Genomic DNA, 57,671 nt, shown 5'->3' with positions numbered 1-57,671 from the left:
CACCAAGGAAGGTATCAATACCGGTACCGATTACATAGTTACCGATGGATACAGCTTTTTCGGACATCCACTCAGGAGCGCATCCCACTACCGGAAGCTGATGGATCTCAAGACCTGCATCTTTTGCAAGTTCTGCTGCAAGAACCATCATACGGGAAATATCAACACAGGATCCCATATGAAGTACCGGCGGAATATCAGCCAGCTCACAGACACGTTTCAGACCTGCGCCGCAGAGATCTTTTGCAGATTTATCCATCAGACCAGCTTTTGCAGCAGCCTGTGCGGAGCATCCGGAAGCAATGATGATAATATCATTTGCAATACATTTTTTCATAAGCTCAATGTGTGCATAGTCCGGACGGATCTTCGGGTTGTTACATCCAACCATGGCAACTGCTCCACGGATAACACCGGAAGTAATACACTCAAGAAGCGGTTTTGTTGTTCCAAGCTCGTCAACCTGAGAGTTTGTAACACCGTCCAGAACCTTTACGATCGCTTCCACAGAATAGCCAACTGTTGCTTTCTGTTTTAACTGCGGAATATGTACAAGCTCAGGTTTTCTGTTCTTGAAGTTCTCAATTGCCATCTTAACGATCGCTTTTGCGTTTTCTCCTGCTGTTTCAGCGTTGAATCTGATGAATTCGGAATCAGGCATCTGTGCGATCGGAGAAGTTGTCACGAATTTTGTATGGAAACATTTGCTCAGTGGTCCCAATGCCGGGAAAATACACTGAACGTCAACAACGATCGCCTCGCATGCACCTGTGAGAACCACGTTCTCCTGCTGCAGGAAGTTACCAGCCATCGGAACGCCACGGCGCATTGCAACCTCGTTGGAGGTACAGCATACACCAGATACTGTGATTCCCTTTGCTCCCATGGATTTTGCGTAATCGATCATTTCTTTGCTGTCTGCATACTCGCAGATCATCTCAGAAAGGCTCGGATCATGTCCGTGTACAACAATGTTTACGTTCTCTTCTACCATAACACCAAGGTTTGCCTCTGTATCAATCGGCTTCGGAGTACCAAAAAGTACGTCAGAGAACTCTGTTCCCATCATGGAACCGCCCCATCCATCTCCAAGTCCACAGCGGATAGACTGTTTTACAAGAGCCTCCGGAAGAGAAGAACATCCCATATGAGTCATATGCAAAGAGGAAGAAACCTCACGGTCAATAGCTCGAGGTGCGATTTCATTTTCGATGAGTTTTTCTTTCTGTCCTGCAGGCATTCTGTCAAGGAATCTCTGATATCCAAATGGTTTACCATACTCCATAAGACCTGTCTCTGCAACTTCATGGGCAAGATCATAAATATCTCTGCCTTCTGTTTCAATTCCCCACTCTTTTGCAATACGGATCAGTTTCTCAGGATCTTTTACCTTGTAGTTTCCGTCTGCTGCTGTGCAGTGCAGAGTATGGCAGATTTCACGGCCGTGATCAGAATGTGCGGAAGCTCCGCCAGCTGTAAATTTCAGGTAGTTACGTCCTACGATACCGTGAGCGTCGCAGCCACAGATACCTCTCGGCGCTTTTGCTGTAATACGGCATGGTCCCATAGAACAGATTCGGCAGCAGATACCCTTCTCACCAAATTTGCAGTGTGGGGTCTGGTTTTTCACACGCATCTGCCAGGAATCCGCGCCAACTTTAGCTCCGGTCTCCAGAAGCCTGTTGGTGGCAGCTTCAAACTCTTCCACTGTCGTTAATTTGAATTCACTCATTGTTGACCTCCTTTTAATGATACAAGAATGATTCATGTATATTTTTCTCGTTTTTTATAATAACTCCGCAGGCGAAACCCATCCCCGCCCATGGGTTATTTCCGTGTGTAAAAGCGGCCGGGATATCATCTCCGGCACATTGTTTCCGCCGCATCTGCAACGGAATTATTCAGATTTATTATAAATTCAGCTTATCCACAATTTTGCGAAGAGCCTGTTTCACAGGATTATCCTCCGGCAGAGATGCTGTCGGACGGCCTTCACAGTCATACTCGTAAACTGCATCGTCCTGAGGAACCACTCCCAGAAGGTTCAGTCCCTGATTTTCAATCTCCTCCAGAACTCCCGGGTTCAGTTCACCTTTTGGTGCGCGGTTTACGATCAGGCCCACTGTAGAAGGATGCATATTGCACTCCTCGATCAGTTTGGCGATCCTTCCCACTGCCTGGATCCCTCTTCTGGAACAGTCGCTTACAAGAATGGCAGTCTGCATACCCGGAAGAACGCCCCGGCTGATGTGCTCCATCCCCGCCTCATTATCAACTACAAAATATGGATAATTATTCTGATATTTTGCAAGCTGTGCCTGAAGAAGACCATTTACATAGCAATAACAGCCTTTCCCCTGGGTTCTTCCCATAACAAGCAGATCAAAATCATCGTCCTCAATAAGAGCATCCTCAAAACGTAGCTCCGCATAATCTGCCTTGGACATTCCTGTCGGGATAGGACTTTTTGCAGCTATCTCAGCCTGAGCGATCTCTTCGCGGACATCTCCCAGTGTTGTGTCTACCTTCACACCAAGAACTTCATTCAGATTGGAATTTGCATCCGCGTCTACAGCAAGAACAGGTCCCTTGCCCTGCTCGCAGAGATACTGGATCAACATTCCGCATAATGTTGTCTTTCCTACGCCGCCTTTTCCGGCGACGGCAATTACATGTGCCATAAAACAGTCAGCCTCCTGATTGTATCAAATTTAAACAAGTGTGCGTATACCGGACCGGTCAATGATCTGGGATACGTCTTTCCATTTATTCATAGCATACAGGTGGATTCCCTCTACGCCAAGAGAACGGTATTTATCGATCTGTCTGATCGTGTATTCAATTCCCGCCTTTTTAAAGTCTGCCTTTTTTTGTTCAAGCGAATCATCAAAAGGAGCTTTGTCAAAAGGATTGGGGAAAATCCAGTATTTGGAGATAAGCCGTGAAAGTTCTCGGTCCATCACACAGCCATTACGGGAAAGCGCCATGTTAATGGTTGCCGCCTGATCGAGGATCGGCATGATTCCCACATCTACCGGCATGGTCACTCCTGCGCGTTGTATTTTGTCCAGCCATCTTTCAAACTGTTCCATATCCCAGCACAGCTGAGTCATAATATAGTCAGCTCCGTTATCCTGTTTCATCTTAAGGACTCCGATATCTGCGTCCAGACTGCGGCAGGAAATATGTCCTTCCGGAGAACCCGCCACTGCAATTTCAAACTGGTCCCCAAATTCATCACGGATAAACTTTACAAGGTCTGTAGCATAATTAAAATCTCCGCCTGTTGAGTTTTCGCCTCTTGGGAAATCCCCTCGCAAGGCAAGGATATGATCCACACCCTCTTCCAGATATGTTTCAAGCTGTTCTCTGATCCCCTGCTTTGTATTTCTGATCACGGTAAAATGTGTGACAGGTACAATTCCTGCGCTTCTGACCATCCGGCATACCTCACGGTTGGCTCCCACATTTCCGCCGCCGGCTCCATAAGTAACAGAAATATATTCCGGCTTATATCTGCACAGCTGCTGAATAGTTTCTGAAAGATTTGCCATTCCCCGGTCTGTCTTGGGAGGAAACAGCTCAAAGGACAGAACCTGTCTTTTTTTCATTATGTCGGATAACTTTACTGCTGCCATCGGCTCTTACCTCCGTATGTTTTATAACAGATCAGGTCTGTCACTTTCACGGGTATCTGTTATTCACAGCAGAGTTTTACGATACTGTTTGCCAGATCCACCATGAGAATGCGGCCTTCCACAACTCTCTCATCTCCCATAATGTCTCGAAGGATCACTTTGTCCCCGTCCACATCAATACGGCTTACATTTTTAAAAATAACGGAATCGTCACTTTCTTTGTATACAGTTGCAAGACACATTCGTGCCACCTCCTGATCTTATGTCTGTTATTTCAGTTCCTCTTTTACAAGTGTCAGGGCAAGTCCCAGACGCATGTTGCTTTTCTGGAAATCAGCCACTGCATCGCGAATAGCTTTTGCAGAAGCTCCCAGTCCCATCTTGTCCAGGTTTTCCGCCATCTGATCAAGTTCCTGCGCATGATGCTCATTATGCTGGAGCATGTACGTCAGAAGAGCAATGGTTTCCTTTTTACAGTCGCCTTCCTGGCAGGATCCGCAGTGTTCATGTGTATGTTCCTGGCATCCCTCACCATGAGAATGAGCATGTTCTCCGCCGCTCTCATGAGTATGAGCGTGAGAATGTGTCACTCCGTCTGCATGGGTATGTTCATGAGTATGTTCGTGCGCATGCTCATGTCCATGCTGGATCAGATTGCCGTTTTCGTCTTTAATAAGGTGCATTTTGTCTTCTCCTTTCTCTGCCTCCAACAGGAAACAGAAGCTACACTTTTTAAAAAAGTGCAGACTTATGACAAGAATTTATCAATTATGGTTATTATACATCTTCCCCCCTGGATAAGCAAGGAGATAATCATTAAATTCATATAAAATCACAGGAAATCTTTCCTTCTGCCTCTGAATCTTTGTGTTATTTATCTATAACATTATTTTTTTGTTATTTTTATAACATTAATGTTTTTTTATTAACATAATATATTCCAGACTGTTCGTAGTAAATATTTAATAAATTTGATGTTCTTCTTTCACATTTATATGGTATAATAGCACACATGCGAGCAAACAAATATGTTGGAAACGGTCTGAAACAGGCCAAAAGCAAGGAGGAACTGTTTTGACAACCGCTGTATTTTTAAACAACGATCAGAAAATGCCCCTTTTAGGACTGGGTGTATATAAAGCTACCGGAGAAGGTGAAGCAGAAAATGCTGTGATCACAGCCGTACAAAATGGTTATCGCCTGGTTGACACTGCTTCTGTTTACAAAAACGAAGAAAGCGTGGGCAAAGGAATCGCCAGATGCGGCGTTTCCAGAAAAGAACTGTTTGTCACCACCAAAGTCTGGAATACCGCCCAGCGCCTGGGCGATATAAGCGGAGCCTTTCAGAGAAGCCTTGACCGTCTGGGACTGGATTACATTGACCTCTATCTGGTTCACTGGCCGGTACCCGGCTGTTATCTGAGTACATGGAAAGAAATGGAAAAAATATTAAGCTCCGGACGCGCCCGTTCTATTGGCGTCAGTAACTTTAACATCCATAATCTGGAAGAACTGAAAAAAGTCTCCGGCATTGTCCCGGCTGTAAATCAGATCGAATGTCATCCATTATGCTATCCAAAAGAACTGATCGACTACTGTCAGGACAACGGTATACAGGTACAGGCCTATGCGCCTCTGGCAAGAGGAGCTTATCTGGATCACGATGTTCTCTGTGTCCTGGGAACAAAATATGCACACACGCCGGCTCAGGTAGGACTTCGCTGGGCTGTGCAGAAAGGAATTTCTGTAATTCCCAAATCAACCAACCCGGAACGTATTGCTTCCAATGCAAGAATTTTTGATTTTACCATTGACCAGGAGGACATGGATCTTCTGGATACTCTGAACCAGGATTATCACAGTTCCCATGTTCCGGAAGATTTAAGAGGGATCCCATTATAACTGTAATCAGGCAGACTTAACAGAAGCGCCTGTCCACATCTGATATATCAGACGCGGACAGGCGCTTTCGTTTTTATCTTTTTCTTTTTTCCTGCTTTTCTTACTGCCAGGGAAGCATAGGTGTCTCCACCTTTTTATCTCTGAGCATCAGATCACGCACTGCGTCTGCCGCAGACTTATCTTCAAAAAGCACTTTGTTCACTTCTTCAATAATCGGCATTTCAACCTGATATTTTTCTGCAAGACTTTTTGCCGCTCTGGCCGAATAAACGCCTTCCACCACCATTTTCACTTCATCCATAGCTTCCTGCATGGTATATCCTTTTCCCATAAGGTAGCCGGCTTTTCTGTTACGGCTGTGAACGCTGGCACAGGTTACAATCAGATCGCCGATTCCGGAAAGACCATAAAAAGTTTCCGCTCTTGCGCCCATTTTTGTACCCAGACGAGAAATTTCCGCAATTCCTCTGGTAATCAGAGCAGCTTTGGTATTATCTCCATATCCCAGACCGTCCGCTGTACCTGCCGCAAGGGCAATCACATTTTTCAGTGCGCCTCCAAGCTCCACCCCCAGAATATCCGGAGTGGTGTACACACGGAAAACAGGACTCATAAAAATCCCCTGCAGATATTCCGCAGTCTCTCTTTTTTCCGCACTGACTACACAGGTCGTCGGAAGACCTTTTCCCACTTCCTCAGCATGACTCGGACCTGACAGCACACAGACATCTGCCTGAGGGATCTCCTCACTGATGATCTCACTTAAAGTCATCAGAGTATGTTCTTCTACACCTTTTGCCACATTCACAATGATCTGTCCTTTTTTTACAAAAGGCTCCATTCTGTGAGCTGTACTTCTGGTAAAAGGAGAAGGCACTGCCAGCACTGCCACATCCGGATCTTTAAGGCAGCCCTCCAGATCCGCAGTGATCTTCATGTCCTCCGGAAGACGCACTCCGGGAAGCTTGGACTCATGCTCTCTCTTTTCACAAAGCATGCGCACTTCATCCTCAAGAGCAGACCAGAGCGTTACCTCATGGCCGTTTTTACAGAGAAGAAGAGACAGAGCAGTTCCCCAGCTTCCTGCTCCCAACACACTTACTTTTGCCATTTTCTCCACCTTTTTTGACCTTTCTTATTTTTTACCTGTTTTTCCAAGATAAACACGATTCTCCGTGCCTTTTGCCAGCCGCAGTATATTTGCTCTGTGGCGGAAAAAAGCAAGAGCTGTAAGAAATCCCATAACTACATACATTTCTGTTGTATGAGAAGCATCCATGCCATAGGCGCCTCCCTGTCCCAGAATGACGATTGCCGCAAAAGCAGCCAGATAAGCGCTCAGGGAGCAGAAAGAAACATAGTGAGTCGTAAAAAACAGCACAAAAAAGATCACTGCGCAAACCAGAAAGATCCTCCAGTCAAAAGCAAGGATAAACCCAACAGAAGCAGCAATCCCCTTTCCTCCCCGAAACTTCAGGTAAAAAGGAAAATTGTGTCCAAGAATGCAGCCTGCCGCCGCATACAGGCTCAGCAGCGGAAGAATATCTCCACAAGTCTTTCCAAAGAAAACACGCACAAGAACAATCGCCGCCACACACTTCAGGCAGTCTCCCAGAAGTGTTAAGATCCCCGCCTTTTTTCCAAAGGTACGCAGGGCATTGGTTGTTCCCGCATTTCCACTTCCGTGTTCTCTGATATCTGTTTTATGAAGCCTTCCGATGATGTAAGAAGTCTGAAACAGCCCGCATACATATCCGATGGCCAGACAAATCAAACGCTCCATAACCGCTCCTATTCCTTTTCTCCCCTCTGACGGATGATAAATTTCAGAGAAGTTCCTCTGAACCCAAATGCATCGCGGATCTTATTTTCCAGATATCTGGTATAAGAAAAATGCATAAGCTCTCTGTCATTGACAAAGATCACAAATGTCGGCGGTCTTACTCCCACCTGAGTCATATAATAAATCTTCAGACGTTTGCCTCTGTCTGAAGGCGGCTGCTGCATGGCAATGGCCTCTGAAAGAATCTCGTTCAACACACCTGTCTGGATACGCAGAGTCTGATTTTCAATTACTGCGTCAATGGTCTCAAACAGACGGTTGATCCTCTGTCCTGTTTTTGCAGAAATAAACACAAGCTCCGCATAAGGCATATATGCCAGAACCTCACGGATACGGTTGGTGTGTTTATAAATGGTTTTGTCATCCTTTTCAATGGCGTCCCATTTATTTACGGCAATGATCACGCCCTTACCTCTTTCATGAGCGATCCCGGCAATTTTTGCATCCTGCTCTGTAACACCTTCCGTAGCGTCAATAACAATCACCACCACATGAGCCCGCTCCACAGCGGTTACTGTCCGGATCACACTGTAGCGCTCAATCTCCTCTTTTACCTTGCCCTTTCGGCGAAGACCGGCTGTATCAATAAAAGTATAATCCCGTCCCTGCCACTTCACTCTGGCATCAACTGCGTCTCTGGTTGTTCCGGCAATATCCGAAACGATCACACGGTCTTCTCCCAGAAGATGATTGATCAGGGATGATTTTCCTACATTGGGTTTTCCTACAACAGCGATCTTCGGAATATCATCCTCTTCCTCTGTGTCTGCATCTTCCGGAAATTCTTTTACCACCTCGTCCAGCATATCGCCCAGACCGGTGCGGTTTGCAGCGGAAATAGCAATCGGCTCACCGATTCCCAGATTATAGAACTCATAAACGTCCATCATATATTTCTGAAGGCTGTCCACCTTATTTACTACAAGCACTACAGGCTTTTTGCTGCGGCGGAGCATATCTGCCACTTTCGCATCAGAATCCACCAGCCCCTGCTGTACATCTGTGATAAAAACGATCACATCTGCAGTGTCAATGGCGATCTGAGCCTGCTCTCTCATCTGGGATAAAATAATATCCCCGCTTTCCGGCTCGATTCCGCCTGTATCGATCATGGTAAAGGATTTATCCAGCCATGTCACTTCTGCATAAATCCTGTCTCTTGTAACGCCCGGAGTATCTTTTACAATAGAAATCATCTCTCCGGCAAGGGCATTAAACAGCGTGGACTTGCCCACATTAGGCCTGCCCACGATGGCTACTACTGGTTTGCTCATACATCTGTCTCCTTATCTGTTTATTATGATCCGGCGCATCCAGTACAGAAGATACCAGATCTGCTCCGTTTTCATCTACAACTACAATTTCTGTTCCCAGCGCCTCTTCCAGTTCCCGCACAGAAACATCATCAAGAAAAATATCCTCCCCGCTGCGGAGCATATTGCAGGGGATCAGAAGCCGTTCTCCCAGATCCAGTTCCGCAAGCTGATTTTTCAGATCTGTTCCTGTGATAAGGCCTGAAACCGTGATACGTTCTCCAAAGAAATTATTAGTGATCACCTTTACCTGAATTTTTATATTCGGATATTTTTCCTGTATCATTTTTACACATTTTTCCAGGTATGGACCTGCAAGCTTTCCTGTGGCAATGGTCATTTTTGCTATCCTGTCATCTCCCGGGCGGGCATCCACTGCACTGCGCACTTCTTTTTCCAGAAGCCTCAGCATCCCCACGCCATTTTCCAGCTGAAGATATCCGTCATAACGTTCTTCCTCCGGAAGTTCCTGTCCGGCAAGAAGATACCACTCATCAGAGGCATGCACAAAATGGATCCCATGCTCCCGGAACATCTTTTCCTGCCAGCGGTGGATCTGCTCCAGAACCTTTTCTGCATCCTCTTTCTCAAAAGGCTCCAGAGGATACAGCCCCTGGCGAAACTTTGAAAGGCCTACCGGTACTACAGATACTGTCTGAAGCACAGGCGCATATGCGGAAAGCTTTTCAAGACTGAATTCCAGTTCTTTTCCGTCATTCACACCTTTACAGAGAACAATCTGTCCGTTCATGGTGATCCCGGCCTCATAAAGCTTGTTTACCTTTAAAAGAGCCTCTCCTGCAAAACGGTTATGGAGCATTTTGCAACGAAGCTCAGGATTCATAGTCTGAAACGAAATATTAATCGGTTCCAGACGGTACTGTATGATACGGTCAATATCCTTCTGGCTCATATTGGTCAGAGTTACATAATTCCCCTGGAGAAAAGAAAGCCTGGAATCATCATCCTTAAAGTAAAGCGTTTCTCTCATTCCCGGAGGCATCTGGTCAATAAAACAGAAGATACAGTGATTGGTGCAGGAACGGTACTCGTCCATAAGCCCGTTTTCAAACTCGATCCCCAGATCTTCCTCATATTCTTTTTCCACTTCCAGCTCCCACAGCTCGCCGTCTGCTTTTTCAACCAGAAGTGTCACAAATTCATCGTTCATCAGATAACGATAATCAAAAACATCCTCTACCGGAGTGTCATTTATAGCTGCCAGGACATCTCCCGGCTCAAGCTCCAGTTCCTGGGCAATACTTCCCGGCAGGACTCTGGAGATGATGTGCTTCTTTTTTTTCATAAAATCCCTTTCTTCCGCCTGTACAGACACCGCCTGCTGTCTGCACTGTAAGCTGTAACCATCATAACAATTTTGCACATAAAAAACAACTGCAAATTTTATATCACCCTCGCTGCCGTTGTCAAGCATTAAGCGCGGCAGTTTTACACAGAAGTCTCAAAGACACCCGTTCACAGGCAATATTTAACAGGATGTTTTCACATTTTGCCGGTAAAATCCCGTCACTGACCTGACAAAATACTCTTCATCAGATTTGAGGCAGACAGATTTGTTCCTTCTTCCACTCTGCCGGAATCGCGTACATTTTTGCGTACAATATGCTTTTTAGTTTAGAAAAAACAATAAATTCCTTGACGGGCTTTAGGGCAAATGATATAAATGTATTATAGTTTCATTTTTATATAAACAAAATATAAACAAAACTCAGGAGGAAAATTATGCCGAATATAGAGTTACTTGAAAAATCCCTTCCGGTTGCGCCGATTCGAATTGCAGCCCTTTCCGGCTGTCAGGATCTTGCAAGGGAGGTTGACAAGAAACTTGTAAAATTCCGTAAAGAGCTGGTTGCCAGAAAAAAAACAGAGATTATCCCTCAGGGATACTGTGAACCTTCCTTTCTTGTAGAATGTGAATGTGTGCGCTTCGGTACCGGAGAAGGAAAAGGCTATATTAAAGAATCTGTCCGCGGAACAGACCTTTTTATTATGGTAGATGTTACAAATTACAACGAAACCTATACGGTATGCGGTCACGAAAACCATATGTCTCCGGACAATCATTACCAAGATCTGAAAAGAATCATTTCCGCAGCCACAGGAAAAGCCCGCAGGATCAATGTGATCATGCCGTTTCTGTATGAGGGACGTCAGCACCGCCGTTCCAAGAGAGAATCTCTGGACTGTGCTCTGGCCCTGAAGGAATTAAGCGATATGGGCGTATCCAACTTCATTACTTTTGACGCTCACGATCCCCGTGTACAGAACTCCATCCCGCTGAATGGATTTGATAACTTTTTCCCAACCTATCAGTTCCTGAAAGCCCTTGTAAAAAATGTTCCCGACTTCAAACTGGACAACGATCACCTTATGATCATCAGCCCGGATGAAGGCGCTATGTCAAGAGCTGTTTATTTCTCCAATATCCTTGGCGTAGACATGGGTATGTTCTATAAAAGAAGAGATTACTCTACTATCGTAAACGGAAAGAATCCAATCGTGGCACATGAATTCCTTGGTGATTCCGTAGAAGGCAAGGACGTTGTTATCATTGACGATATGATCTCCTCCGGTGAGAGTATGCTGGACGTGGCAAAACAGATCAAAGAACGTCACGCAAAACGTGTATTTATCTGCACTACATACGGACTGTTTACAGACGGACTGGCTAAATTCGATGAGTATTACGAAAAAGGCTGGATCGATAAGGTTATCACCACAAACCTGAACTACCGTATTCCGGAGCTTCTTACCAAACCGTACTACGTAGAAGCAAATATGAGCAAATATCTTGCAAGTATTATCGATATTATCAATCATGACGTTTCTGTTGAAAAAGTACGCTCCAGCAACGAAAAGATCATGGATCTTATGAACAGAGTAAACGGACAGTAATCCGATTTTTGCAGTAGATTAACAAAAAGCACAGACCTTCCGGTAAGGTATCTGTGCTTTTTTGCGCTTTTATTTATAATTCAGGGTATCCCACAGCTTTCAAACAAACTTCTTTCTTACCGCTTTATTCCCAGAAATGCCCCCAGATTTCCCCTTTTCCCCTGAGATGCCCTGTGAGAGTAAAGAAACTCCGGATTACAGCAGGTACAGAGATTCGGCATGGAAATATGATCCGGGAGAACTCCGGCTCCAAGCAGGATCTGACGGTTTGCCTCCCAGAGATTCAACTGATATTTTCCATTTTCTTTTTTGTAAAAAATATCTTTCCATAACTCCCTGGAAAATGTTTTCTGAAATTCCAGGATCACATCTTCACTGACTTCATAGCAGTCCTGACAGATAGAAGGTCCTATAGCCGCATAAATATCCTCCGGACGGCTTCCATAATGCTCCTGAAGTTTTTTTACAGTAACCGCCCCGATTCCTGCCGCCGTGCCTCTCCATCCGGAATGAGAGAGCCCTACTGCTTTATGGACCGGATCCACAAAGTAAAGAGGCACACAGTCCGCATAAAAAGTTGCCAGCACAAGCCCCGGCACATTCGTTACCATTCCGTCTACATCTGTGTAGGGACGGGGCTTTGTGATTCCGTTTCCTCTGTCCCCGGCTGTTATTACACAGACATTGGCCGTATGAGTCTGATCTGAGGTCACAATATCCTCCGGCGAAAAACCCAGCGCAGCGGAAATCCTGTTATAGTTTTCCCGCACAGCCTCCTCCTTATCGCCTCTTGTAAAGCTCAGATTCATGGAAGAATAAATTCCTTCGCTGACGCCTCCCAGCCTGGTACTGAACCCATGTACAAAGCCCGGTATTTTTTCAAACTCCGGCCATGTAAGATAAGTCACTCCATTGTTCTCTCTGATATTCATATGAGGCATATGTTCCTGATGCCATACGATCTTCATGAAATCTCTCCTTTTTATCCACAGTAATCAAAGGCATTTCTTATCCATTGGATATTCTGTCCATCAATAGCCACAACATCAAATCTGCAGGGTGTATCCTCCGGATATCCGTAACGCACAAGATAAAACACAGCGGCCCGGCTGATCATTTTCTGTTTTTTATTATTTACCGCTGCAGATGCCCTGCCGCTGCCAGCCGTATGCCTGTATTTCACTTCCACAAAAACCAGATACTTCCCGTCTCTGGCAATTAGATCTATTTCCCCGGATCTGCAGCGGAAATTCTGCTCTTTTATCCATAATCCCTGTTGTTCCAAAAAAGCAGCCGCCTGCTTCTCATAACGGCTGCCCAGCTCACGTTTATTAATCTTTCTCTCTCTTTTCCTGTCTGTGTGGGTATCTTATGTAATTGTATCCGAACACAAATTTCTGTTTCGGTTTTCTCTATACAAAATGAGTGATAAAACTGGCTCTGTGTATGGGGGACGACCCGTACTTTTTCAATGCCTCGATATGTTCTGCAGAACCATAGCCTTTATTAGATGCAAATCCATATTCCGGCAGAGCTGCGTCATACTCCTCCATAAGCCTGTCTCTTGTAACTTTTGCCACAATACTGGCTGCGGCAATAGAGGCGCTTTTAGCATCCCCTTTGATAATGGGAACCTGAGGGATTTCCACTGCCGGAATCGTCACCGCATCATTCAGAAGCAGCTGTGGCTGTACAGAAAGGTTTTTTATTGCCTGACGCATAGCCTCATAGGTTGCCTGAAGAATATTGATCTCGTCAATACGGGCTGGCCCCGCCATGCCAATCCCCACCGAAACCGCCTTCTCAAGAATCACTTCATAAAGTTCCTCGCGTTTTTTTGCAGTCAGCTTTTTGGAATCATTCAGATAAAGAATCCCATGATCTTTCGGAAGGATCACAGCACAGGCAACCACAGGCCCCGCAAGGGGTCCCCTTCCCACTTCGTCAATCCCGCACAAGTATCCCAGATGCTCATATTTATGTTCATATTCCATCATGTGTTCCATGCGCAGGATTTCTTTTTCAAGAGCCTGTTCTTCTTTATGACATTTCTCTATCAGTTTCCTGACTCCGCTTCTCTGGTCCTCTGCATACAGCCGGCAGAGAGCTTTCTTTTCCTCCGAAGATGCAGAGGCAAACTCATTTTTTATCTCTGTGATCGTTTTCATCTTTTCTACTCCGCAGGTGCCCATTCCAAAGTGATACGTCCAAGCTTCCCGCTTCGGAAATCATCAAAAAGCAGTCCGGAAGCCTTTGCATAATCCAGCTCTTCTCCTTTTTTCAGGCAACCTCTGACTCTTGCAATCCCCTCCAGTACAGACAGAGCTTCCTCCTGTTCGCTGACCTCATAACGGGCATTTAATGCCCCCGGATATTTTTCTTTCAGGTATCCGATCAAAGTCAGGGCAAGCTCCTCCATATTCAGAATATCATCTTTAATAGATCCCACAAAAGCCAGACGGATCCCTACCTCCTGATCCTCGAACTTTGGCCAGAGGATTCCCGGTGTGTCAAGAAGCTCTACATTTTTATTCAGACGGATCCACTGTTTTCCTTTTGTGACACCAGGACGATTTCCGGTTTTGGCACATGCCTTTCCTGCAAAAGTATTAATAAACGTAGATTTTCCTACATTTGGGATTCCTGCAACCATAGCCCGGACAGGACGGTTCTTGATTCCGCGTTTTCTGTCTCTTTCTATTTTCTCTTTGCAGGCTTCCTGGATCACATTCTGGATATTTTTCATTCCCGCACCATTTCGGGAATCCACTTTTACCACATGAAATCCCTTTCCCTGAAAATATTCTTTCCAGGCTTCATTCTGCCTTTCATCTGCCAGATCTGCTTTGTTCAGAAGGATCAGTCTGGACTTGTTCTGTCCCAGCCTGTCAATGTCCGGATTTCTGCTGGATAAAGGAACCCTTGCATCAACCAGCTCTATGATCAGGTCGATCAGCTTAAGATCCTCCTGCATCTGTCTTTTTGCCTTGGTCATATGACCAGGATACCACTGTACGTTCATATATTACCTAGCCTTTCAAAAATCCCGCTTTTTCTATGGGCGAACAGAGGAACCATAGCTTACCCACAATATAGCGTTTTTTTACTGTACCGATATCTGCATATCGGCTGTCCTCACTGTTGTTTCTGTTGTCTCCCAGTACAAAATACTCATTGGATTTCAGGCTCACGCCATTCTCCGCCAACCCCGGGTTCTGAATTTTCGGATAGTCTGCCGCCTCGTCATATACTTCTCCGTCTATATAGATCACGCCGTCCCGGATCTGAACTGTTTCTCCGGGCAGTCCTATGACACGACGGATATGAAGGGCTGCATCATCGCTAGCATTTGTACGGAACACAATCATATCTCCTCTCTGAGGTGATGAAAATTTATATACTGCCTGATTCATAAAAAAGCGATCCCCCACTGCAAGAGTGGGTTCCATGGAACTTTCCTGCATGGTAACAGTCTGAAACATCAGTACCGCTACCAGAGCAGCAAACACAAGAGTAACGGCAAGCTCAAATATCCAGCGCAGAGAATTCCGCACTTTTGTATTTTCCAGCTTTTCTTTCAGTTCCAGAACTTTCGGATGCTCTTTCCAGTTTTTTATTTTTGCGATGTCCATATCTGATCTCTCCATGCACAACAAAATCAGAGCCTTAACTGTTGAAAAAAGAGGGACAATAGCTGTCGTTATTGTCCCTGCTTTTTAAATCTCTGAAATTGTCATTATCTAACGCGCTCTTTAACCTTAGCAGCTTTACCAACGCGCTCTCTCAGGTAATTCAGTTTTGCACGGCGTACTTTACCGTAACGAACTACTTCTACCTTAACTACATGTGGGGAATGAAGCGGCCATGTTTTCTCAACGCCAACTCCGTTGGAGCTCTTTCTTACTGTGAAAGTTTCTCTTGTGCTTCCACCCTGTCTCTTCAGGACTGTTCCCTCGAAGATCTGGATTCTCTCACGGTTTCCCTCTTTGATCAGTGCGTGTACTCTTACAGTATCACCTGTGCGGAACTCCGGCACTTCTGCTTTTAACTGAGCAGCTTCAATGTTTCTGATAATGTCGTTCATGTTTTTCTCTCCTATTCTTCTGGATGTTCTTAATACATAATTTCTGTAACAGAGGACCATCTTTTTTACAACAGCTTAGATTATACTATAGTATATCCGTCATTGCAAGAATTTTTTATAAAATTTTATTTTTCAGGTTCGATCCATAAAGCCCTGTTTGATCGCATCCACTTCACTTTATCCCAACGCCACGTCCAGTACCATCATCAGCACAAACCCCACTGCAAAAGCAATGGTTCCTACATTACTGTGTTCTCCCTCACTTGCTTCCGGGATCAGCTCTTCCACAACCACATAGATCATAGCGCCTGCTGCAAAAGCAAGAAGATATGGCAAAACAGACTGGATCTGCGATGCCAGAAGAAGTGTGATGCCTCCGGCAATGGGTTCCACAATACCGGAAGCCGCTCCCCAGAGAAAAGCCCTTCCTCTTGGGATTCCCGTTCCTCTCAGCGGCATGGAAATAATAGCTCCCTCAGGAAAATTCTGAATGGCAATACCAATTGCCAGTGCAAAGGCTCCCGCCATGGTAACTGTGTCATTTCCGGCCAACACTCCCGCAAACACTGCGCCTGCAGACAAACCCTCCGGAATGTTGTGAAGGGTTACTGCAAGGACAAGCATTGTTGTTTTTTTTAAAGCTACCTTAGGGCCTTCAGACGATTCACTTCCAAGATGAAGATGCGGCACCGCCTTATCCATAACAAGCAGAAACCCCACTCCCAGAAGCAAGCCTGCCGCAGCCGGGATGAATGCAAACTTTCCCATGGATTCGCTCATGTCCATAGCCGGGATCAGAAGAGACCATACAGATGCCGCCACCATCACCCCGGATGCAAAGCCCAAAAAAGCTTTCTGCACCAGCGGATTCAGTTCTTTTTTCATAAACAGCACGCAGGCAGATCCAAGAGTTGTTCCTATAAACGGAATCATCAGTCCTAAAAATATGTTCATATGTGATACCTTTCCTGATGTTTACATACGTCTCCACAGAGTATGCCCTGTGTACCCAGTATATAAACCATGTTGTTTTTATTTTATGCCGTATCCGCAGTTATTGTTCCTGAAATATGTCATTTTATATTTTAGAAAATCTACTGCTCCTGTGATTTTTCCGCTGTTTTTTTCTCTGCACTATCTGTTTTGTTGTTTTTTGTATTGGTTTCTGTCATCACCTTGTTCAGCTCTTCTATCATCTCATCATCTTTCAGCCGGAACTTCACCTCTACTCGTCTGGATGCATCTTTATCTACGTTTCCGCTGGCATCCAGAATGGGGTTTGCCATAGAGTGACCATTGACTGTAAGATAGTCCTGAAGCTGGCGGCTCTGATCTTCATTAAGGAAATTCCCCTGAATATCCAGAAGATACTGAGCTACAGCCAGAGAACGCTGCTGGGACAGATACAGGTTATAGCTGTAGTCGCCATCTGTATCCGTATATCCGTCAATAATGATCTCCGCCAGATATTTTCTGTAGTTTTCCTGCAGCAGAACCTTGCAGTAAATGGGAAGAACCTGCTCCAATGCCTGCTTTCCTTCTTCGGTAAGCTCAGCCTGGTCATAGTCAAACAAAACACTTGCCTCCAGGGTCAGGGCTCCTGTCTGTGTATCAATATCCACATTGATATTATTTTTTGCGAATTCCTGTCTCAGAGCTTCGATCACATCTGCCTTTACACCAATGATCTGATCGATCTGAGCCTGCTGTTCCTTCAAAAGAGCTGTCTTTTCATCCAGATCTGCTTTCTGCGTACTCAGGGTCGCCTCCTGATCCTTCAGCTTGGCCGCCAGCTCCGAAAGCAGAGTTTCCTGATCTTTCAGTTTTTCATCCTGGGTTTTCAGCTGCTCATTCTGATCTTTTAACTGTCCTTCTTTTTTATTCAGCTCATTCTGCTGGGCAAGAATCTCCAGAGTATATTCCTCCTGCAGGGCAATCTTTTCATCCCGCTCTTCTATGCTTTCATTATAGCTTTTCTGCGCCTGAAACAATGTCACGCACATGATCAGTACAAACAAAAGCAACACGCCCGCCATCATATCTGAATAAGAACGCCAGACATTAAATCCCCTGTCATCTGATTTTTTTCTTTTGCGCATCTGCTTCTCCTTTTATCTGAATAAGCCAAATTTTCCTTTCTGTGCATTTCGGGAAAGTTCCCGTATATTTTCCGACATTTCTTCCAGAAGTTCCTGCTGCTGTTCTCCCTGGTTTTCCAGGATTTCTTTCAGCTGATCCAAAGATTCCGTCTGAACAGTCTTCCCTGCACTGAGACGGATCTCTCCGTTATTTTTCGACACAGAAATGTCCGCAAGCAGTCTTCGAACCTGCTCCATCGTGCGGTAGGATCTTTTCTGATATTCTGCAAATTCCTGCATTTTTGCATCAAATTCCTCGACTACCCGTTTATTGGCAGCAAGAACCTCTCCGCTCACTCTGCCGGCAGAAGAAACTCTGTCCATACCCTGAGCCGCAGCTTCCACATACTTCTGCATGGTCTGATTGCAGGCCACCCAGAATTTTGCAGAGGAAGTTTCCGCCTCCTTGAGATAATCGGCAAGATGCTGATAGTCTGCCTGCTGTTGTTTCTGGATCTGCTGGTTATCCTGAACAATACGGTTAGCTGTCTCAATATATTCTTTCTGAGAAGCGCCTGCATCTTCCATGATCTTTTTCATGATCTGCTCATGCCGGGCATAAGAATCGCTAAGCTGACTGCTCATTGCCTGGTAAAGATTTGTAGTGTAATTCACATTGTCTGCCTGAGCCTCTTTTAACTGGGATAAAGTTTTCCCAAACTCTGAAAACTGCACTCCGAAAGAATCGTTCATTTCCTTTAAAAATACATTCAAAATCTCCCGGATCGCATCCTCCTGGCACCGGGTAACAGAAGATACCAAAGTATCCAGAGAATCATTCATTTTTTTGAAGGTAGGGGTGATCACTTTCTCAAAGCTGTCCGCCATCTGTACAGAAAACTGTTCCGCCATCTGATTCATGGCTGCTGTCTGGATCTTCTGACTGGAAATCAGAAGATTTCTCGACTCATTTTCCGCTGAAGGCATTACATGGCTGTGAAACTTTGCCAGAAATGCCTGCAAAGCTTCTGCCATGGAAGAATACTCGATCTTCATTCCATAAGTATAGACGATGGACAGAGAAATTCCATAAATGGAGGTGAGAAAAGCAACTTTGATGCCATCTACAAGAGAAGCAACCGAGGTAGTCATAGCCTCATAATTGGAAGGCTCAAAATTTTTGAGTCCCCACACCAATCCCACAAAGGTTCCCAGAATACCAAGACTTGTAAAAATATCCGGCACCATTTCCAGAAGACGTTTATGTATATGATTATCCAGTTCCTCTTCATTGAGGTACTCTTCAATATCATCAATTCCCTCTTCACTTTTCAGGACACCATCGATAAAGGAATTCATTGTTCCGTCAAGATATGGATGATGAAAAACACCATTCAGTGTTTCCACCTGATCTGTTTCGATCCTTCCCGGTTTATGAAAAAGATTCCCCAGCTCTGCAGCTGCATTCTCAAGCGCCTGAGTAAGGTGGTTCATCCGGAACATCCCTCCAAACATTCCCACAACATAAATCGCCACCATGACGCCAAGAAAGATAAAGTTATAAACCATAACACTTACCGCACCCTGTCCTACATACAGAGTCATGGCTACTGCGGCTGTCAGCACCGCAAGAAACAAAACAACATTTACAACTTTTTTCCTCATAGTAAGCCTCCTTGGTTATTGTCTTAAACTCCGCCCTGTACAGCGGGCAAATAAACGCACAATTCTCCCTTTTTTCCATAATATCATATCACATGTATCAGTACAAGCTGTAATATTCAGCTAACTATGACCTAAAAAAGCTGCCGCGAAATCATTCGCGGCAGCCCGGGCTTTTATGCATATATTTTGTCTTCTTCTATCAGAAACGCCTGTCCGTCTTTTACTTCCACAAGATTGATGCTGCAATTAGGAGGAACACAGCCATGCCAGAAATTTTCCGGATCATGATAAATGTTCTGAAGCAGAGCCCGCACAGCGCATCCATGGGAAGAAATCAGAATCGTTTTATCCTGCAGATCCGGATCTGTTGTGATCTCTTTCCAGAATTCTTCTGTTCTTTTCAGAATATCTGAAATATTTTCCCCGTTTTCCGGACGGACAAAATTTTTCGGATCTGTAAAAAAGATCTTCATTTCCTCACTGAGGATCGTTCCGTTTTCATCCTTAAATCTGGATCCTTCCAGAACACCAAAATTGATCTCCTGGATCCTTGGATCCACAATAACCGGAATCTGCTTTGCCCTCTCCCCCAGAACAAGCTCTGCAGTCTGTCTGGTTCTTGTAAGAGGGCTGGTAAAGCAGAGATCAAAAGGAACCTCTTTCAGCGTTTCTCCTACTTTGGCAGCAAGAGAAATCCCTTCTTCTGCAAGGGGAATATCCACGCATCCCTGAACCTTGCCCAAACGGTTCCATTCTGTTTTTCCATGTCTCAGAATATAAAGTTTCATCAGCTTCTCAGCTCGATTCCAAGATTTGTAAGACCATTCAGGATTTTTTTCATAGCTGCTGTAATCTCAGCCTCTTCCAGTGTTTTATCATGATCGCGGAATACAACAGAGTAGGCCATAGATTTATATCCTTCCTTGATCTGAGCGCCCTCATAAATATCAAAGAGCTCATAGGATTCCAGGATTTTTCCGCCTCTCTGATCCAGAATTTCTTCAATCTGACCTGCAAGAACATTCTTCGGGACAACCATACTTAAATCACGGGTAACTGCCGGATATTTTGCAATTCCTGTGAATTTATGAGCAAATCCTGCAAATTCCAGAATATCCAGAATATCGATCACTGCAACATAGGCTTTTTCACCAATATTGTAATTATCTGCAACAATTGGGTGAACCTCTCCAAGATAGCCTACAATTTTTCCATTATAAATGATATTTGCCTGTCTTCCCGGATGGAGATATGACTTATTACTGTCCGGTGTATAGGTAACTTTTTTCTTCATGCCTGCTTTTTCAAAGAACTCTTCGCAAACACCTTTCATGTCAAAGAAGTCGCCAGCTCCGTACATACCAAGAGTAAAATGAACTCTCTCATCAGGAAGCTCTGTAAGAGGCAGCGCTTTCGGAAGATAAACCTTGCCGATCTCATAAAGACGTACGTCTTTATTTCTTCTGTTATAGTTTGTTCCGAGAGAAGAAAGCATTCCGTGCAGAGTTGTAGTACGCATGATACTGTAATCTTCTCCAAGAGGATTGCTGATGGTAATAGCCTTTCTCAGCTCGCTGTCCTCAGAAATACGCAGTTTGTCAAATACCTTTGGACTTTCAAAAGAGTAACTCATTGCCTCGGAAAATCCGCAGTATTCCGCAATATCTCTTGCAATCTGCTCAATTCTCAGCTTAAAAGGAAGACGACCTGTAGTAGCCTCTCCGGTTGGAAGTGTGGTCGGAATCTTATCATAACCGAAAAATCTTGCAACTTCCTCTGCCACATCTGCCATACAGTGGATATCCTGACGGAAAGTAGGCGCTACGATCTCATTTGTTTCCGGATCAAGAGTCAGTTCCACTCTTGCAAGGTATTCCAGCATTTCTTCTTTTGTAAGGTCTGTACCCAGAAGCGCATTGATTTTTTCCGGCTCAAAAGCTACTCTGGATGGCTCTCTTGTTTCACTGCGCACATCTGCCATTCCTCCCACAACCTCACCTGCGCCAAGCTCTTCCATCAGCTGGCATGCGCGGTCAATAGCTGCCTGTGCATTATTGGGATCAAGACCTTTTTCAAACTTACCGGATGCATCGGTACGAAGACCGATTCTCTTGGAAGACAGGCGGATATTTGTACCATCAAAGCAGGCAGCTTCAAAAAGTACTGTTTTTACCTGATCTGTAATCATGGAGTTTTCACCGCCCATGATTCCCGCAATACCTACCGGCTTTTTACCGTCGCAGATCATCAGAACGTTTTCATCCATTGTACGTTCCTGTCCGTCCAGAGTAACAAATTTTTCTCCGTTTTCTGCTCTGCGCACAATAATCTCATTTCCTTCGATCAAATCCAGATCATATGCATGCATAGGCTGTCCATATTCTTCCATTACATAATTTGTAATGTCAACCAGATTATTGATCGGGCGGATTCCATTGGCAGCCAGACATCTCTGCATCCATTTCGGTGAAGGACCGATCTTTACATTTTTTACCACCCTTGCTGTATAGCGGGGGCAAAGCTTTGGATCCTGTACTGTTACTTTAATATAGTCAGAAACATTCTCGTCATTCCCTGTGGCTTTTACAACAGGCGGACAGAATTTTTTGTCAAAAGTTGCTGCTGCCTCTCTGGCAATACCCAGAACGCCATAGCAGTCTACACGGTTGGATGTGATCTCATATTCAAAAACAACATCGTCAAGTCCAAGCTCTTTGACAGCGCTTTCACCTACTGGAGCATCCTCCGGAAAAATATAGATTCCATATTCCGGAGCCTCCGGATACATTTCTCTTGTGCTTCCAAGTTCTTCAATAGAACACATCATACCAAAAGACTCTACCCCGCGAAGTTTGCCTTTTTTGATTTTTACACCGCCTGGAGCTTTTTTACCATCGTGGCCGCCTGCCACACGTCCGCCGTCTAAAACTACTGGAACCTTGTCTCCTTCTTTTACATTGGGAGCGCCGGTTACGATCTGTACAGTTTCTGTTCCCACATTTACCTGACAGATAATAAGCTTATCTGCGTCCGGGTGTCTTTCTATTTTTTCAATCTGCCCGATTACGATTTTTTCCAGGTCTGCGTCCAGCTTTTCAAAGCCCTCAACCTTTGTTCCTGATAAAGTCATGGCATCTGTATATTCCTGAGCTGTCACATCCAGATCCGGCACATACTTTTTAATCCAGGACATTGATGTATTCATGTTTATATCCACCTTTCTAATTGTTTATATATAAATTCGTGCTTCTCTACAGAAAATAAATACACGCTTCTGTTAGTTTTCCCCTGTCTTTTCCAGAACATTTTTCATTCCGGAATCCAGCATTTCATATCGCCGTATCAGTTCATACTCTTTTTTGTATAGTTGTCTTTACTAGAACTGCTTCAGGAAGCGGATATCGTTTTCGTAGAGAAGTCTCATGTCGTCGATCTCATATTTCAGAAGTGCGATTCTCTCAAGACCCACACCGAAAGCGAAGCCTGTATATTCATCAGGATCAATGCCGCACATACGGAGAACGTTTGGATGAACGGTTCCGCAGCCCAGAATCTCGATCCATCCGGAGCCTTTACAGAAACGGCAGCCTTTTCCGCCGCATTTAAAGCAGGATACATCCACCTCTGCACTTGGCTCTGTAAACGGGAAATGATGTGGACGGAATTTTGTTTTTGTTTCCGGTCCAAACAGCTCTCTTGCAAACTCCTGAAGTGTTCCCTTCAGATCTGCAAAAGTAATATTTTTATCAATCACAAGGCCTTCGATCTGATGGAAGGAAGGAGAATGTGTTGCATCCACCTCGTCAGAACGGAACACACGTCCCGGAGCGATCATACGGATAGGCAGTTTGCCTTCTTCCATAGTACGGGCCTGTACCGGAGATGTCTGAGAACGGAGCAGAATAGAGTTGTTAATGAAAAAGGTATCCTGCTCATCTCTTGCCGGATGGTCTTCCGGAATATTCAATTTGGTAAAGTTATAATCTGCATACTCCACCTCAGGACCTTCTATTACTTCATAACCCATTCCGATAAAGATTCTTTCCACTTCCTCCAGGGCAATGGTATTTGGATGACGGTGTCCGATCATTGATTTCTTTGCAGGAAGAGTTACATCAATAACCTCTGCTTTCATTTTTTCTTCACGGGCAGCCTCTTCCAGTTTCTTTCTGGAAGTTTCCAGAAGCTCCTCAATTTTTGCTCTGGTCTCATTTACCAGCTGTCCTACTTTCGGACGGTCTTCCGGAGCAACATCTTTCATGCTCTTTAAAATAGCTGTCAGCTCGCCTTTTTTGCCAAGGTAAGCTACCTTTACTTCATTGAGTTTTTCAGGACCTTCAGCTTCTTCAATACGTTTTCTGGCTGCTTCTGCCAGTTCCTGAAGTTTTTCCTTCATATCCATGGTTGTATTCTCCTTTTTTCTTTTTTCATAATAAAAAACCGCCCCTCAAAAGAGGGACGGAATATCCGCGGTACCACCCTGTTTCCTGCATATACATACAGGCGCTCAAAGTATCTGCTTAACGCGCAGCTACGTCATTTCCTACTGCCCCTGAGGGGGTTCAGAAATGCGGCTCCGGCGGGAAACTGAGGAACTGTCTGAACTTAAAGAAGCTTGCAGCCGGTGACTTCTTCTCTCTGAAAGAAAACAACTCCCTATAACGCCTTCGACGCTTTTATGTCTTTGTTTACTATGCCACAGAAAAATTTTCCTGTCAAGATTTTTCAGCTATTTTTTTATTTCATGCTTTTTTATCGTTTTCTTTTTTCCGCTCCAGCTTCCATTCTCTGCGTTTTCTCGCAATCAGCTGCCAGAAAGACATTTTTGCCTGACGAAACTGATTTTCAAAGTAAGCGTTGATCTCTGCTCCGTACAGAAGAAGATTCATGCAGAAATACAGCCATACCATAACAAGAATCAAAGTAGAAAGGCTTCCGTACATGATACTGAAATCCGGAAAAAATGTAAAATACAAAGAAAACAGATATGAAAACACAGACCATGCCACTGCTGTCAGAAAAGCTCCCGGAACTTGACTTTTCAAAGCTGCCCTTCTGTTTGGCAGATACCGGTACAAAACCAGAAATACAAGAAACAGCATCACAAATACCAGAAACGTTTTTGCCCCCAGGATCCTGCCGATCATATTTCCCAGAAACGGAATATATCTGGAAATCAGAACATGGATTCTGCTTCCCATAACCAGAAGCAAAAGACTGGCGATCAGGGCAAGTACGAACAAAAGCATATAAAACATGGAGTAAATTCTGTTTACCAGCCAGTTTCGCGTTTCCTTTACATGGTAAATAGTGTTCAGACCATTGATCAGGGCCTGCATTCCTTTTCCTGAGGACCATAACGCCACCAGCGCAGACAACGGCAGCACCGCAGCGCTTTTTGAAAAAACCTCAGCCACTATATTCAAAACAAATCCCTGCAGATTTTCCGGTACAACACTCATGATTGCCTGACGTACTTCCCGGTAGGTCAGAGGTGTGTACTGTACAATCGCGGTGAGGAACAAAACAAAAGGAATAAAAGACATGATCAGAAAGTACGCTGCCTGAGCCGCATATGCACTGACATGATCTGTTCTCATTCTCTCCATAAAGCCAAGAGCCAGATGAAGAGCCCCCTTATCATTCTTCTTTTCCATAATTACTTCTCCCGTTATCCAGCTTACGACGGTTTATTTTCTGTCCAATGTCAGAAGTCAGATACGTCTCTTATTTATGATATCATGAAAAGATTCCTGTGACAAGCATATGAGCCGCAGCGCTTTTTCAGCTCCCAATCTGCAGGATTTCAATATTTTTGAAAAAGTACTCAAGAATCTCCTGGCAGGTATACCCCTGTTCCGCCATCTGATCCGCTCCTGTCTGACTCATTCCCACACCATGACCGTAGCCGCCGCCTGTGAGAATCACGGACTCTCCCGGTTTTGCGCTGATTTCAAAATAAGCGCTTGGAAGAAGCTTTCCTCCCTGTACCTGGGTTCCGTCTTTTTCTGTGATCATACTGCCCTCCGGGGACAAAAACTGCCGGATCTCATACTCTGTCTCAACCAGAAAATCCCCGGTTTCTGTATTTATCTGAAGCCCCGTTACAGCGCCGCTCTGATTTACTCTGGAAACAGAAACACCAAGAAGCTTTCCGGAATCTCCCTGGATTTCCCGGGCACGGCTTTCCAGAGTCTCCCACAAAATCTCTGTTTCCCATCGACTCCACGGCTCTTCTGCATCAAATCTGCAGTCAACACTTTTCAGATAAGGCGCAGGTTCTTCCGCTCCCCATATTTCATCTGTGCTGGTAGCCCCGGAAGAAGTAGAAAAATAATATGCCTGAACAGGCTCTCCATTCTGGCAGAGAATTTTTCCCTCTGTTTCTCTGACCGCCTCTGATGTTTTTTGCTGAGGGGAAATATTCTGATACACCTGAAAGTTTACACTATCGTCTACATCTGCTCCATACTTTGAAAGTCGTCCTTCCTGCATCTGTTTCCATGCATAAGTCCTGGCGCATACGGCCTGAGCTTTCAAAGCTTCTTTCTGATAGGTGGAAGGCATTTCACTTGGTACCACTGCTTCCAGATAAGTTTCCAGAGGCAGCTCATTGATCACCGTAAAGCCCTGATCGGTTCTCTGTATCTCAATAGTCCCCTGATAAACAGGATTTCCGCACTGTCTTTCCAGCGAAGTAAGCTGTATCCCATTTTTGTGAGCCGGTATCACCATAGGTTCCTCTGAAACTGACATACTTTCAAAGTCGCAGATAATCTCCTTTCCATCACGCAAGGCAGTTACCTGAGGATGAAAATATGACTGATAATCTGTTGTCATAAGAAGAACCCGAATGTTTCCAGCTTCTTCACTTCCAGTCTCTGTGATTGATTTTTCTGTAACCGAACTTTCGTTTACATTTTCGACATTCTGTGGCTCTGGTTTTTCAGGATTATCCTCTTCTATGCTGCGCTTCTGATCTTTCAAAGTTGTTTTATTGGAATCTGTCTGCTGCTGAGCCACTTTTATGTATTCCTGCTTTTCTTTCAGCCGCACCTCTGCCACACTGTTTAACAGCATCATCCACAAAAAAAGAATTAAAAATAAAATCTGATATTTAAAAAAATTTCTGGTTTTCCTCATATTACCATTATATGAGAAAAACCAGAAAATATGTTTAATCTCTCACTGAAAAACGATAAACGGTTTCGGAATAATAACGTTCTCCTTTTTCCAAAACCGGAGAATGGAACTCTTCTACATTTACAGCATTTGGCTCTACCTGTGTTTCCAGACAGAAGCCGTCTCTTTTATCATAAATATGTCCGTTTTTACCATTTTCCTGTTCCACAAAGTTTCCTGCATAAAACTGAACACAAGGACAATCACTGAGAACTTCCATCACAACTCCTGTTTCTTCACAACGAGCGCAGGCAATTTCTCTGATCTCTGCCTGAGTATATCCGTCTGTCACATAATTGTGGTCGAATCCTCCTGTAAATCTCAGCTGTTCAAAGTCTGCCTCAATATCTTTTCCAATCTGTTTTTCTTTTCGGAAATCCATAGGCGTTCCTTCTACCGGAACGTTTTCTCCCAGAGGAATGGAATCCTCTCTCACCGGAGTGTAGGACTGAGCATGAATAGTCAGATACTGGTCCAGAACATTTCCGCTGCCTTCACCTGCAAGGTTAAAGTAAGAATGGTTTGTCATATTGGCAACCGTTGTCTGATCACATACTCCTGTGTAAACAATACGCAGCGCATTGTTTTCTGTAAATTCATATGTAACACTGATATCAAATTCTCCCGGGAATCCGTTTTCTCCATCCGGACTGATCCGGGAAAATGTTACGCTGTTATTTTCCTGATCTATGTGCTTTGCTGTCCAGAGTTTTTTTTCAAAACCGTCCGGACCGCTGTGAAGATTATTGTTTCCCTCGTTCTGAGTAAGGACCACTTCCTGTCCATCCAGTTTAAAACGTCCGCCTTCTATTCTGTTTCCGCTGCGTCCGATACATGCACCGAAAAAGCATCCGTTTTTCATATAGCCTTCCAGTGTATCGTATCCCAGAACTACATCTGTTAAATTCCCCTGACGGTCAGGCACACAGAGCTTTGTAACCACAGCTCCAAATGAAAGCACCTCTGCGTAAGCGCCTGATGCATTTTCCAGATGAAAACATTTTACTTCTCCGTCCGGCAGTGTTCCAAAGTTTTTTTCTGTTACCATGTCGTTTCCTCCCGCAATACCATGTATTTTTTATTTAATGTCCATCGGCACATTCTGGAATCATTTTCATAAATAAAAAAGAGCCCTGTATATGGCTCGCTTTTTACAGAAAGTCCCGGAATGCCGTTCCCTTCCTTTTGACGCCTAGCCGAAGCCAGGTGGGTGTCCTCAACAGATGATCTGCCTACCACAACGAGAGGTCTGACATCACGATCTGCGATGTTGGATTCCCTTCATGTCAATGTAGGTTCAAAATAAAAAGGGGCCTCGCACATTCCAGGATTTCTCTTTTCTGTTATTACTATTGTACTCTATTATATGTTTTTTTTCAACATATTATTTGTAATGTAAACAATAAAATTTGTATAAAGTAACTGTATAGAATATAACTGCCGGCACATCACTGTCCTCCGATGTATTCTGGCATCTGCATGACAAAAGCCAGAGAAGCCATACCAACCATCATTTCAAAACATCTGCATGATACAATACTTCTGCGTATCAATCTAAAATTCCGAGAATTTTTCTGACTGCCGCAGGCATCTCCCCGGGAGCCACCACCGTATCATGAAGCACCGGCGCTGTACGGATCTCTTCCACTGCCGCCGGAAGTCTGATCCCGCTAAGCGCAGACAGCGCATCGCAAAGCGCAAAATCATCCAGACCATCATATCTGTCAGAAATAGCAGTGATCACACTTTTTGCAAACTTATACGGACTTGCTGTAGACGCGATCACAACAGGAGTGGTGTCCTCTGTTTCACGGAGATATTTCTGGTATACCCCTGCAGCCACTGCCGTATGGGGATCGATCACATAATCACTGCCATACCAGGTAGCGCTGATCGCCTCTCTTGTCTCTCCCTCACTACAGTAATTTCCATAAAAATCTTCCAGTCCCTTTTTCATTTCTTCTGTGATCGTATACTCTCCGCCTTCGCTCAGGGATCTCATAAGCTCAGCGCATGCCTGAGAATCCTCTCCGGCAAGACGATAGATCAGACGTTCCAGGTTACTGGAGATCAGAATATCCATGGAAGGAGAAGCTGTCAGTATAAATTCACGTTTTCTGTCATAAGTTCCTGTTCGGAAGAAATCATAGAGAACTCTGTTTTCATTGGATGCGCAGATCAATTTATGAACAGGCAGTCCCATCTGTTTGGCATAATAGGCAGCAAGGATGTTTCCGAAGTTTCCTGTGGGAACTGTGATATTGATTTTTTCACCTGCCTGGATCTCACCTGCTTTTACCAGTTTTGCATACGCATAAACATAATATACGATCTGAGGTACAAGACGGCCGATATTAATGGAATTAGCAGAAGAAAACTGAAATCCTTTTCTGTCAAGTTCTGCTGCCAGCTCCGGATCATTAAACATCCTCTTAACTGCGCTCTGAGCATCGTCAAAGTTGCCCGTGATACCCACCACTGAGGTATTTTTACCTTTTTGTGTGACCATCTGTTTTTCCTGGATGGCACTGACACCGTTCTTAGGATAAAAAACAATGATCCTGGTTCCCGGTACATCGGCAAATCCGGCCATTGCCGCTTTGCCTGTATCACCTGAGGTGGCAGTAAGAATAACGATCTCATTCTTTACATGATTTTTTCTGGCTGCAGTTGTCATCAGATGAGGAAGAATCGAAAGAGCCATATCTTTAAACGCAATGGTAGAACCATGGAACAGTTCCAGAAAATATACTCCCCCTGCTTTTTTCACAGGAGCGATTTCTTCTGTATCAAATTTGGAATCATATGCTCTGGCAATACAGTCTTTCAGTTCCTCCTCTGTAAAATCTGTAAGAAAACGGCTCATAACCTCATAAGCGGTTTCCTGATATGTCATTTCTGAAAGACGGTCCATAGGTACGTCAAGACTGGGAATGGACGTAGGAACAAACAGACCTCCATCCTCTGAAAGCCCCTTTAAAATTGCCATAGAGGCTGTTACTGTTTCTTCTTTTTTACCTCTGGTACTTTTATATAATACCTGCATTGTTGTTCCTGCCTTTCTTCTGTTATAATTTATTTTTGCACCATTGTATCATGAACTTTAACAAAATACCATAGTAACATCACAAAAAGGCGCAGAAAACCCTGCGGAGTTTTCCGCAGGGCGTGTATTTTATTTTTATTCTGCTTTTACCATCTGCACCAGATCAGAATCTGATTTTTTGTTCTTTTTGCTTTTTCCGGATTTTTCCGTGTTCTGTTTTTCGGAAGCTTCTTTGTCTGCAGGTACCTCTTCCGGATAGGTATAAAATTCATGAACACCATGTTTGAACAATTTTACAAGGTCTTTCTCAAACCAGGCAATATTGTGTTTTTCCGCTGCTGATTTCTGGATAAAAAACAGGGCTCCCTGAGAATAATCCGTACCTTCCAATGCCTGTCTGACCGCTTCTCTTGTTTCCTCTGTCACTGTGACTTCATTGATACGTCCGTCTGCCACCGGTGAAAACTGAGGCACTCCATTGTCATATTCCCAGATCACATCCGTTACGGTGTCCGGAAACTCCGGATGCTCCACACGGTTCATGATCACATTGGCTACAAGAACACGTCCCTTGATGTCCTCAGTTCCTGCTTCCGCCTCTACGATCTGCAGAAGATTCTGATAATCCTCATCTGACATCATGGTTGCAGAAGATGACATGGATACCATTTTGGAATCAAAGTCATTGACAGCCGCTGCCATAGATTCGCTGAGGTCAAGCCCCTCTGCGCTTTTTCCGACTCTCTGAACTCTCTGCCCTACCACTACATGTTCACAGGAAGTTCCGATCCGGTATATATCAGATCCCTCTGCCGGAGTCGCACTGAGTCCGGAAGCCACCCCTGCAATTCCTGTAGGCAGCTCATAGTCGCTTCCTTCGGAAAAATCATATGTACTTTCTGCTTCGGAAGCAGCATAAACCTCCTGTTCCCGTTCACTGCCTGTAAGCCTTCCGCCTACCAGGATACCAACTGCCGCCAGAGCACATGCGCTCAGTGAAAGAAACGCATGCAGCGAAGCATTTCCTGTTGATCTGTTTCCTTTCTGTAATTCATGATTCTGTGATACTTTTCTGTTTCTCATAGTTTTACATTCCTTGCATTTTTATTATGTCATCTATTATTTCTTTTGTAACATTTTCGTAATGCATAGGAAAATTATATTTAATATCGGCTCATATGTCAAGCTATTTTTTTTGACTTTATACTATTTCACCAATTACACAGCATAAATCCATTGAATTTTCATCACTTTTTTATGTAACAAAAATCATTTTTTAAGAAAAAATTACATTTTCTGAAATCATTATAGGCACATTCAGTATCTTCGTCAACCATTTTACATCGCCGGTTTCCGACAGAAAAAATTTTTCTGTTCCTGCTTTTTTAAACATAACTTTGCATTTTTCATCTAAAAACTACTGTTTTATATTTTCTGATATATTTGTGCTTTCTTTCTATATTTTTTATATTTTTAAAAAGTTTTCGTGGAAATTACCAGATAATTGTGATATGATAAAAATACATAAAAAGCGTGTTCAGAAGGGAGGACTCCATATGAGTAAACGTATTATTACCATCAATCGAATGTATGGAAGCGGAGGCCGGGTGCTTGGAAAAGCCCTTGCAGAAAAGCTTGGTTATGCATTTTATGACAAGGAGCTGATCGAACTTGCCGGAAAAGAAAAGCAGATTCCTTTCCACGAACTTGCAAAAGTAGATGAAAAAAAGCCTCACCAATGGCGTTTTTCCGGCGATCATGATGTTCAGATCACTCCTGACTTCTATACGCTTCCCATGAATGATGTTCTCTATGAAGCTCAGAGAGATATCATTCTTTCTCTGGCGGAAAAAGGAAGCTGCGTCATTGTTGGACGCTGCGCCAACCAGATTCTCAAAGGTCATTCTCTCAGCGTATTTATTCATGCTCCTTTTGATCTCCGAGTCAGAAATGTACAGGCGCGGACAGGCAGGGAAGAGCGCAGCGCCCGAAAAATGGTAAAACGGACAGATAAAGAACGCCGGGCTTATTATGAATTTTTTACAGACGCCAAATGGACAGACCTCAGCCAATATGACCTGTGCATCGACAGCAGTCGTTTTACCCAGGATCAGATTCTGGAAATTCTCACAGAAGCTGCCAGAGAATGCTAAACCCAATTTCTGAATCATGGAGTCTTTTCCTGATATCCCGACAGATATTTTTAGATCCTGTAAAATTTTTTATACCTGTTTTATCAGTCTGTAGGTACTCACTTATGCAGAAAATCTACAATATATAAATACAGCAGTTTTTCAATCTGTATAATAAACAGAGTTTTTATTTATGGTTATCATAATAAATCACCGGCTGTTCAAAATCGCAGCCGGTGATCTTTCGTTTAATTCTGATGATTTTCGATATAATCCTTCAAAAATTTATATACTTCTGTTTCTACCGGGGGACATCCTTCCAGATGATGACGGTAATTCTTTGTACAATTTCCAATACCAAGTTCTCCTGTTTTTCCCCGGTATCCCTGTCCGATATGTATTTTTTCGTGGAGTTTTTCCAGAAGTCCTTCCTGTTTCAGCATATCAAGGGCGGGAATCAGATAGCCATAGCAGGCGCTGCAGGATTCTACTTCCTCAACGGCATCCGCCAGTTCTACAACTTTGCGTGATTTTGGAAGCTGCTCTGCTGTATCTGCTCCGTACACCCGGATATCTGCTTTCTCAATATCAGAGCATCCCACTCCCAGTCTGCCTGCCAGCTCCACATAGGGAACATCAGAAACCTCATAATGCATCATATTACACACATAGGCATCTATCAAAACCGGATCACGACCTGTCAGCACCCGATTCATCACAACTGGATGTCCTCCGTCCTCAAAATCCAGATCCCCGCAGATATTATCGACCACAATGAAATCCTGACGGATTCCCATATTCAGATGTGCAATCGGCTTGTGAAGTCCCAGTGAATGAAAGCGCCTTTTTTCCGAATTCGGGATCAGACCTTTCATATTTTTAAGAGCGCAGGTGATTTTTGTCTGACAGTGTCCTTTCAGTACAGGCACATTAATAAGAAAATCAATATCTTTTACTATATTGCAGATGTGAAGCCCCATTCCCCCACAATCTGCAGTATAACTTTTGTCCTTTTGTGTGTCGTGAAAAGCTACCCCGTACTCATCACAGAGCACGTCATATCCACAGGCATAAAATGCATCCATTGTCTTGTCTCCAACCCAGGATCCTTCCATCAGCGTCAGATTCCGGAATCCTCTTTCCTGAAGATATTCAATGATACCTGCAAGAACCTCAGCATGAGTGGTCGCTCCATTGGATGGATGAGAAGGAGAAACCATGTTTGGCTTGATCCCAATATGACGGCTTTTATCCCCGATCAGCTCTGACAATTCACTTTCTGCCAGAAGTTCTTTTGTCATTTCTTTATACTCTGTTCCGCATTTTATAAAAATCTGATTTTTTTCCATTGATGTAATTCCTCCTGTAACATATAAACAGCGTTTGTTACAGGATACCTTATTTCCCATAAAAATTCCAGTGTTTTTCCATATGGAACATGGGGCGCAAAATTTTCAGAATTCTTTTTTCTCAAGGACTGTCACACTGAACATATAAGAGATCAGCATGATCACTATATAAAATGCTATCATGCCCAGCACAATCGCCAGCCCCGAAATATTTTCCTGAGCAGCTCTGATAAGAGCGTCTGTATCTACAGAAAACTGCTTTAAAAAGTATCCAATACAAAAAATAACCAGGAACACAGCTATAACAAGTCCGATTCCCACTATACGTGATCTTTCCGGACCAAATTTAATTCTTGTGGGAATCATTACTGCTGTCATGATCTCAGCAATAGCAAAATAAACAGGAAAAACAAATAAAAGCGGCTCTTCTCCCTGGATCAAAGGCATCTTAAATATCACAATCCCCAAAATTGCAGAGATGATCAGTCCTACTATTCCGGCTAAAAAGCAGAGCAGATACTTTTCTTTTACATAAGTTTTTCTGCTGACAGGCAGACTCATCAGAAATGGCATTCCATTTTCAAAATCATCATAAGAAAGGGTGGAAACTCCTGTAAGCGCCAGCATGATCATGATAAAGCTGGAAGAAAAGCTTCTCATTTCCTTATTGACAAGACCTAAAATAATTCCCATTCCCACCACCGCAAAGTATACTTTTCCTGTGTTGCGAAGCAGTGCAAGATCTTTTTTCAGAAATCCTTTCATAATGCTTCTCCTTTCGTCATCATGGTCAGCACCTGATCTACTGTTCCTCTTTCCACCGTGATATCAGGATAATTTTCCTGATAAAATAATCTCTGATCCGTAAGACAGCTATACCCGAAAGCTTCTTTTCTGATTCTGAGAAGATATCTTTTATCCAGGGAGCCGAAAGCTCTGTTATCCATTTTCAATACCCCGTAATTTCCCAGAATCCTGTCTGTTTCCTCTCTCATAATGATTTTTCCCTGATGGATCATATAGATTTCATCACAAAACTGCTCCAGATCTGAAGAAATATGAGAGCTTATCAAAACTCCTCTTCCAGGAACCTCCATGTACTCTCTGAGAAGATCCAGAATGGTTTCTCTGGACATTACATCCAGTCCGGCTGTAGGCTCATCCAGAATCAGAAATCTGGGCTTAACACTTATAGCAGAAAGTATTTTCAGCTTTGCCTTCATTCCTGTTGAAAATTCCTTCAATTTCTTATCCACAGGAAGCTGGAAACGACGACACTGCTGCTCAAATTCCTGTTTCTGAAATTCCGGATAAAAATCTCCCAGGAAATTCATCAGCTGATCTACTGTCAGATATCCGGAAAAAAAGCTGTCCGAAAGAACTGTGCCAATTTCTCTTCTGTCCTTTTCTGACAGATCTTTTCTGTTTTTTCCAAAAATCCGTATTTCTCCGGAATCCGGCTGTACAAGTCCCAGAAGCATTTTAAAGGTTGTACTTTTTCCTGCTCCATTGGCGCCGATCAGTCCGGTCACACAGTCCTTTTGAATCTCCATGGAACAGTCAAGAGCAAAATCTTTATACTGTTTTTTTACCTGGCAAAGTTCTGCAATCATAGTTTATTCTCCCTCCATGATCAACTGGAACAGATCACGGATCTCCTCATCTGTCAGTCCCCCTGCCCGTCCTTTACGGACAGCCTCATCCAGATCATGTTCCAGCTCTTTTCTTCTTTCTTCCATGATCATTCCCTGATTGGCCTCTGCAATAAAACTGCCCTTTCCATGAACAGTGTGCACCAACCCCTCTTCTTCCAGATAATCGTATGCTTTTTTTACAGTCAGGGCGCTGATCTTCAGCTCACGGGAAAGCATCCTGACTGACGGAAGCGCTGTTCCCGGAAGCAGATTTCCATTAATGATGTCCGCTCGGATCTGTGATACGATCTGTTCATATATAGGAGTCATGGATGTATGGTTAATAATGATATGCATATCTTCTCCTCCTGTGCAAACAGTATATAACAGCATACAACTGTTGTCAAGTGTTATATACTGTTTGTTCCATTTCTTTTTACAAAAAAAGAATGAAACCATCTTCTGCAGACAGCTTCATTCTTTTATTCTGTTTTTAATATCTTACTGAGTTTTTCGGCTCCTGCTTCAGATACACATATTTTATATAATGCAGAAGCTTTTTTTCTCCATGATCATTCAGGATTCTTAAAAGCCCTTCCAGTTCCTTTTTGGTACGGGGATGGATGAACCAAAGACTGTCTTTGCTTTTCAGATAGTATTCCAGAGGCTGACTTTCTGTATAGGCATCTCCCAGATAATTTCTGGATGCACTGATCCTGTCCATGACCATTTCCGCCACGTACTTACGAGGCATCTGCGCCCCCATGATCACATGCTCTCCATCCAGTGAATAGTCCACCCAGTGTTCAAAATGATGTTTGTTTCTTCCTTTATGATGAAGCCATGAAGTAGATACCCCAATGTCCTCTCTTTCCGCATTATTAGGGCTTCGCGTTCCCTGATAATATTTACATCCTACCAGAAATTCTGAGGGCGAGTATTTGGACAGATCATGAAGAAGCCCTTGCTTGTAAAGTCCGATACGGAAACAGTATTTCATCACCAGAAGCTTGTGTCTGGTAATCGTCTTAAAATGAAGCCATGGATGCACTGCTTATTCCTCCTTTTTGCCTGTCAGCACCACAATGGTACGGGGATTGATCTCTATATTTTTTTTGTAAGACTCTTCTCTTTCCCGGAAAAAATCTCCTTCCTCGGTATCTGAGGTATCGGCTGTTTTTTTCCAGATCATGCCTTCCGGAAGATTGGGAAGAGCAATGGTTCTGTTTTCCCAGTGAAAATTATATCCCACATAAATAAAATCATCCTCTGAACCGTCTTCTTTTTTTGCATAGGAACCGCAGTACATCACCCCGAGAAGACGGCTGGTATTTTCCTGATTCAGATACCAGGCCCTCTCTCCATGGAAAGAAATGTCCGGAAAACCTTTTGCAAGATAATCAGAGCCTTTTGGTTCCTTTTCCATGTGAAGAACCGGGTGAGCTTTCTGGAAAGCAATTGCTTCCTTTACAAATTCAAAAATCTTTTTATTTTTTCTCAGAGCCTTCCAGTCAGTCCACCCAACAGGATTATCCTGACACCAGGCATTATTGTTTCCGTTCTGAGAGTTACAGAATTCGTCTCCCCCATAGATCACAGGCGTTCCCTGACTGAGCAGAAGCATAAGAAATGCATTTTTTATCTGCTGCTCCCTCATTTTTTTTATCGCAAACTTTCTGGTCGGCCCTTCAATCCCGCAGTTCCAGGAATAATTATATTCACTGCCGTCCTGATTATTTTCTCCGTTTGCTTCATTGTGACGGTAATTATAAGAAACTGCATCATAAAGGGTAAAACCATCCTGACTTGCCATATAATGGACAGTTCCCCCTGCATTCCGAATATGACGTATATGATATTCCGTTGCCGGAAGCATTCCCTCATCACTTTTCAGATAACGGCGCATATCTTTCTGAAATGCCTCTGTACATTCCGCAGACATTTCATCCTCAGCGCTGACAGATAAATTCTGAAAAAGCTTCTTTGCCCCGTACAGAATCGAATCTCCTGCAAGAAGCTCCACAGGCACGCCGTCTCCCATAAAATGAAAACCGTCCACATGATAATAGTTTCTCCAGAACCAAGCAGCTCTAAGTGCTGTAAGAGGGCTGGTTCCACCAGGAAAATACAGTTCCATCATGCATTCCATTCCTGCCTTATGAAGAGCCTTGACCAGATCCCGGAATTCGTTTTCCGGTTCCCTTGTAGCACAGTAAGAGCGCTTTGGCGCAAAATAAAAACCTTTTACATAGCCCCAGTAATTTACTCTCTCACAGTTTCGGTTTTCTGTGATCATATGTCCCGATTCCCCATCCGGATCCGGCAGCTCCATAAATTCATAAGCCGGCATCAGTACCACTGCATTAATGCCCAGTTCTTTCCAGTAGGGAATCATATCCTTCAGTCCGCTGAAAGTTCCTCTTCGTTTCTGAGCTATTTTCTGCTGCTTCGTATATCCTCTTACATGAACCTTATATAAAATCAGATCCCGGTATGGAATATCCGGAAACTGATCTTCCTCCCAGTCATATTCCTTTTCTGTAAGAAAAGTACAGCGGATCTGATCTCCCTTTTCCCCGTTTCCCGGAACTCCAAACTGTTCTCTTCCACAGATGCCATAGGCAAATGGGTCCTGAATGATTTTTCCATCAATTCGAAAATTGTATTCGTATTTTTTTGTATTCAGCCCTGAAACCAACAGAGTGCATATTTTTCCCGTGCGTTCTGTAAAAGGAATCTCTCTGCTGGGAACTGCGCTGCCCTTCTGATACAGAACCAGAGACGCCTCTGATCCCGGCAAAACTTCTACCGCAAAATTCATTCCTTCGTTATTTCTATTGGCCCCAAGCATTACGGGATTTCCGTTTCGGATCACTATCCTGTCTCTTTTCTCCATGACCTTCTCTCCTTTTCAGCTTCCTGATCGTATCCTATATTATTTTTTCACTGATATGGAAGCTTTAAATATTGAGATCCAGCTCTACCGGACAGTGATCCGAGCCGTAGATATCTGTCATAATCTCAGAATTTATAATTTTATCGTTTACAAAATCGGAAAGTAAGAAATAATCAAGCCGCCAGCCCGCATTTCGCTCTCTGGCTTTAAAGCGATAAGACCACCAAGAATATTTTACTTCATCCGGATGTAAATATCTATAGGTATCTGTAAAACCGGATGCCAGCAGGTTACGGAACTGACTTCTTTCGGCATCCGTAAATCCTGCGCTGTTATGGTTTGTTTGTGGATTTTTAATATCTATATCTTCCACTGCTACATTAAAATCTCCACAGCAGACCACAGGTTTCTTTTCCTGCAGTTTCAGAAGATATGCCAGAAAGTCTCTTTCCCACTCCATACGATAGGAAAGTCGTCTCAGCTCGCTCTGAGAGTTTGGAGTGTATACTGTCACCAGATAAAATTTCTCAAACTCCAGAGTAATCACACGCCCCTCTTTATCGTGTTCCTCTATTCCAATTCCATTTACAACGTTCAGCGGCTCCTGTCTGGTAAACACTGCCGTTCCGGAATATCCTTTCCGATTGGCAAAATTCCAGTACTGATAATAGCCGGGAAGTTCCAGCTTCACCTGATTTTCCTGACATTTTGTTTCCTGAATGCAGAAGATATCTGCATCCAGTTTCTGAAAGCTCTCCTCAAAACCTTTTGTGATACAGGCTCTGATTCCATTTACATTCCACGAAATAAGCTTCAATTTTTTCCTCCTGTTACGTTTCTCAATCTTTGATACTTACAGTATACCATATTTAACCTTTGATACCAAACCTGTTTTGTAATTTCCGTATTTACTACTATGGTTTTTCTGTTACTGTTTACAAGCCGGTGCTTATCTGATAAAATGGTTCATAATCCCCGGTCAGCTGACCTGGGTAAATACAGAAAAGTGAGGAAACCACATGAACGAAGAATTTACAAGTTCCTGCAGCTCCAGCGACTGTGCTTCCTGCTCAGGCTGCAGCTCCAGTCAGAACCAGACACCAAATACCATCAGTCTGACACTGGATGACGATACAGAAGTAGAATGCGCTGTTCTTACTATCTACCCTGTAGAAGAAAAAGAGTACATTGCGCTTCTTCCTCTTGACGAAAATGGCCAGAACAATAGCGGAGAAGTATATCTTTATGTATTCTCCCGCACAGAGAACGGAGATCCCATGCTGGCAAATATTGAAAGTGACGACGAATATGCAAAAGCTGCAGAGGCATTTAACACGATCCTCGAAAATGCCCGTAAAGCAGAAGAAATTGAAGAAACAGGAGAGCTTCTGGATTAATTTCCAGGCTCTCCTGTTTTATAATAGTCTTTATTGATTATTTATTTGTTGTGCTTCCAAAACCACCGTTTCGAATACCCTGAGCATCATCATCTACGGTAATTCCGTACTCTACAAAAATCCCCTGCATAAATCCGGTTCCTTTTGTAAGTTCTACAGTTTTTCCTTCTCTTCCGTCATTTGTCAGCTTGGCAAAAATATGCCCTTCATTGTCAGAGTAAAAATAATCACTGTCAATAATGCCCACCGTATTGTTCAGCTGCAGACGGTACTTGAATCCAAGCCCACTTCTGGGATAGCATTTCAGAACCCAGTCCTGTTCCATTTCCACCCGGATTCCTGTTGGGATTTTGATGATCTCACCAGGCGCAAGACTGAAATCTGCAGGTGAAAAGAAATCATAGCCTGCGCTTCCTGCAGTAGCTCTTTCGGGAAGCCGAACCTCTTCATAAATCTTTCTGATCTCTTCTTCCTCTGCATCAGGAAAAGTATCTTTCCAGTCCTCAAGGAAACGTTTTTCGCTTACTTTATGAAATTTTGCAATTCTTCTCATTCTGCTCTCCTTAATGATCATGCGTGAAGAATAATTTCTCCCTGGCGAAGTGTTGCAGGAACATCAATCACACGCTGATTGTCTGACCCCTTCCAGCGAAGAGCGGGATCTTTGCGCTTCACAAGAAACTCCCCGTCCACACACACATCAAGGTACTGAACAATCTCTTCATTCTGTATTTCTTCCCAGAGAGATCCGGTATAAAGCCATATGGTTTTTTCCGGATATTTCTGACGGATTTTTTTTGCAAAATCTGTTACGCCTGCAATATTTGCAGGATGCAGGGGATCTCCTCCCGAAAAGGTGATCCCGCTGATATAATCCTTGTCCAGCTCTGCAAAAATTTCTTTTTCTTCTGCTTCCGTGAAGGCAAGACCTCCGTTTGGATCCCAGGTAATGGGATTCTGACATTCTTTGCAGCAGTGATTGCAGCCTGCCACCCAAAGTACCACACGGAGTCCGTCTCCATTGAGCATATCGTCCTTTGTTATATTATGATATCTCATAAAACCTCTTTTTTATGCCTCTTCCGGCACATCCTTAATGCTGAAGCTGATTCTGCCCATTTTGTCTTTTCCAAGACAGATGACTTTTACTTCATCGCCAATGCTCAGAACATCTTCTACCTTGTCGATTCTTTCTTTTGCGATCTTGGAAATATGAACCATGCCCTCTTTACCCGGCGCAAACTCAACAAATGCGCCAAACTCCTTGATGCTGACAACCTTTCCTGTAAAGAGCTGTCCTGCCTCAAAATCTGTTGTGATCATTTCAATCATATGAGCCGCCTCGTCCATACCTCTCTGATCTACTCCGCAAATAGATACAGCGCCTTCATCACTGATATCGATCTGTACACCTGTACGCTCGATAATAGCGTTGATAGTTTTTCCTCTCTGACCGACAACATCACCGATCTTCTGAGGATCGATCTGGATCTGAATGATCTTAGGAGCGTATTTATTTACATTGCTGCGAGGCTCTGCAATACATTTTTCCATAACCTCTGTAAGGATATATTCTCTTGCCTCTTTTGTTCTGCGGATTGCTTCTTCTACGATCGGTCTGGTAAGTCCGTGGATCTTAATGTCCATCTGGATAGCAGTGATACCTTCGTGAGTTCCGGCTACCTTGAAGTCCATATCGCCAAAGAAATCCTCAAGTCCCTGAATGTCCGTAAGAACAATATAGTCGTCATCTGTTGCGCCTGTTACCAGACCACAGGAAATTCCTGCTACCGGTTTACGGATCGGTACACCGGCTGCCATCAGAGACATTGTGGATGCACAGATACTTGCCTGAGAAGTAGAACCATTTGACTCAAAAGTCTCAGATACGGTACGGATTGCATAAGGGAAGTCCTCAGCTGACGGAAGCACAGGAACAAGCGCTCTTTCAGCCAGAGCTCCATGACCGATCTCACGGCGTCCCGGTCCTCTTGACGGTTTTGTCTCACCTACAGAATAGGACGGGAAATTGTAGTGGTGCATATATCTCTTGGAAGTTTCAAATTCATCCAGTCCGTCCAGTCTCTGAGCCTCGGAAAGAGGAGCCAGAGTTGTCACGGTACAGATCTGAGTCTGTCCACGGGTAAACATTGCAGAACCGTGAACTCTCGGGATCAGATCCACTTCTGCTGCAAGAGGACGAATCTCTGTGATCTTACGTCCGTCCGGACGCTTGTGATCTTTCAGGATCATCTTGCGGACAGTCTTTTTCTGATACTGGTAAACAGCTTCTCCAAGTACGTTCAGCCATTCTTCATTATCTGCGAATTTATCCTGAAGTCTTGCTGTGATCTCACGGATATTTTCTTCTCTTGTCTGCTTATCATCTGTAAATACAGCCTCTTCCATTTCTTCCGGAGGAACGATCTCACGGATTGCTGCGAACAGCTCTTCCGATACAGCGCAGGAAGCATACAGATGTTTTTCTTTTCCGCATTCTGCAACGATTTTATCAATAAAACGGATGATCTCCTGGTTTACTTCATGAGCTTTGTAAATTGCCTCGATCATTTTGTCTTCCGGAACCTCGTTTGCTCCGGCTTCGATCATGATGACTTTTTCTCTTGTAGAAGCAACCGTAAGCTGAAGATCAGAAATTTCCTTCTGTGCCAAAGACGGGTTGATCACAAACTCACCGTCAATGAGGCCAACCTGAGTGGTAGCGCAGGGGCCGTCAAACGGAATGTCAGAAATACAGGTTGCAATGGCAGAACCAAGCATTGCCGGAATTTCCGGGTTACATTCCGGATCAACAGACATTACCATATTTACCAGTGTTACGTCATTTCTGTAATCCTTTGGAAACAGAGGACGCATAGGACGGTCGATCACACGGGAAGTAAGGATTGCATGCTCGCTTGCCTTTCCCTCTCTTTTATTAAATCCTCCCGGGATTTTTCCTACTGCATACATTTTTTCTTCATACTCAACACTTAACGGGAAAAAGTCAATCCCCTCTCTCGGCTCCTTGGAAGCTGTTGCTGTTGAGAGAACTGTAGTATCTCCATAGTGCATAAGAGCTGCACCGTTGGCCTGTTTTGCAACACGTCCTACATCTACTGTAAGTGTTCTTCCGGCCAGTTCCATAGAATAACTTTTGTACATAGTTTTTCTCCTTTTTTAATATTGTACGGGCTGTTTGCTGCCCTGTCAAACAGGAGTCCGAAACAACTGAAAAAACCGCCTGACGCCGCACACGGGCTTTTCAGTAGTCTCGGAAATTACTCTCTGATTTCAGACAAGCAGCATAAAATCCCCTTCTTTTTTGTAGTAAAACAGGGCGGATGGAAATCCGCCCTTCCGCAAACTAATTATTTTCTTAAACCTAATTTTTCAATCAGTGCACGGTATCTTTCGATGTCTGTTTTTTTCAGGTATGCCAGCAGACCTCTTCTCTGACCAACCATCTTCAGAAGACCTCTTCTGGAGTGATGATCTTTGTGATGTGTCTGTAAATGCTCTGTAAGTTCCTGAATTCTTGCTGTAAGAACTGCAACCTGTACCTCCGGTGAACCTGTGTCACCCTCGCATCTTGCATATTCTTTCATAATTGCCTGTTTTTTCTCTTTTGAAATCATTGTGATTTCCTCCTTAAAATATATTATTTTCGGATGTCCTGTGGACATCTTTTTCTGACCGCCTCGCATTAAGAAATGGTTGGAGATTCCTGTCTCTGAATGCGGGCTGATTCACACCTAAATCAGTATAGCACAAAAGATATTGGCTGTAAATGATTATTTATTTTTTTACAGAATCCGCCGTATCTTCCTCTGTAAGAGAAAAAGCGATATTGGTTGCATGATCTGCCACACGCTCCAGACCGGAAAGAAGATCCGAAAACATCATTCCTGCCTCCGCCGTACATTCATTTCTTGTAAGACGCTGAATATGAGATTCCTGAAGCTCTCTTTCCATTCGGTCCACTTTGTTTTCCAGATCAAGGATCTCCTGCATATGTTCCTGATTATTATGAGAGAACATATCCAGCGAATAAGTGGTAATTGTGACAACCGCATCCAGCATTTCGCTCAGTTCCCGTTTTGCCTGAGGACTGAATTCCACCTGATCTGCCATGCGCTTTCTGGCAGCATCCGCCACATTCTCCGCATGGTCTCCAATACGCTCGATATCATTGACCACATGGAACAGACCGCCGATGCTTTTTTTATCCTCTGTCGGAAGCGTAGTCTGGTTTACTTTTACCAGATAATCGGTAATGGCATGGTTCAGGAAATTGATCTGATTTTCTGTCTCATAAACCTCCTGGATCTCCTTGTCATTCATTGTAAACAGAGCATCCATGGAGTGTCTCAGATTCTCAATGGCGATTTTTCCCATACGCTCCATTTCTCTGGTTGCCTCAAACACTGCGGTCGTAGGTGAAAATACAGACTTTGCGCCAATATACTGAAGCTGGAATTCCTGCGGTGATACTTTTTCTTCATCCCGTACAAAGAATCCTGTAAGTCTGACGATCTGCTTGATAAACGGAAACAGAAGCAGCACTTCCACCAGCTTGATCATAGTATGAGCATTTGCCACCTCTCTTGCAATATTGCCATGAGAGATCATGCTGATAAAGCCTGTGATCGGTTCCAACGCAAAACTGAATATCACATACATGATTCCGGTACCGATAATGTTGAAGAAAAGATGAATCAATGCTGCACGTTTTGCAATCTTCTTTCCATTAATTGATGCAAGCAGTGCGGATACACAGGAACCAATGTTGCATCCGAAAATAATAAAATAACAAATGCGGATATCCAGAAGTCCCTGCTGTGCCAGCAGCAGGACAATACCTACTGTTGCAGAAGAGCTCTGAAGCACAGTTGTTACAACAAGTCCTACCATAACCGCCAGGAAATGACTTGTCAGAGAACTCATGATCTCCACTACCTGTGGTGATTCACGAAGAACTGACATGGAATCAGACATTCCTGAAAGTCCCATAAACAAAATACCAAAGCCCAGAAGAACTTCTCCTGCTCTCTGTATCTTTGTTTTGTTGCAGAACATTACCATGACTACACCAGCCATGACGATTGCCGGCGCAAGCGCAGACAAGTTCAACGAAATCAGCTGCGAAGTTACTGTGGTACCGATGTTGGCACCCATGATCACTCCGGCCGCCTGATAAAGATTCATCAGACCGGAGTTCACAAAGCTGACTACCATAACAGTAGACGCACTTGAGGATTGGATCACCGCCGTAAAAAATGTTCCGACGAGAATGCCTCTGAGCGGAGTTTTTGTAAAAAACTCCAGAATACTTCTCATTTTGGCCCCTGCTGCTTTTTCCAGCCCGTCGCTCATAAGCTTCATGCCGTACAAAAACATACCAAGGCCGCCCATCAAACCTAGAATAATCCCTGCCATTCTCTGTTCTCCCTTGTATATTCTCCTTTTATCAATGTTTCCCCTCGTACAGAAGACACCTGTGACTGTTCAGAACCTTTCAGCCTCTGCGAAAGTATTCCTCACCCATCCGGATATCTTTCTGTATCTGCTCTTTCAGAGCTTCATAGGAAGAAAATTTTTGTTCTTTTCTGAGAAATTTCCTGAATTCTACAGTACAGTTTTTTCCATAAAGATTTTTTTCACAGTCAAAAAGATAGGATTCCACTCCAATAAAGTTTTCCCCTACCGTTGGTTTATATCCCACATTGGTAATGCCCGGATAAATCTCCTGTCCGAAGCTGGACAAAGTAATATAGACACCGTTAGGAGGCAGAAGTTTTTCCGGCATGGGAATCAGGTTGGCAGTAGGAAAAAATTCCCGATGCCCCATTCCTCTTCCATGCTCCACGATCCCGGAAACAAAATAGTCAAATCCCAGCAGCGAGGATACTTTTTCCATGTTGCCCTTTGCAAGCTCCTCTCTGATATAGGTGCTGCTGATCTTTCTGGAACCGTCCATCTCCTTGGAAAGAATTTCCACCTCAAATCCATATTTGCCACCGTATTTTTTCAGAAGTTCCGGTGTCCCTTTTCGCTCAAAGCCAAAACGAAAATCCTCTCCCACAGTCACAAAAGATGCCTGCAAAGCTCCAACCAGCACCTGACGGATAAAGGTTTCCGCTTTCATATGTCTGATGGCGCCGGTCAAAGGACATTCCAGCAGGATATCTGCTCCCATGTGTTCCAGAAAATCTCTTCGTTCTGAATTTGTAAGAACTGTTTTTCTGTCAGAAACAAAGGCCAGAACAACCGCCTGGGCTCCGGTTTCTTTTTTCTGCTCCAGGATTTTTTCCATCAGTTTCCTGTGTCCCCGGTGAATACCGTCAAATTTCCCCAGCGTTACCGCACTGTTGTTCAGTCTGGGAAACTGATCTTCAATTCTCATGTATTCCATGTCCTACTCCTGATGCATATATTATAAAAACATTTTTACCGGACGATAGGCTTCACTTGCCGGATGCCACTGGTAAATTCCGATAAACTCACCTTCACTTGTGTGCATCCGCACCCATCCGTCTCTGTAACTGCCGTCAACCAGCGCTTCTGTTACAGGATTTCCGTTTTTTAGAAGTCTGTCTGCCATTTTTTTACCGGAAAGAGCAGGATACTCTCCCAGAATTTCCCGGATTTCAATCAGATGTTCTTCTATCTCTCCCTGATCTGCCAGCGTCTGGATCTGCCCGAGAGTCAGACTGTCTTCCAGTGAAAACTGACCGGACTTTGTGCGGAGCAGTTCTTCCATGCAGCCTCCGCAGCCCAGCTTCTGTCCAATATCGTGACAAAGTGTACGGATATAAGTACCCTTGCTGCAGGTAACAGAAATCCTTACGAGAGGAAGTTCCATTTCCAGTATTCTAATCTCCCGGAAATATACAGTTCTTGGCTTACGTTCTACAGTTTTCCCTTCTCTGGCAAGTTCATACAGTTTTTTTCCATCCACTTTCAATGCAGAATACATGGGCGGAATCTGCTGCTGCTCTCCCAGAAAGGTTTCCACTGTTTTTTTTACATCCTCTTCCGTAACTGTAACAGGAAGCTCCCTCAGTACACTTCCCGTCATGTCCTGAGTATCTGTTTCAATTCCCAGATGCAGAAGAGCCTCGTAGGTTTTTTCTTTTTCTGTCAGCATATCCACAAGCCGGGTGGCCTTACCGAGAACAACCGGCAGAACCCCCTCTGCTTCCGGATCCAGAGTTCCTGTGTGGCCGATTTTTTTCATTCGCAGGATTCCCCGGAGCTTTGCCACCACATCATGGGAGGTAAACCCCTTTTCTTTTTTTACGATCAGAACTCCGTCCATCATCTGACTTTCTCCCCGCAGATCTGGCGCTCGATCTCTCTTGTCACATTGTTGATCACATCATACATGGAACCTTGAAGATCGCAGCCGGCAGCTCTTGTATGACCGCCTCCGCCAAAATATACTGCAATCTTGCTGACATCCACGCGACCATTGGATCTCAACGAAACCTTAAAAGTCTGAGTTTCTGTCTCATAAAGGAACATGGCAACCTCCACGCCTTTGGTAAGACGCAGCTGACTGACGATACCGTCCAGATCCTTGCCGTCCACGCCGTAAAATTCCATGTCTTTTTTGCGAAGATAACCGATGATACATGCGCCGTTCATAATCAGAATGCTTTCTGCCAGCACCCTGCCCATAACCTGATTCTGAATATAGGTTTTCTCATAAAAAGACTGGTCAATGATCCTGTTAAACTCAAATCCTGTTTTCATCAGTTCTCCGGCTATCCTCATAGTTTCCGGAGAGGTAGAAGAATACTGGAATACACCAGTATCATGGATCATGCCTGTATAAATGGCCGCCGCAACCGGACGGTTCACCTTGTCTGCATCCAGAAGTCCGTAAAGAACCTCACAGCAGGAGCTGACATCCCCCCTTACATGGTTGATATCCGCAAATCCCGGATTGCTGACATGATGATCAATACACACGGTCTTTTTCGCCCTGTCAAAATATTCGTCCGCCACAGCCAGACGGTCCCGCGCGCTTACGTCGCAGGTTACAAAGAGATCAAACTCTCTGTCTCCGTCTGCCTCTGTACGGATATCGCCAATTCTGTCAATATGGGAAAAGACAGGCTTGGGATGATCCAGATATATCCTGACATCAATTTCCGGAAAATGCTCTGTCACATAAAGATACAGAGCCATACAGGAACCTACACAGTCCCCATCCGGTCTGATGTGTCCGGCGATCCCCATTGTCCTTACACCGGTCAGTACCTCTGAAATGTTCTTCATATCTATCCCTCTTACTCTTCCTCAGGCTTCTCAGAAGAAGCATCTTTTCTGGTCACTTCATCGATCATTTTCGACATGTTTACTCCATACTCAATGGATTCGTCCAGGATAAAACGGATTTCCGGTGTATTTCTGAGATTCAGGTTCTTTGCAAGCTGGCGTCTGATATAGCCTTCTGCACTTTTCAGACCTGTGATAGTGGCTTTTTTTGCCTCATCATTTCCCAGAACACTGATATATGCCTTACATGTTTTTAAATCAGGAGCCACTTCTACAGCCATGACAGATGTCATGGGATGAATACGGGGATCTTTGATCTCCCCACGGATAATGGAGCTTAATTCTTTCAGAACTTCTCCGTTGATCCTTGTATTCTTAATACTGTTTTTTCTCATTTATGCTCACTCCTATCTTGGTACCTCTACCATGATATAGGCCTCTACGCGGTCTTCTTCTTTGATATCGTTAAAGCCGTCAAATACAAGACCACACTCGTAGCCTGCCTTTACTTCTTTTACATCATCTTTAAATCTCTTCAGGGATGCAAGCTCGCCCTCAAAGATCTGCTCGCCTTCTCTTGTAATGCGAACCTTACAGTTTCTCTGGAAAATACCGTCAAGCACATAGCTTCCTGCAATTGTTCCTACTCCGGAAGCCTTGAACAGCTGACGGACCTCTGCATGGCCGATCACCTTTTCCTCGAATACCGGATCCAGCATACCCTTCATGGCAGCTTCCACGTCTTCGATAGCCTGATAGATAACTCTGTACAGACGAAGATCTACGCCTTCCTGATCTGCAAGCTGTTTTGCCATAGCATCCGGACGCACATTAAATCCAATGATAATGGCATTGGAAGTTGCTGCAAGAGAAACGTCAGATTCATTTACTGCGCCAACGCCTCCGTGGATCACACGGACAACAACCTCTTCATTGGAAAGCTTGGTAAGACTCTGCTTCACTGCCTCCACAGAACCCTGTACGTCAGCCTTGACAATAAGCGGAAGCTCTTTCAGATCGCTTGCCTGAATCTGGTCAAAAAGATTATCCAGGGAAAGCTTGCCTTTTGTTTCCTCAAGAAGACGGTTCTTGTTCTCAGATACAAAGGCTCCTGCAAAGTTTTTGGCTTCTTTGTCACTTGGGAAGGACATCAGGATCTCACCTGCATTTGGAACATCTCCCAGACCCAGGATCTCAACCGGAGTAGAAGGGCCTGCCTCTTTTACTCTGCGTCCCTTATCATCCATCATAGCGCGGACCTTTCCGCTGCATGCGCCTGCTGCAATAAAATCACCTACGTGAAGGGTTCCTTTCTGTACCAGGATTGTGGCAACCGGACCCTTGCCCTTATCAAGCTGAGCCTCGATCACAAGACCTCTTGCCGCACGGTTGGGGTTTGCTTTCAGCTCACATACTTCTGCAGAAAGAAGGATCATTTCCAGAAGAGTGTCAATGCCTTCTCCTGTATGTGCGGAAACCGGAACAAAGATTGTGCTTCCGCCCCAATCCTCAGGAATCAGCTCGTACTCAGAAAGTTCCTGTTTTACTCTCTCTACATTTGCGCTTGGCTTATCAATTTTGTTAATGGCAACAATGATCTCTACGCCTGCTGCCTTGGCATGACTGATAGCCTCTACTGTCTGAGGCATTACACCGTCGTCTGCCGCTACAACAAGAACTGCAATATCCGTTGCATTGGCACCACGCATACGCATGGCTGTAAAAGCCTCATGTCCCGGTGTATCCAGGAAAGTAATCTTCTGACCGCCGTTTTCTACCACATAAGCACCAATGTGCTGTGTGATTCCGCCGGCCTCTCCTCTTGTTACGCTTGTATTACGGATAGCATCAAGAAGAGAAGTTTTACCATGGTCAACGTGACCCATAACGCAGACTACCGGAGGTCTGGAAACCATATCAGCTTCATCTTCTTCCTCTTCTTTCAGAAGCTCTCCGATCACATCTACTTTCTCTTCAGGCTCTGCGATAATGTCATAACCCAGAGCAATTTCCTGAGCTTTTTCAAAATCGATCTCATGGTTTACGGTTACCATGGTTCCTTCCATAAAGAGCTTTTTCACAATTACAGACGGCTGCATTTTCATAGCCTCTGCAAGCTCGCGGATCGTCATTTTTTCTGGAAGAGTAATCTCCTTGATCTCTGGCTTCTTCTCTTCCTGTTTCGGCTGCGGAGTCGGTTTCTGAAGAGCTTTTGGAAGTCTGGACATATTTCGTCTTCCGCCTTGATTCGGTCTGTGTCCGCCGCCCTGGGATTTATCAAAATCTTTCTTTTTGTTTTTATTTTCTCTGTCGCGCTCTCTCTTGCTGTCCTTGGAGGTCTTTGTCAGCTCCGGAGTAAATACTGCGTCGCCGTCATTTCTTCTTCCTCCCGGACGCTGGCCGGAACGATTTCCGCCTGCAAAGCGGTTATTTCCGTCAGGTCTTCCCTGACCGCCTCCCTGAGGACGTCCCTGACCCTGAGGTCTTCCTCCCTGGCCGCCTCTTGCAGGACGATTTCCGCCTTCTCCGTTTCTTACCGGTCTTCCGTCATTATTTCTTGCAGGTCTTCCCTGACCGCCTCCCTGAGGGCGTCCCTGGCCTCTGTTGTCAGAAGATCTTCTGTCTCCGCCACGGAAATCACGGTTTCTGTCACGTCCGTCACGATTGTTGTCACGGCTTCCCTCTCTGCGTTCTCTTGGCTGACGGTTCTGGTTTCTTCCTCCTGTCTGCTCCTGAGAAGGTCTGTTCTTTCCTGTATTCTGCGCTGCTGTCTCCGGGTTCTTTGTTTCCGGTGTCTTTGCCTGTTCTGTCGGTCTTGCTGCCGGAGCCTCTGGCTGACGTTTTACTGCTTCAGCCGGTTTCTTTGGCGCTGCCTCTGTGTTTCTCGGCGCTTTTGCCGCCTGTGGACCTTTTGCCCCCGGTTTCCTATCCTGTGCCTGACGTTTCGGTCTGTTTTTGCCTCCATCGCTGGCATTCTGTGCGTGATACACACGAATAATATTTTTTTTCTTTTTGGGAGCCTCCGCTTTTTCTGCTTCCGGCTTCGCTGTTACCATCTTTTCTTCTGTTCTGGAATTATCCACCTTGGTAATCTGCTCCTTTCCCCTGTGTAAAAATTTCTGGTTGATATATGCAACAGATGCTTCGTCAAGACTGCTCATATGGCTTTTGACTTCCACACCTTTTTCTTTTAAAGCTTCTATGACTTCTCTGTTCTGTCTGCCGATTCTGGCAGCCAGCTCATGCACTCTGATCTTTGCCATGCAATTCCCTCCTTCAGGTCTGTGATTTCTCAAGTTCCTTCAAGATCGCTTTCGCAAAATTTTCATCCTGAACCGCAAGGCTGGCGCGGAACTCCTTTCCGCAGTATTTTCCCAGTTCTTCTTTATCTCCAAAAACATAAACCGGTACTTCATAAAAATCGCACATGTCCCGGAATTTCTTCCGTGTGTTTTCTGACGCGTCTTCGGCCACCAGAACAAGAAAGCCTTTTCCTGTTTTGACGGACTTTTCTGTGGAAAATTCTCCACTGACGGTTTTTCCCGCCCTTGTGGCAAGTCCTACCAATGATAAAACTTTACTGCTGTTTTTCAAGCTTTTCAAACTCCTTTTTCAGGTCCTCGTAGACCTCCTGCGGAATCTCTGTTTTCAGTGAACGTTCGATCCCGTGATTCTTTACTGCCTTATTCAGACATTCCATGGAAATGCACAGGTATGCACCCCGTCCGTTTTTTCTTCCTGTAGTATCCAGAAGAATCTCATTTTCCGGAGTCTTTAAAACCCGCATCATTTCTTTTTTATTTTTCATTTCCCTGCACCCGGTACACTGGCGCATGGGGATTTTAGTTTTCGCTTTCATACTCTTCTTCGCCGGATTCTTCAGCATGTTCTGCAGTATCTTCGGTGTCCTCTGCTTCCACGGAAGCTTCTTCTGTCACCTCATCCTCAGTTTCCTGCTCCACGGCTGCCTCTTCGCTGTGTTCCTCATCTGTGTAGTATTCGTCTTCCTCATACTCCTCGTCATAGTCATACAGCTCGCCGGACTCTCTTGCCTGAGTTTCGCTCTTGATATCAATTTTAAATCCGGTAAGACGAGCTGCCAGACGGGCATTCTGTCCTTCTTTGCCGATTGCAAGAGAAAGCTGGTAATCCGGAACAACTACAAGCGCTGTTTTTTCATCCGGGTCTGCCATAACTGCAATAACCTTTGCCGGACTTAAAGCATTCTCGATCAGGATCGCCGGGTTCTCATCCCAGTTGATGATATCGATCTTCTCGCCGCGAAGCTCCTCAACAATAGCGTTGACTCTGGCTCCGTTCATACCTACACAGGCGCCTACCGGATCTACATCCGGGTCATTGCTCCATACGGCAATCTTTGTACGGGAACCTGCTTCTCTGGCAATACTCTTGATCTCTACTGTTCCATCCCTTACCTCTGCCACTTCTGATTCAAACAGACGTTTCACAAGTCCCGGATGTGTTCTGGAAACAAGAATACGCGGTCCCTTGGGAGTATCTTTAACCTCAAGGATATAAACCTTGATTCTCTCAGTAGGATGGAATTCCTCACCCTTAACCTGTTCATTCTCGCTTAACATTCCGTCTGCTTTGCCCAGATTCACACTGACATTTCTGCCCATGATACGCTGTACAATACCTGTGACAACTTCTTTTTCCTGTCCGTAATACTGATCGTAAAGAACCTTGCGCTCTTCCTCACGGATTTTCTGAAGGATCACGTTCTTGGCATTCTGTGTTGCGATACGTCCGAACTCTTTGGACTGGATCTGCACTCTTACCGTGTCTCCCTCCTCGGCATTTGCATTGATCTTCTGTGCATCAATAAGAGAGATTTCCAATGCCGGGTCCTCAACAAAATCTGTTACGATACGCTCTGCATAAACGCTGAAATCACATGTTTCCGGATCAATGGTCACATGCACGTTGTCTGCCTTGCCAAAATGGTTCTTGCAAGCCTGGATCAGTGACTGCTCAATAGCCCCCAGCAGAGTATCCTTACTGATATTTTTTTCTTTTTCCAGGATATCCAGTGCTTCCATTAACTCTCTGTTCATTTTTCTTCTTTCCTCCTGTTTTTCTACACTGTTAAAATTCGATTTTCAAACGGATCAGGGCAATTTCCTTTTTATCAAATGTGCGTAAAGCACCGTCCTCCTCAATCGTCACACTGTTATCATCATATGCAGTCAGAATTCCGCTGAATTCTTTTTGTTTTTCTATGGGACGGTAGGTACGGAGTTCTACAGCTTTTCCCATGCTTCTGACAAAGTCTTTTTCTTTTTTCAGAGGTCTGTCAAGACCGGGAGAACTGATCTCCATGATATAGCTGTCCTCAATAAAATCATCCTCATCAAGTCGGTCGCTGAACTTCCGGCTGACTGCCTCACAGTCATTTACCGTAATGCCGCCCGGCTTGTCAATATAGCCTCTCAGGTACCAGTTTCCTGCTTCCCTCACATACTCCACATCCACAAGCTCAAAGCCTGCTTCCTCCACAATGGGAGCAAGAAGGGCTTCTGCCTTCTGTTCGTATTCTTCTCTTCTGCTCATGTTTTCCACCTGCCTTTCGCACATACGGATGCCGGATCACACACTGTCATTTCCCGATGTATGATCACTTTCGCAAAAAGAGTGGACCGAAGTCCACTCTTATGCTATCCGTTATCATGTTATAATTATCATAGCACCTTCCATAAGGAAAAGCAAGGATTAATTTCAGAGCCTCGGTCTGACCCCTTTTGTATCACGCTTTGCAAGGCGCACTTTATTCAGTACATAAGGCTTGTCGCGGAAGGTGATCGTATACTCCTGATGGCCTCCCAGAAGGTACGCGTGCTCCAGCTGATCCCCGTCTGCCAGTTTCATTCCTCTTACTCCGATAGAGGTCTTTTTCATAGTGGAAACCTCATTCTTTAAGAATCTCAGGAAACTTCCTCTCACACTCTGCAAAACCACCTGTTCCATTTCCCCGGCGCTTCCCACAAAGATCACTTCATCACCGTCCGCAAGCTTCGTGGAAGCAATGGTGCGCTTGGCAACGTCAAACTCTTTGCCCTCCACCAACTTACACATGGAGGTTTTTGTTACAAAAAGAAGGGTGTCATTTTTAATCTGACTGACAGGCGCCACGTAAAGAATCTGTTCTGCCGCACTGTCATAGTTACTCAGATTGTCTGCCGGTGTTCCTTTGTCCCTGAATCTTACAAGAGGAATATCCACAGCCTTAATGGTATGAAGCTTGCCGTTGTCTGTAAAAAGACAGATTTTGTCCGTATTCATACAGGTAAACACATAACGGTTCTCACTGCAGGCAGCTTCCTTATTTCTTTCATAGGCATTTTTGTCGATCAGCTTCATATAGCCAAAACGATCCATCAGGAAGCAGACCTCTGTTTCCTCCATTTTCTTTTCTTCGTAAACAGCTTCCTCTGCATTTTCAACGGAGGTTCGTCTTTTTGTACTGTATTCTTTCTTAATGGCATCCAGCTCTTTTATGATCACCTCTGCCATGGAGTCATAATGATCCAGAATATCCTTATAAAGAGCAATATTTTTCATAGTCTGCTCATACTCTGCCTGAAGAGCCTCGATCTCCAGACCGATGAGTTTGTAAAGCCGCATATCCAGGATAGCTGTGGCCTGCTTCTCTGTAAACTGAAGTTTTTTCGCCGCTTTCTCACTTGCCTTTGTCTTAAAGTGAATCCCTTCGGCAGTTCCTTCCACAAGACACTTCTTTACCTGTTCCCGGTTTTTGCTGCCGCGGAGTATCTCAATGATCAGGTCGATCACATCACAGGCCTTGATCAGTCCTTCCTGAACCTCCTGTTTTTCCAGTTCTCTGCCCAGAAGGGTATTGTATTTTCTCGTAGTTACCTCAAAAAGAAAATCTACATGATGCTCGATCACCTGCTTCAGGCTGAGAGTTTCCGGCCTTCCATTTGCAACCGCCAGCATATTTACGCCAAAAGTATCCTCCAGCCGGGTTTTTTTATAAAGCATATTGGTGAGATTTTCTACATCTGTGTCTTTTTTCAGCTCCAGGACAATCCGGATTCCCTCCTTGGAAGATTGATTGGAAATATCCACAATGTCCGTAGTTTTTTTTGTTTCCACAAGAGAAGCTACGTCATTAAGAAACTTGCCGATGTTTGCACCAAGCATGGTATAAGGAATCTCTGTGATCACAAGCTGCTTTTTGCCGCCCTTCAGCTTCTCAGTTGTGACCCTGCCCCGGATCCTCAGCTTTCCGGTTCCTGTCTCATAGATTTTTTTCAGATCGTCCTTGTTGACCACAATTCCTCCGGTAGGAAAATCCGGTCCCTTAATATAACGCATCAGACCTCTGATACTGATCTGATCATCTTTCATATATGCTTTTACTGCATCGATCACCTCGCCCAGATTATGAGGCGGGATGCTGGTTGCCATACCTACTGCAATTCCTTCCGCACCATTTACAAGAAGATTTGGAATCTTTACCGGAAGTACAGAGGGTTCCTTTTCTGTCTCATCAAAGTTCGGCACAAAATCCACAACATTTTTGTCCAGATCCTCCAGGAAAACCTCCTGGGTCAGTTTTTCCAGCCGGGCTTCTGTGTATCGCATGGCAGCAGCGCCGTCTCCCTCTATAGAGCCAAAGTTTCCATGACCGTCCACAAGAGTTTTTCCTTTTTTAAACTCCTGAGCCATCACAACAAGTGCTTCATAAATAGAACTGTCGCCGTGAGGATGGTACTTACCCATGGTATCGCCTACGATACGGGCACATTTACGGTATGGCCTGTCATAGCGGATTCCAAGCTCATACATATCATACAGCGTTCTTCGCTGCACCGGTTTCAGTCCGTCTCTCACATCAGGAAGAGCACGGGAAATAATCACGCTCATGGCATAGTCAATATATGATTTCTGCATAATCTCCGAATAATCTGTCCGGACAATATTTTCCTGTTTTGTTTCCATCTGTTATTCCTTTCAAACATTCCATTGAAGCAGCTCTGACACTGCCATTTTATCGGGAGAGAATTCCTGCATCCATTCCCGATTTTGTTTTTATATTCTCGAAACGGAACTCTGCTCCCATTTCTGATATTATTTCTGTATTCTCAAAACGGAACTCTGTTCCTATTGCTGTTATCGTTTCTATGTTCCCGAAACGGAACTATGATCCTGTTGCTGTTTCTGTTTTTTACACATCCAGCTCTGCATCTGCCGCATGTTCATAAATAAAGGCCTTACGTGGCGGAACGTCGCTTCCCATAAGGATTTCTGTGATACTGGATGCAAGACGGGCATCCTCGATCTCCACTCGCTTCATTCTTCTTGTCTCAGGATTTAACGTTGTCTCCCACAGCTGATCTGCGTCCATCTCTCCAAGACCTTTGTACCTCTGGAGGGTAAAACTTCCCGGCTTATGGGTTTTGCGGTATTTTTCCAGAGCCTTATCATCATAAAGGTACTCCTCCGGGCCTTTTTTCGGCATGGCTTTATAAAGAGGCGGCATAGCAATATATACATGTCCCTCATAAATAAGCTCCGGCATAAAACGATAAAACAAAGTCAGCAGCAGGGTGGAAATATGGGCTCCGTCCACATCTGCATCTGCCATGATCACGATCTTGTCATAACGCAGCTTGCTGATATCAAAGTCATTTCCGTAGCCCTCTGAGAAACCGCAGCCAAATGCGTTTATCATAGTCTTGATCTCCGCATTTGCAAGCACCTTATCAATAGTCGCTTTTTCTACATTCAGGATTTTTCCTCTGATTGGAAGAATAGCCTGGTAATTCCGGTTGCGGGCTGTCTTTGCAGAACCGCCTGCAGAATCTCCCTCCACAATAAAAATCTCGCACTGGGAAGGATCCTTTTTCTCACAGTTAGCCAGCTTGCCATTGGAATCAAAAGAATATTTCTGCTTTGTAAGAAGATTGGTTTTGGCACGCTCCTCAGTTTTACGGATCTTGGCAGCCTTTTCCGCACAGGAAAGAACTGTTTTCAGAGTTTCCAGATTACGGTCAAAAAACAGAACAAGCTGCTCTCCCAGCACTTTTCCTGTAGCTTTTGCCGCATCCTGATTATCCAGCTTTGTTTTTGTCTGTCCCTCAAATCTGGGCGCCGGATGCTTGATGGACACCACTGCTGTCATTCCGTTTCGTATATCTGCTCCGGTAAAGTTGGCGTCCTTGTCCTTTAACACACCAATCTCACGGGCATACGTATTCATCACCGTGGTAAACGTAGTTTTAAAACCTGTCAGATGTGTTCCACCCTCTGCGTTGTAAATATTGTTGCAGAAGCCCAGAACGTTTTCACGAAATTCGTTTGTATACTGGAAAGCTGCCTCCACCTGAATGCCGTCTGCCTCTCCCTTCAGTAGAACCGGCTCATGTAACACTTCCGATTTATGGTTCAGATCACGAAGATAGCCCACAATTCCTTCCGGTTCATGGTACTCCTCAGCTTCGATTTCATCCCCTCTTTTATCCTCAAAAAGAATAGTCAGTTCAGGATTCAGATAAGCAGTTTCATGAAGACGGCTTTTTACCTCCGTTGCAGAAAATCTTGTTTTTTCAAATATCTCCGGATCCGGCAGAAAATTCACGCAGGTTCCGGTCTCCCTTGTCCGCCCGAGCTTTGGCAGAAGTCCGTCCTCCAGCTCAATGGCAGGAATTCCTCTTTCATAACGGTCATGGTGTACATAGCCGTCTCTGCTGATCTTAATGTCAAGATATGTGGACAGAGCATTTACCACCGACGAACCCACTCCGTGAAGACCGCCGCTTGTCTTATAGGCAGAATTATCAAATTTACCACCTGCATGAAGTGTGGTAAATACCAGACGCTCTGCAGAAACGCCTTTTTCATGCATATCTACAGGGATTCCTCTTCCGTTGTCAGCAACCGTGCAGGAGCCGTCCTTTTCCAGAACCACATGGATGTTGGTGCAGTATCCTGCAAGATGCTCGTCCACCGCATTGTCCACGATCTCATAAATAAGGTGATTCAACCCCTTTCTTGAAACACTTCCTATATACATACCGGGACGTTTCCGCACTGCTTCCAGCCCTTCCAGGACGGAAATACTTCCTGCATCATACGTTTCCTTCTTTGCCATGACTGTCTTATTTCCTTTCTTTCTCTCATTTCAAACATTCGTTCTGTATCATAACCCATTCCTGTGCTTTTTGCAAGTATGGTAAATGAAAAAAACACGACAAACGCATGAATGATTTTCCTTTCCTAATCTGCTTTCAGTATCTTTTTTAAGAATTTAATACTTCTTCTAA

At 44.3% G+C, this 57,671-nt stretch carries 53 protein-coding genes, 1 other RNA gene and 1 other annotated feature (1 of these 55 running past the window's edge); of the genes, 4 read left to right on the top strand and 50 right to left on the bottom strand.

The features are described from left to right. The 5 genes from cooS to LU279_RS05890 form a co-directional block, all read right to left on the bottom strand. Nucleotides 1–1,732 carry the 5' portion of an anaerobic carbon-monoxide dehydrogenase catalytic subunit gene (gene cooS, locus LU279_RS05910; RefSeq protein WP_274421597.1) on the bottom strand. The gene continues 161 nt to the left of window position 1, outside the view, so 1,732 of the gene's 1,893 nt are visible here — the first part of the coding sequence; the start codon lies at nucleotides 1,730–1,732; the stop codon falls past the left edge of the window. A gap of 178 nt (nucleotides 1,733–1,910) precedes the next feature. After that, nucleotides 1,911–2,681, bottom strand: coding sequence for an ATP-binding protein (locus LU279_RS05905; RefSeq protein WP_274421596.1), 771 nt, complete (start codon nucleotides 2,679–2,681; stop codon nucleotides 1,911–1,913). 30 nt (nucleotides 2,682–2,711) lie between these two features. Next, entirely contained in the window at nucleotides 2,712–3,638 is a 927-nt protein-coding gene (locus tag LU279_RS05900; protein WP_274421595.1) for a methylenetetrahydrofolate reductase, read from the bottom strand. Nucleotides 3,639–3,697: 59 nt separating this feature from the next. Further along, nucleotides 3,698–3,880 carry a CooT family nickel-binding protein gene (locus LU279_RS05895; RefSeq protein WP_022067189.1) on the bottom strand — a complete coding sequence of 61 codons (183 nt, stop codon included), beginning with the start codon at nucleotides 3,878–3,880 and terminating at the stop codon, nucleotides 3,698–3,700. A gap of 27 nt (nucleotides 3,881–3,907) precedes the next feature. Continuing rightward, the gene (locus tag LU279_RS05890; protein ID WP_274421592.1) at nucleotides 3,908–4,321 is read right to left on the bottom strand and encodes a cobalt transporter; all 414 of its coding nucleotides are present in this window, start codon (nucleotides 4,319–4,321) and stop codon (nucleotides 3,908–3,910) included. Between the two features lie 391 nt (nucleotides 4,322–4,712). Here LU279_RS05890 and LU279_RS05885 point away from each other — a divergent pair, with 391 nt between their 5' ends. Continuing rightward, a complete protein-coding gene (locus LU279_RS05885) occupies nucleotides 4,713–5,540 on the top strand; it encodes an aldo/keto reductase (protein WP_274421590.1) in 828 nt (275 codons plus the stop codon). Between the two features lie 100 nt (nucleotides 5,541–5,640). Here LU279_RS05885 and LU279_RS05880 read toward each other — a convergent pair whose 3' ends face one another. Genes LU279_RS05880 through LU279_RS05865 form a run of 4 tightly spaced genes read right to left on the bottom strand, consistent with a single transcriptional unit; the run spans nucleotide 5,641 to nucleotide 10,002 of the window. Further along, nucleotides 5,641–6,651 (bottom strand): NAD(P)H-dependent glycerol-3-phosphate dehydrogenase, encoded by a 1,011-nt coding sequence (locus tag LU279_RS05880; RefSeq protein ID WP_274421589.1) that lies wholly within the window; start codon nucleotides 6,649–6,651, stop codon nucleotides 5,641–5,643. 24 nt (nucleotides 6,652–6,675) lie between these two features. Then, nucleotides 6,676–7,323 carry a glycerol-3-phosphate 1-O-acyltransferase PlsY gene (plsY, locus tag LU279_RS05875; protein ID WP_274421588.1) on the bottom strand — a complete coding sequence of 216 codons (648 nt, stop codon included), beginning with the start codon at nucleotides 7,321–7,323 and terminating at the stop codon, nucleotides 6,676–6,678. An 8-nt stretch (nucleotides 7,324–7,331) separates the two neighbouring features. Then, nucleotides 7,332–8,657, bottom strand: a complete 1,326-nt coding sequence (gene der, locus LU279_RS05870) for a ribosome biogenesis GTPase Der (RefSeq protein ID WP_274421587.1) — start codon at nucleotides 8,655–8,657, stop codon at nucleotides 7,332–7,334. After that, nucleotides 8,620–10,002 carry a DUF512 domain-containing protein gene (locus LU279_RS05865; RefSeq protein ID WP_274421586.1) on the bottom strand — a complete coding sequence of 461 codons (1,383 nt, stop codon included), beginning with the start codon at nucleotides 10,000–10,002 and terminating at the stop codon, nucleotides 8,620–8,622. The genes der and LU279_RS05865 overlap by 38 nt, the downstream gene beginning before the upstream one ends. Before the next feature lie 437 nt (nucleotides 10,003–10,439). Here LU279_RS05865 and LU279_RS05860 point away from each other — a divergent pair, with 437 nt between their 5' ends. Further along, nucleotides 10,440–11,612, top strand: a complete 1,173-nt coding sequence (locus LU279_RS05860) for a ribose-phosphate pyrophosphokinase (protein ID WP_274421585.1) — start codon at nucleotides 10,440–10,442, stop codon at nucleotides 11,610–11,612. Between the two features lie 116 nt (nucleotides 11,613–11,728). On the opposite strand, the gene pgeF is transcribed toward LU279_RS05860, so the two are convergent. The 18 genes from pgeF to LU279_RS05770 all read right to left on the bottom strand — a co-directional run bounded on the left by pgeF (nucleotide 11,729) and on the right by LU279_RS05770 (nucleotide 30,750). Then, entirely contained in the window at nucleotides 11,729–12,580 is an 852-nt protein-coding gene (gene pgeF, locus LU279_RS05855; protein WP_274421583.1) for a peptidoglycan editing factor PgeF, read from the bottom strand. 14 nt (nucleotides 12,581–12,594) lie between these two features. Beyond that, entirely contained in the window at nucleotides 12,595–12,948 is a 354-nt protein-coding gene (locus tag LU279_RS05850) for a YraN family protein (RefSeq protein WP_274421773.1), read from the bottom strand. 76 nt (nucleotides 12,949–13,024) lie between these two features. Then, entirely contained in the window at nucleotides 13,025–13,780 is a 756-nt protein-coding gene (locus LU279_RS05845; RefSeq protein ID WP_274421581.1) for a ribonuclease HII, read from the bottom strand. 5 nt (nucleotides 13,781–13,785) lie between these two features. After that, nucleotides 13,786–14,634, bottom strand: a complete 849-nt coding sequence (gene ylqF / locus LU279_RS05840) for a ribosome biogenesis GTPase YlqF (protein WP_274421580.1) — start codon at nucleotides 14,632–14,634, stop codon at nucleotides 13,786–13,788. Nucleotides 14,635–14,641: 7 nt separating this feature from the next. Then, nucleotides 14,642–15,244, bottom strand: coding sequence for a signal peptidase I (lepB, locus tag LU279_RS05835; RefSeq protein ID WP_274421579.1), 603 nt, complete (start codon nucleotides 15,242–15,244; stop codon nucleotides 14,642–14,644). Nucleotides 15,245–15,348: 104 nt separating this feature from the next. Then, nucleotides 15,349–15,696, bottom strand: a complete 348-nt coding sequence (gene rplS, locus LU279_RS05830; RefSeq protein WP_274421578.1) for a 50S ribosomal protein L19 — start codon at nucleotides 15,694–15,696, stop codon at nucleotides 15,349–15,351. 177 nt (nucleotides 15,697–15,873) lie between these two features. Further along, on the bottom strand, nucleotides 15,874–16,650 hold the full coding sequence (locus tag LU279_RS05825) for a ZIP family metal transporter (protein ID WP_274421577.1): 777 nt from the start codon (nucleotides 16,648–16,650) through the stop codon (nucleotides 15,874–15,876). A gap of 140 nt (nucleotides 16,651–16,790) precedes the next feature. Further along, nucleotides 16,791–17,795, bottom strand: a complete 1,005-nt coding sequence (locus LU279_RS05820) for an OmpA family protein (RefSeq protein WP_274421576.1) — start codon at nucleotides 17,793–17,795, stop codon at nucleotides 16,791–16,793. A gap of 12 nt (nucleotides 17,796–17,807) precedes the next feature. Beyond that, entirely contained in the window at nucleotides 17,808–19,439 is a 1,632-nt protein-coding gene (locus tag LU279_RS05815) for a MotA/TolQ/ExbB proton channel family protein (RefSeq protein ID WP_274421575.1), read from the bottom strand. 173 nt (nucleotides 19,440–19,612) lie between these two features. Further along, nucleotides 19,613–20,227 (bottom strand): histidine phosphatase family protein, encoded by a 615-nt coding sequence (locus tag LU279_RS05810; RefSeq protein WP_274421574.1) that lies wholly within the window; start codon nucleotides 20,225–20,227, stop codon nucleotides 19,613–19,615. After that, on the bottom strand, nucleotides 20,227–22,644 hold the full coding sequence (pheT, locus tag LU279_RS05805; RefSeq protein WP_274421573.1) for a phenylalanine--tRNA ligase subunit beta: 2,418 nt from the start codon (nucleotides 22,642–22,644) through the stop codon (nucleotides 20,227–20,229). Before pheT ends, LU279_RS05810 begins: the two co-directional genes overlap by 1 nt. Nucleotides 22,645–22,815: 171 nt before the next feature. Then, entirely contained in the window at nucleotides 22,816–23,835 is a 1,020-nt protein-coding gene (gene pheS / locus LU279_RS05800) for a phenylalanine--tRNA ligase subunit alpha (protein ID WP_274421771.1), read from the bottom strand. A 55-nt stretch (nucleotides 23,836–23,890) separates the two neighbouring features. Then, nucleotides 23,891–24,119 (bottom strand) — a binding site (T-box leader). A gap of 62 nt (nucleotides 24,120–24,181) precedes the next feature. Continuing rightward, a complete protein-coding gene (locus LU279_RS05795) occupies nucleotides 24,182–25,096 on the bottom strand; it encodes a YihY/virulence factor BrkB family protein (protein WP_274421572.1) in 915 nt (304 codons plus the stop codon). A 127-nt stretch (nucleotides 25,097–25,223) separates the two neighbouring features. Beyond that, on the bottom strand, nucleotides 25,224–26,522 hold the full coding sequence (locus LU279_RS05790; protein ID WP_274421571.1) for a SpoIID/LytB domain-containing protein: 1,299 nt from the start codon (nucleotides 26,520–26,522) through the stop codon (nucleotides 25,224–25,226). A 94-nt stretch (nucleotides 26,523–26,616) separates the two neighbouring features. Further along, a complete protein-coding gene (locus LU279_RS05785) occupies nucleotides 26,617–27,669 on the bottom strand; it encodes an aldose epimerase family protein (RefSeq protein ID WP_274421568.1) in 1,053 nt (350 codons plus the stop codon). Between the two features lie 108 nt (nucleotides 27,670–27,777). Further along, a non-coding RNA gene (gene ssrS / locus LU279_RS05780) (6S RNA) lies at nucleotides 27,778–27,955 on the bottom strand. A gap of 215 nt (nucleotides 27,956–28,170) precedes the next feature. Next, entirely contained in the window at nucleotides 28,171–29,667 is a 1,497-nt protein-coding gene (gene thrC / locus LU279_RS05775; RefSeq protein WP_274421567.1) for a threonine synthase, read from the bottom strand. 135 nt (nucleotides 29,668–29,802) lie between these two features. Next, a complete protein-coding gene (locus tag LU279_RS05770) occupies nucleotides 29,803–30,750 on the bottom strand; it encodes a cell wall hydrolase (protein WP_274421566.1) in 948 nt (315 codons plus the stop codon). A 473-nt stretch (nucleotides 30,751–31,223) separates the two neighbouring features. On the opposite strand from LU279_RS05770, the gene LU279_RS05765 reads away from it, so the two are divergent. Further along, complete coding sequence (locus tag LU279_RS05765; RefSeq protein ID WP_274421565.1) at nucleotides 31,224–31,820, top strand: cytidylate kinase-like family protein; 597 nt, start codon at nucleotides 31,224–31,226, stop codon at nucleotides 31,818–31,820. A gap of 227 nt (nucleotides 31,821–32,047) precedes the next feature. Here LU279_RS05765 and LU279_RS05760 read toward each other — a convergent pair whose 3' ends face one another. From LU279_RS05760 to LU279_RS05730, 7 genes are all read right to left on the bottom strand, one after another. Further along, nucleotides 32,048–33,148, bottom strand: a complete 1,101-nt coding sequence (locus LU279_RS05760; protein WP_274421564.1) for a DUF362 domain-containing protein — start codon at nucleotides 33,146–33,148, stop codon at nucleotides 32,048–32,050. Nucleotides 33,149–33,253: 105 nt separating this feature from the next. After that, nucleotides 33,254–33,913, bottom strand: a complete 660-nt coding sequence (locus LU279_RS05755) for an ABC-2 transporter permease (RefSeq protein WP_274421562.1) — start codon at nucleotides 33,911–33,913, stop codon at nucleotides 33,254–33,256. Continuing rightward, the gene (locus tag LU279_RS05750; RefSeq protein WP_330684572.1) at nucleotides 33,910–34,761 is read right to left on the bottom strand and encodes an ABC transporter ATP-binding protein; all 852 of its coding nucleotides are present in this window, start codon (nucleotides 34,759–34,761) and stop codon (nucleotides 33,910–33,912) included. The genes LU279_RS05755 and LU279_RS05750 overlap by 4 nt, the downstream gene beginning before the upstream one ends. A 3-nt stretch (nucleotides 34,762–34,764) precedes the next feature. Then, nucleotides 34,765–35,139 carry a GntR family transcriptional regulator gene (locus LU279_RS05745; protein ID WP_274421561.1) on the bottom strand — a complete coding sequence of 125 codons (375 nt, stop codon included), beginning with the start codon at nucleotides 35,137–35,139 and terminating at the stop codon, nucleotides 34,765–34,767. 136 nt (nucleotides 35,140–35,275) lie between these two features. Beyond that, entirely contained in the window at nucleotides 35,276–35,833 is a 558-nt protein-coding gene (locus LU279_RS05740) for a DUF5662 family protein (RefSeq protein WP_330684571.1), read from the bottom strand. 3 nt (nucleotides 35,834–35,836) lie between these two features. Further along, on the bottom strand, nucleotides 35,837–37,678 hold the full coding sequence (locus LU279_RS05735; RefSeq protein WP_274421560.1) for a Type II secretory pathway, pullulanase PulA and related glycosidase: 1,842 nt from the start codon (nucleotides 37,676–37,678) through the stop codon (nucleotides 35,837–35,839). Nucleotides 37,679–37,742: 64 nt separating this feature from the next. Continuing rightward, nucleotides 37,743–38,495 carry an exodeoxyribonuclease III gene (locus LU279_RS05730; protein WP_274421558.1) on the bottom strand — a complete coding sequence of 251 codons (753 nt, stop codon included), beginning with the start codon at nucleotides 38,493–38,495 and terminating at the stop codon, nucleotides 37,743–37,745. Nucleotides 38,496–38,697: 202 nt separating this feature from the next. Here LU279_RS05730 and LU279_RS05725 point away from each other — a divergent pair, with 202 nt between their 5' ends. Next, nucleotides 38,698–39,075 carry a DUF1292 domain-containing protein gene (locus tag LU279_RS05725; RefSeq protein ID WP_274421556.1) on the top strand — a complete coding sequence of 126 codons (378 nt, stop codon included), beginning with the start codon at nucleotides 38,698–38,700 and terminating at the stop codon, nucleotides 39,073–39,075. Between the two features lie 37 nt (nucleotides 39,076–39,112). On the opposite strand, the gene LU279_RS05720 is transcribed toward LU279_RS05725, so the two are convergent. The 16 genes from LU279_RS05720 to LU279_RS05645 form a co-directional block, all read right to left on the bottom strand. Further along, complete coding sequence (locus LU279_RS05720; RefSeq protein ID WP_274421555.1) at nucleotides 39,113–39,628, bottom strand: deoxyuridine 5'-triphosphate nucleotidohydrolase; 516 nt, start codon at nucleotides 39,626–39,628, stop codon at nucleotides 39,113–39,115. 17 nt (nucleotides 39,629–39,645) lie between these two features. Then, nucleotides 39,646–40,134, bottom strand: coding sequence for an anaerobic ribonucleoside-triphosphate reductase activating protein (nrdG, locus tag LU279_RS05715; protein ID WP_274421554.1), 489 nt, complete (start codon nucleotides 40,132–40,134; stop codon nucleotides 39,646–39,648). A 12-nt stretch (nucleotides 40,135–40,146) separates the two neighbouring features. Next, nucleotides 40,147–42,240, bottom strand: a complete 2,094-nt coding sequence (locus tag LU279_RS05710) for a polyribonucleotide nucleotidyltransferase (protein WP_274421553.1) — start codon at nucleotides 42,238–42,240, stop codon at nucleotides 40,147–40,149. A gap of 206 nt (nucleotides 42,241–42,446) precedes the next feature. Further along, on the bottom strand, nucleotides 42,447–42,713 hold the full coding sequence (rpsO, locus tag LU279_RS05705; protein ID WP_015542977.1) for a 30S ribosomal protein S15: 267 nt from the start codon (nucleotides 42,711–42,713) through the stop codon (nucleotides 42,447–42,449). Between the two features lie 160 nt (nucleotides 42,714–42,873). Then, the gene (locus LU279_RS05700) at nucleotides 42,874–44,514 is read right to left on the bottom strand and encodes a Na/Pi cotransporter family protein (protein ID WP_274421550.1); all 1,641 of its coding nucleotides are present in this window, start codon (nucleotides 44,512–44,514) and stop codon (nucleotides 42,874–42,876) included. Nucleotides 44,515–44,593: 79 nt separating this feature from the next. After that, entirely contained in the window at nucleotides 44,594–45,490 is an 897-nt protein-coding gene (locus tag LU279_RS05695) for a bifunctional riboflavin kinase/FAD synthetase (protein WP_274421549.1), read from the bottom strand. Nucleotides 45,491–45,511: 21 nt separating this feature from the next. Beyond that, nucleotides 45,512–46,399, bottom strand: a complete 888-nt coding sequence (gene truB / locus LU279_RS05690) for a tRNA pseudouridine(55) synthase TruB (RefSeq protein WP_274421548.1) — start codon at nucleotides 46,397–46,399, stop codon at nucleotides 45,512–45,514. Next, a complete protein-coding gene (locus LU279_RS05685) occupies nucleotides 46,396–47,361 on the bottom strand; it encodes a DHH family phosphoesterase (RefSeq protein ID WP_274421547.1) in 966 nt (321 codons plus the stop codon). The genes truB and LU279_RS05685 overlap by 4 nt, the downstream gene beginning before the upstream one ends. A gap of 11 nt (nucleotides 47,362–47,372) precedes the next feature. Further along, nucleotides 47,373–47,756: a 30S ribosome-binding factor RbfA gene (rbfA, locus tag LU279_RS05680; protein ID WP_022067144.1), complete on the bottom strand. Its 384-nt coding sequence runs from the start codon at nucleotides 47,754–47,756 to the stop codon at nucleotides 47,373–47,375. Nucleotides 47,757–47,768: 12 nt separating this feature from the next. Then, entirely contained in the window at nucleotides 47,769–50,624 is a 2,856-nt protein-coding gene (gene infB, locus LU279_RS05675; RefSeq protein ID WP_274421546.1) for a translation initiation factor IF-2, read from the bottom strand. 13 nt (nucleotides 50,625–50,637) lie between these two features. Next, nucleotides 50,638–50,955, bottom strand: coding sequence for a L7Ae/L30e/S12e/Gadd45 family ribosomal protein (locus LU279_RS05670; RefSeq protein WP_274421545.1), 318 nt, complete (start codon nucleotides 50,953–50,955; stop codon nucleotides 50,638–50,640). Further along, complete coding sequence (gene rnpM, locus LU279_RS05665; protein WP_138269889.1) at nucleotides 50,939–51,220, bottom strand: RNase P modulator RnpM; 282 nt, start codon at nucleotides 51,218–51,220, stop codon at nucleotides 50,939–50,941. The genes LU279_RS05670 and rnpM overlap by 17 nt, the downstream gene beginning before the upstream one ends. Further along, the gene (gene nusA, locus LU279_RS05660; RefSeq protein WP_274421544.1) at nucleotides 51,204–52,439 is read right to left on the bottom strand and encodes a transcription termination factor NusA; all 1,236 of its coding nucleotides are present in this window, start codon (nucleotides 52,437–52,439) and stop codon (nucleotides 51,204–51,206) included. Before nusA ends, rnpM begins: the two co-directional genes overlap by 17 nt. Nucleotides 52,440–52,470: 31 nt before the next feature. Continuing rightward, complete coding sequence (rimP, locus tag LU279_RS05655; RefSeq protein ID WP_274421543.1) at nucleotides 52,471–52,935, bottom strand: ribosome maturation factor RimP; 465 nt, start codon at nucleotides 52,933–52,935, stop codon at nucleotides 52,471–52,473. Between the two features lie 165 nt (nucleotides 52,936–53,100). After that, complete coding sequence (locus LU279_RS05650) at nucleotides 53,101–55,347, bottom strand: DNA gyrase/topoisomerase IV subunit A (RefSeq protein WP_274421541.1); 2,247 nt, start codon at nucleotides 55,345–55,347, stop codon at nucleotides 53,101–53,103. A 226-nt stretch (nucleotides 55,348–55,573) separates the two neighbouring features. Next, nucleotides 55,574–57,499, bottom strand: coding sequence for a DNA gyrase/topoisomerase IV subunit B (locus LU279_RS05645; protein ID WP_274421540.1), 1,926 nt, complete (start codon nucleotides 57,497–57,499; stop codon nucleotides 55,574–55,576). Nucleotides 57,500–57,671 lie beyond the last annotated feature (172 nt).

Origin of the sequence: Blautia sp. XA-2221, assembly GCF_028767025.1 — a bacterium.
In the GTDB taxonomy this organism is placed as follows: Bacteria; Bacillota; Clostridia; order Lachnospirales; family Lachnospiraceae; genus Blautia_A.
The sequence above is the reverse complement of the archived record's forward strand: the minus strand, read 5'-3'. Positions and strand labels throughout refer to the sequence as shown.

Excerpts from the sequence above, each read along its gene's own strand:
- LU279_RS05810 (WP_274421574.1), bottom strand. The coding sequence starts at position 20,227 with ATGAAACTTTATATTCTGAGACATGGAAAAACAGAATGGAACCGTTTG.
- LU279_RS05890 (WP_274421592.1), bottom strand. The coding sequence starts at position 4,321 with ATGCACCTTATTAAAGACGAAAACGGCAATCTGATCCAGCATGGACAT.
- LU279_RS05745 (WP_274421561.1), bottom strand. The coding sequence starts at position 35,139 with ATGCATATCATTATTAACCATACATCCATGACTCCTATATATGAACAG.
- lepB (WP_274421579.1), bottom strand. The coding sequence starts at position 15,244 with ATGGACATCGCAAAAATAAAAAACTGGAAAGAGCATCCGAAAGTTCTG.
- LU279_RS05645 (WP_274421540.1), bottom strand. The coding sequence starts at position 57,499 with ATGGCAAAGAAGGAAACGTATGATGCAGGAAGTATTTCCGTCCTGGAA.
- LU279_RS05895 (WP_022067189.1), bottom strand. The coding sequence starts at position 3,880 with ATGTGTCTTGCAACTGTATACAAAGAAAGTGACGATTCCGTTATTTTT.
- LU279_RS05770 (WP_274421566.1), bottom strand. The coding sequence starts at position 30,750 with ATGAGAAACAGAAAAGTATCACAGAATCATGAATTACAGAAAGGAAAC.
- LU279_RS05695 (WP_274421549.1), bottom strand. The coding sequence starts at position 45,490 with ATGGAATACATGAGAATTGAAGATCAGTTTCCCAGACTGAACAACAGT.
- rplS (WP_274421578.1), bottom strand. The coding sequence starts at position 15,696 with ATGAACGACATTATCAGAAACATTGAAGCTGCTCAGTTAAAAGCAGAA.
- rnpM (WP_138269889.1), bottom strand. The coding sequence starts at position 51,220 with ATGAAAGCGAAAACTAAAATCCCCATGCGCCAGTGTACCGGGTGCAGG.
- LU279_RS05880 (WP_274421589.1), bottom strand. The coding sequence starts at position 6,651 with ATGGCAAAAGTAAGTGTGTTGGGAGCAGGAAGCTGGGGAACTGCTCTG.
- pheT (WP_274421573.1), bottom strand. The coding sequence starts at position 22,644 with ATGAATACATCAATGTCCTGGATTAAAAAGTATGTGCCGGATCTGGAT.
- LU279_RS05700 (WP_274421550.1), bottom strand. The coding sequence starts at position 44,514 with ATGGCAGGGATTATTCTAGGTTTGATGGGCGGCCTTGGTATGTTTTTG.
- ylqF (WP_274421580.1), bottom strand. The coding sequence starts at position 14,634 with ATGAACGTACAGTGGTATCCTGGTCATATGACCAAGGCAAAAAGACAG.
- LU279_RS05865 (WP_274421586.1), bottom strand. The coding sequence starts at position 10,002 with ATGAAAAAAAAGAAGCACATCATCTCCAGAGTCCTGCCGGGAAGTATT.
- LU279_RS05900 (WP_274421595.1), bottom strand. The coding sequence starts at position 3,638 with ATGGCAGCAGTAAAGTTATCCGACATAATGAAAAAAAGACAGGTTCTG.
- rimP (WP_274421543.1), bottom strand. The coding sequence starts at position 52,935 with ATGAGCAGAAGAGAAGAATACGAACAGAAGGCAGAAGCCCTTCTTGCT.
- LU279_RS05785 (WP_274421568.1), bottom strand. The coding sequence starts at position 27,669 with ATGGTAACAGAAAAAAACTTTGGAACACTGCCGGACGGAGAAGTAAAA.
- plsY (WP_274421588.1), bottom strand. The coding sequence starts at position 7,323 with ATGGAGCGTTTGATTTGTCTGGCCATCGGATATGTATGCGGGCTGTTT.
- LU279_RS05790 (WP_274421571.1), bottom strand. The coding sequence starts at position 26,522 with ATGATGCTGTTAAACAGTGTGGCAGAGGTGCGGCTGAAAGAAAAGCAG.
- LU279_RS05760 (WP_274421564.1), bottom strand. The coding sequence starts at position 33,148 with ATGGAAAAAAATCAGATTTTTATAAAATGCGGAACAGAGTATAAAGAA.
- LU279_RS05735 (WP_274421560.1), bottom strand. The coding sequence starts at position 37,678 with ATGGAGAAAAGAGACAGGATAGTGATCCGAAACGGAAATCCCGTAATG.
- LU279_RS05825 (WP_274421577.1), bottom strand. The coding sequence starts at position 16,650 with ATGAACATATTTTTAGGACTGATGATTCCGTTTATAGGAACAACTCTT.
- LU279_RS05815 (WP_274421575.1), bottom strand. The coding sequence starts at position 19,439 with ATGAGGAAAAAAGTTGTAAATGTTGTTTTGTTTCTTGCGGTGCTGACA.
- LU279_RS05765 (WP_274421565.1), top strand. The coding sequence starts at position 31,224 with ATGAGTAAACGTATTATTACCATCAATCGAATGTATGGAAGCGGAGGC.
- LU279_RS05725 (WP_274421556.1), top strand. The coding sequence starts at position 38,698 with ATGAACGAAGAATTTACAAGTTCCTGCAGCTCCAGCGACTGTGCTTCC.
- pgeF (WP_274421583.1), bottom strand. The coding sequence starts at position 12,580 with ATGAAGATCGTATGGCATCAGGAACATATGCCTCATATGAATATCAGA.
- LU279_RS05845 (WP_274421581.1), bottom strand. The coding sequence starts at position 13,780 with ATGAAAACGATCACAGAGATAAAAAATGAGTTTGCCTCTGCATCTTCG.
- LU279_RS05650 (WP_274421541.1), bottom strand. The coding sequence starts at position 55,347 with ATGGAAACAAAACAGGAAAATATTGTCCGGACAGATTATTCGGAGATT.
- rbfA (WP_022067144.1), bottom strand. The coding sequence starts at position 47,756 with ATGAGAAAAAACAGTATTAAGAATACAAGGATCAACGGAGAAGTTCTG.
- infB (WP_274421546.1), bottom strand. The coding sequence starts at position 50,624 with ATGGCAAAGATCAGAGTGCATGAGCTGGCTGCCAGAATCGGCAGACAG.
- nusA (WP_274421544.1), bottom strand. The coding sequence starts at position 52,439 with ATGAACAGAGAGTTAATGGAAGCACTGGATATCCTGGAAAAAGAAAAA.
- rpsO (WP_015542977.1), bottom strand. The coding sequence starts at position 42,713 with ATGATTTCAAAAGAGAAAAAACAGGCAATTATGAAAGAATATGCAAGA.
- truB (WP_274421548.1), bottom strand. The coding sequence starts at position 46,399 with ATGATGGACGGAGTTCTGATCGTAAAAAAAGAAAAGGGGTTTACCTCC.
- LU279_RS05710 (WP_274421553.1), bottom strand. The coding sequence starts at position 42,240 with ATGTACAAAAGTTATTCTATGGAACTGGCCGGAAGAACACTTACAGTA.
- LU279_RS05905 (WP_274421596.1), bottom strand. The coding sequence starts at position 2,681 with ATGGCACATGTAATTGCCGTCGCCGGAAAAGGCGGCGTAGGAAAGACA.
- nrdG (WP_274421554.1), bottom strand. The coding sequence starts at position 40,134 with ATGAGATATCATAATATAACAAAGGACGATATGCTCAATGGAGACGGA.
- LU279_RS05720 (WP_274421555.1), bottom strand. The coding sequence starts at position 39,628 with ATGAGAAGAATTGCAAAATTTCATAAAGTAAGCGAAAAACGTTTCCTT.
- LU279_RS05795 (WP_274421572.1), bottom strand. The coding sequence starts at position 25,096 with ATGGAAAAGAAGAATGATAAGGGGGCTCTTCATCTGGCTCTTGGCTTT.
- pheS (WP_274421771.1), bottom strand. The coding sequence starts at position 23,835 with ATGAAGGAAAAACTTCAGGAACTGGCAGAAGCAGCCAGAAAACGTATT.
- LU279_RS05685 (WP_274421547.1), bottom strand. The coding sequence starts at position 47,361 with ATGAAGAACATTTCAGAGGTACTGACCGGTGTAAGGACAATGGGGATC.
- LU279_RS05750 (WP_330684572.1), bottom strand. The coding sequence starts at position 34,761 with ATGATTGCAGAACTTTGCCAGGTAAAAAAACAGTATAAAGATTTTGCT.
- LU279_RS05755 (WP_274421562.1), bottom strand. The coding sequence starts at position 33,913 with ATGAAAGGATTTCTGAAAAAAGATCTTGCACTGCTTCGCAACACAGGA.
- LU279_RS05820 (WP_274421576.1), bottom strand. The coding sequence starts at position 17,795 with ATGCGCAAAAGAAAAAAATCAGATGACAGGGGATTTAATGTCTGGCGT.
- LU279_RS05860 (WP_274421585.1), top strand. The coding sequence starts at position 10,440 with ATGCCGAATATAGAGTTACTTGAAAAATCCCTTCCGGTTGCGCCGATT.
- thrC (WP_274421567.1), bottom strand. The coding sequence starts at position 29,667 with ATGCAGGTATTATATAAAAGTACCAGAGGTAAAAAAGAAGAAACAGTA.
- der (WP_274421587.1), bottom strand. The coding sequence starts at position 8,657 with ATGAGCAAACCAGTAGTAGCCATCGTGGGCAGGCCTAATGTGGGCAAG.